Genomic DNA, 56699 nt, shown 5'->3' with positions numbered 1-56699 from the left:
GAAGTACACGTAGCCTTTTGGTACGTGGACGTCGAACGACTCGGCGATCAGCACGGTACCCACCACCAGCAGGAACGACAGCGCCAGCATTTTCAGCGACGGGTGCTTGTCGATGAACGTGCTGATGGTGCCCGAGGCCAGCATCATTACCAGGACCGCAACGACGATTGCCGCCACCATCACCGGGACATGGGAGACCATGCCGACAGCGGTGATGACCGAGTCCAGGGAGAAGACGATGTCGATGATCGCGATCTGGATGATGGTGTAGAGGAAGTTGCCGCCCTTGCCCGAGGGCTCGTCGTTGCTCTCGTCCTCGCCTTCGAGCGCGTGGTACATCTCCTGGGAGCTTTTCCACAGCAGGAACAGGCCACCGAAGAACAGGATCAGGTCACGACCCGAGATGCCCTGGCCCAACACTTCGAACAAATCGGCGGTCAGGCGCATCACCCAGGTGATGGACAGCAGCAACAGGATCCGCGTGACCATGGCCAGCGCCAGGCCGAAGATCCGGGTGCGCGCCTGCATGTGCTTGGGCATGCGGCTGACCAGGATCGAGATCATGATGATGTTGTCGATGCCCAGGACAATTTCCAGGGCGGTCAGGGTAAAGAAGGCAACCCAGATTTCCGGGTTGGTCAGCCATTCCATGTGAGTTCCTTTAGCGTGTGTTAGGCCACGCGGCGCCGCCAGTGACCTGGAGACGCCGGGCAGGGGGCATTGCTTTTATAGAGTGCTGAACAGCGGAAAGATCCCCATCAGCAAGGCGGCAACCATTATGCACAGGCAAACCAGCACTGCCCACTTCAGGGTGAAGCGCTGGTGATCACCGAATTCGATGCCGGCCAGGGCCACCAACAGGTAGGTGGATGGAACCAGCGGGCTCAACAGGTGGACGGGCTGGCCAACGATCGAGGCACGGGCCATTTCCACGGCGGTGATGCCGTAGTGACTGGCGGCTTCGGCGAGAACCGGTAACACCCCGTAATAAAATGCATCGTTCGACATGAAGAACGTGAACGGCATGCTCGCCAGGGCGGTAATCACGGCCAGGTACGGGCCGAGGAAGTCCGGGATCACTGCCAGCAGGCTCTTGGACATGGCATCGACCATGCCGGTGCCGGATAGGATGCCGGTAAAGATACCGGCCGCGAAAATCAGCCCGACCACCGCCAATACGCTGCCGGCGTGCGCTGCAACGCGGTCTTTCTGCTGTTGCAGGCAAGGGTAGTTGACGATCATCGCGATACTGAAAGCCACCATGAACAGCACCGGCAGCGGCAACAGGCCGGCGATCAGGGTGCACATCAGGCCCAGGGTCAGCGCGCCGTTGAACCAGATCAGTTTCGGACGACGGGCATCCGGGAACTGGGAAACGCTGATTTCGCTGTGGTCGATTTCATCGCCGGCCAGGTGCAGTTCACCCAGGCGCGCACGTTCACGCTTGCCGTACATGTAGGCAATCAACAGGATCGCCACCACGCCGAACGCCATCGCCGGAATCATCGGGACGAAGATGTCGGACGGATCCACATGCAGCGCACTGGCGGCGCGGGCTGTCGGGCCGCCCCAAGGCGTCATGTTCATCACGCCGCCGGCGAGGATGATCAGGCCGGCCATGATCCGTGGGCTCATGCCGATGCGGCTGTACAGCGGCAGCATCGCCGCCACGCAGATCATGTAAGTGGTCGCGCCGTCTCCATCGAGGGAAACGACGAGCGCCAGAACGGCGGTGCCGACCGAAACTTTCAACGGGTCGCCCTTGACCAGCTTGAGGATCTTGCGCACGGCCGGGTCGAACAGGCCGGAGTCGATCATCAGGGCAAAATAGAGAATGGCGAACATCAGCATCACCCCGGTCGGGGCAAGCTTGGTGATGCCTTCGAGCATCATCGGGCCGATTTTCGGGGCGAAACCACCGAACAGCGCGAACAGGATCGGGATGATGATCAGGGCGATCAGCGCGGACAGGCGCTTGGTCATGATCAGGAACATGAACGTGATGACCATGGCGAAGCCAAGGAAAGTCAGCATAGGAAATACTCCAGGCGTGGCGCGGCGGGCAAGGGCGAACCGGACAGGTCAGCGCAGGATGCGGGGCTCGGGACGAACGGATGGAGTGGGCGCGACGGGACAGGTAGTTGCGGACATCAGAATCACCATTGTTGTTGTAGAGGGGCCAGGACCGCGGCGAAAGCCGTTGTTGGCCACCGGTCTTTTGCCGGTAGTGAGGCGATCCTAATCGCGCAAGCTTTCAGCCAGCTTTCGCGCAACAACCGGATGTCGAGTTCGGAAGAGGAAGCGTTAGCACATCTTTGCGGCGAGGGAGCTTGCTCCCGCTGGGTCGCGCAGCGGTCCGGTTTGGGACTACTGCATGGCCCCGCGGGAGCAAGCTCCCTCGCCACACAGATCGCAGTGGGGCTAGAAGCCCGACAGATCCAACGGCCGCATGGTGCCCATCCAGATCGCATGGTCGGTGTGATCGGCCAGTTCATCGCCCGTATTGGGGTGCAGGAAAATCACCAGGCCTTTGCGGTAGAGCGCCAGCCACGGCAAGACCACTCCGATGTACTGCGGGTCGAACGACAACTGGCAGCTCCAGTCCGGATGCGGACCAACCGGGCGCTGATGCATGCGGCCCATTTTCAGCGGGAACAACTGTGCCGCTTCCTCGCACAGCGCCCGCGCCTGGTCGAGGGTGCTGGCGTCGAAATACACGTGGGCGTGGTAGCCCTTGATGCGTTGCATCTGTCACTCCTCGAAAAGAGGCCGAACCCCAGCCGTTTGTCGCGGGTCAGAGGCCTTACACGTGGGACAAAAAAGGAACAAAGCCATGAAAAATGCAGAAACCCCGGTGATCAAAGTGGTGCTTTATGGTGCCATGAGCAGCCTCGGCAGTGCATTGATGGCTGAAATGCTGCGCCGCCAGCATGAAGTGATCGCCATCCTCGACGACCTCACCGCCCTGGCGCCACGGCCGGGCCTGCGGACCAAGCCCGGTGATCTGTTCGATCCCGAGCGGGTCAAGCAAAGCGTAGCCGGTGCCAGCGCCGTCATCTGCCTGCTGAACGCGCCAGGGTTGCCGATGAACAGCGAGCAGGTGGAGCGCAACCTGATTCCAGGCCCCGTGGAACAAGTACTGGCGGTGGACGCACTGATTGCCGGGATGGAAGCGGTGAACATTCCGCGGCTGTTCCTGGTGGGTGATTTCGCCGTGCTCGACGAGGAGCAGGGCGACGACGACCTGCAACGCCACGCCGCCGAAGAAGTGCTCGACGCCCTGCAGAACAGCACCTTGCAGTGGACGCTGATCAACTCGCCCTACGCCGCGCCGGGCCTGGGCATCGAACACTTCAGCCAGGTCAGCACCAGCCTGGAACCGGGCCTGGCGGACGCCCTGGAGCGGTTGAACCGGGTGGCGGTCGGGATCGCCGACGAGCTGCGCCTGAACCTGCACGTGGGCCAGCACGTGAGTTTCATCGCCGCCCACTGAAGGCGCCGCGCGTTCAAACGGCAATGGAGGGCAGGGGCAGCCCGGTCAGTGATTCGGCGCTGTTGGCCTGCTCTTCCATCAACCAGTCCACGAACAGCCTGATCAATGCCCCACGCCGTTTGCGCTGGGGCAAGACCACGTAATACCCCAACCGCGACAGCACGGTCTCGGCAATGGGCCGGCACAGCAGGCCTTGGGCCAATAAGTTATCCACAAGGTGCCGCCAGCCAATGGCGACGCCCTGGCCGCCGATCGCCGCCTGGATCAACAGCGTGTAGTTGTCGAAGCGCAACTGTCCGGGGGCCGGGGGCGAGGTGATGCCCAGCTCGCGAAACACCCCGTTCCAGTCAAACCAGTTGCTGCCGTTGCCTGCGCGCAAGTGCAGCAATGGGAACTCCGCCAAGGCAGGTGCGGGCAAGGGCAGGGGCCGCGCCTTGAGCAGCAGCGGACTGCACACCGGAAAGACTTCTTCGCTGAACAGCCAGCGACTTTCGCCTTGTTTGAAGCGACCGTCGCCGAACAATACGGCAACGTCAATGTCCGTGCGGAGCATGTTGTGGTTGCGCTCGCCGGTCACCAGGCTGACGTCGATCTGCGGGTTCGCGGCGTGAAACCGATGCAATCGCGGCATCAGCCAATAAGCCGCAAAAGCGAAGTCTGTGGCCACCTGCAACACCTCGTGCTGGTGCTGCGCCGTGATCGCACTCAGCCCGGCGTCGATGCTCTGCAAGCCGGCCTGGACTTGCTCGAACAGGATCGAGCCGGCCTCCGTCAGCTCGATGCCGCGGTAAATGCGATCGAACAGCCGTGTGCCCAATTGTTCTTCCAGGCGCTTGATCTGTTGGCTGATGGCTGGCTGCGTGGTGCCCAGTTCAATCGCCGCTGCCGTGAAGCTCTGCTGGCGGGCGGCCGCTTCGAAGGCACGGAACAACTCCAGGGACAGGTCACCCAAGGCGTCATACATAAGCTGTGCTTATCCTAGTCATTATCCTACATGGGCTTTACCCCAAAACCCGGGGGCTACATGCTCAATCGCAGCAATGTCGCATAACTGCTCACTATGGAATGCCGCGAATACATGAAGCGCAAGAACATTCTTTTCATCATGGCCGATCAGATGGCCGCGCCAATGTTGCCGATCTACGGTCCTTCGCCGATCAAACTGCCCAACCTGTCGCGCCTGGCCGCCGAAGGTGTGGTGTTCGACGCGGCGTATTGCAACAGCCCGCTCTGCGCGCCGTCGCGTTTCACCCTGGTGAGCGGCCAGTTGCCCAGCAAGATCGGCGCCTACGACAACGCCGCGGATTTCCCGGCGGACATCCCCACCTACGCCCATTACCTGCGCCGCCTCGGCTACCGCACGGCGTTGTCCGGCAAGATGCACTTTTGCGGGCCAGACCAGCTGCACGGCTATGAAGAGCGCCTGACCAGCGACATCTACCCGGCCGATTATGGCTGGGCCGTGAACTGGGATGAACCCGACGTGCGGCCGAGCTGGTACCACAACATGTCGTCGGTGTTGCAGGCCGGCCCTTGCGTACGCACCAACCAGCTGGATTTCGACGAAGAAGTGGTGTTCAAGGCCCAGCAATACCTGTTCGATCACATTCGCGAGGACGGCGACCAGCCGTTCTGCCTGACCGTGTCCATGACCCACCCCCACGATCCGTACACCATTCCCAAGGCGTTCTGGGACCTGTACGACGACAACGACATTCCGTTACCGCTCACCCCGGCACAGACTGAGCTGGACCCGCATTCCCAGCGCCTGCTCAAAGTGTATGACCTGTGGGGCAAGCCGCTGCCTGTGGATAAGATTCGCGACGCCCGCCGGGCCTACTTCGGCGCGTGCAGCTACATTGACAGCAACGTCGGAAAACTCCTGCAGACCCTGGAAGATACCGGTTTGCTGGAAGACACGATCATCGTGTTCTCCGGCGATCATGGCGACATGCTCGGTGAAAAGGGCCTCTGGTACAAAATGCACTGGTACGAAATGGCCGCACGGGTGCCGCTGTTGATCAGCGCGCCGGGGCAATTCGCCAGCGGACGGGTGAGTGCAGCGGTGTCCACCGCCGACCTGCTGCCAACCCTGGTGGAACTGGCCGGTGGCACGCTGGAACCGGGGCTGCCGCTGGACGGACGCTCGCTGGTGCCGCACCTGCAAGGGCAGGGCGGGCATGACGAAGTCTTCGGTGAATACATGGCCGAAGGCACCGTGAGCCCCTTGATGATGATTCGCCGTGGCCCCTGGAAATTCATCTACAGCGAGGACGACCCGTGCCTGCTGTTCGATGTCCACAATGACCCCAAAGAATTGGAGGATCTCAGCCAGTCTCCGGAGCATCAGCGCCTGTTCGCCGATTTTCTCGCCGAAGCCCGGGCCAAGTGGGACATCCCCGCCATTCACCGACAAGTGCTCGCCAGCCAGCGGCGCCGTCGGTTTGTCGCCCAGGCGCTGACCCTGGGCAAACTCAAGAGCTGGGACCACCAGCCACTGGTCGACGCCAGCCAACAGTACATGCGTAACCACATCGACCTCGATGACCTGGAGCGCAAGGCCCGTTATCCACAACCCTGCCAACACCAATAACGTAAGGGGAAGCACATGCAAAAGTTATCCACAGTACTGACCGCCGGGCTGTTGGCATTGAGCAGTGTGTCGGCCTGGGCCGAGCAAAGCTGCGAAACCGTGAAGATGGCCGATCCGGGCTGGAGCGACATCGCGGCGACCAACGCCATCGCCGGTTTCCTGCTGGACGGCATGGGCTACAAGGCCAAGGTCGATACCTTGGCGGTGCCGATCACGTTCGGAGGCCTCAAGGATGGCCAGGTCGACGTGTTCCTCGGTAACTGGATGCCGGCGCAACAGGGCTTCTACGACAAATTCGTCGCCACCGGCGATGTCACGCAGTTGGCCAAGAACCTGGAAGGGACCGAGTTCACCCTGGCAGTGCCGGACTACGTCTGGGAGGCCGGTGTGCATGACTTTGCCGACCTGAACAAATTCGCCGACAAGTTCGACAAGAAGATCTACGGCATCGGCTCCGGCGCGCCGGCGAACCTGTCCCTGAAAGAGATCATCAAGACCAATGATTTCGGCATGGGCGAATGGAAGCTGGTGGAGTCCAGCGAACAGGCGATGCTGGCGGAGGTCTCCCGGGCCGTGAAAAAACAGAAGTTCGTGACCTTCCTCGGTTGGACGCCGCACCCGATGAACGTGCAATTGAAAATGCATTACCTCAAGGGCGGCGAGAAGTACTTCGGCGACACCGGCAGCGTCTATACGCTGACCCGCAAAGGTTATGCACAGGCCTGCCCGAACGTCGGCAAGCTGCTCACCAACCTGAGTTTCACCCAGGAGATGGAAAACAGCATCATGGCCGACGTGGTGAACAACAAGGTCAGCAACGCCGACGCTGCCAAGGCCTGGATCAAGGCCAACCCAGCCGTGTTGGATAAATGGCTGGACGGCGTGAAGACCGTGGATGACAAGGACGCGTTGGCGGCGGTGAAGGCCAAACTGTAAGGCCGGCTGTTGTGGCGAGGGGATTTATCCCCGCAGGGCTGCGGAGCAGCCCCCGGTTGTCAGGAAAATCGTGTCCAACCGATTTGGGGTCGCTTCGCAACCCAGCGGGGATAAATCCCCTCGCCACAGATATGATCTTCACCACAGAGAGAGCGGTGCATTGTCCTGTTACTCTTGCGCCAAACCCCATCCTCGAGGCCCCATGGCATTGCCCACGCGCCATTCACTCTTTCCGTTCCTGAGCTGGCTCCCCCGCCAGACCCGCGCCAGCGTCGGGCGGGACCTGATCGTCGGCCTGAGCGGCGCCATACTCGCGTTGCCCCAGTCCATTGCCTACGCCCTGATCGCCGGCTTGCCCCCCGAATATGGCTTGTACGCGGCGATCGTGCCGGTGCTGATTGCCTGCCTGTGGGGTTCCTCCTGGCATCTGATCTGCGGTCCTACGGCGGCGATCTCCATTGTCCTGTACGCCAGCATCAGCCCACTGGCCGTGCCCGCCAGCCAGGACTACGTCACCTTGATCCTGCTGCTGACCGTGCTGGCGGGTGTTTTCCAGTGGTTGCTGGGGTTGTTGCGTTTCGGGGCGCTGGTGAATTTCGTCTCGCACTCGGTGGTGCTGGGCTTTACGTTGGGGGCGGCGGTGGTCATTGCCCTGGGCCAGTTGCCGAACCTGCTGGGCCTGGACCTGCCGAACGAAGCCACGGCCCTGAAGGGCGTGCTGGCGCTGCTCAGCCACATCGGGGCTGTGGATAAACCCTCCTTGCTGCTGGGCTTGGCCACGCTGGCCCTGGGGATAACCCTGAAAAAGGCGTTGCCGCGTTGGCCGAGCCTGTTGATAACCCTGGTCATCAGCAGCCTCGTGGTCTGGCTGTGGCCCGCGATGTTCGGGCATGTGGCGCTGGTCAGCGCCTTTAGCGGACGCTTGCCGCCGCTCTCGCCGCTGCCATTGGACCTGGAGCTGATCCTGCGCCTGCTGCCCGGCGCCGTCGCGGTGGGGATGCTTGGGCTGGTGACCAGCCTGTCGATCGCCCGCTCGTTGTCGGTTCGTTCCGGGCAATTGCTCGACGCGAACCAGGAGGTGAGGGCGCAGGGCCTTTCCAACATCATTGGAGGTTTTTTCTCCGGATCATTGTCGGCCGGTTCCTTTACCCGTTCCGGTCTCAGCTATGAGGCCGGGGCCTGCTCGCCGTTGGCCGGGGTGTTCTCGGCCCTGTGGGTGGCGCTGTTCGCCGTAGCCGGCGCAACGCTGATCGCGCACATTCCGATCCCGGCCATGGCCGGCAGCATTCTGCTGATCGCCTGGGGCCTGGTGGACCACCGCGCTATCCGCGCGCTGTACCGGGTGAGCCGCGCCGAATTCGTGGTCATGAGCCTGACGTGCCTGGCGACGCTGCTATTGGAACTGCAAACCGCGATCTACGCGGGCGTGCTGGCCTCGCTGTTTTTCTACCTCAAGCGCACCTCCCAACCGCGAGTGCAGCATTATTGCGAAGGGGAAGCGGAGGTCCTGCGGGTCGGCGGCTCGATCTTTTTCGGCGCCAGTCATTTCCTGCAAGTGCGGCTGCAGCGATTGCAGGCACAACAGGTGGTCATCGATGCCCAGCAAATCAACTTCATCGATTACTCCGGCGTGGAAATGCTCCACCAGGAGGCCCGGCGCCTGCGCAGCCAGGGCCGCAGCCTGACCCTGCGCCGGGCCCGGCCCCAAGTGGTGGAAGAGCTGAAGAAGCTGGAGGGGGCGGAGCACTGCCCGATTCAATTCGAGGATTGAGCGGTTCGCGTTGTGGGAGCAAGGCCTGCTCCCACAACGCCCTACAGCGCCAACTGGCGGCGCAACTCCGCCAGCACCGGCGCGGTGTCCGGGCGCACGCCGCGCCACAGGTAAAAGGCCTCACCCGCCTGTTCGGCCAGCATGCCCAAGCCATCCATCGCCACCGCGCCGTGCTCGCGTGCCCAACGGCAGAACGAGGTCGGCTCCTTGCCGTACATCATGTCGTAGCACAACGTCTTGCCCGGCTCGATCAAGCTGGCGGCAATCGGCGGCACCTCCCCTGACAGGCTCGCCGACGTGGCGTTGATGATCAGGTCCACCGGCTCTTGCAACCAATCGAAGCCACTGGCAGACACCGGGCCCAGGTCGGCGAACAGCTCGGCCAGCAGCTCGGCCTTCTCCACCGTGCGATTGGCGATGATCACCGAGGCCGGCGCTTGCGCCAACAACGGCTCCAGGGCGCCGCGCACCGCACCGCCGGCGCCCAGCAGCAGGATGCGCTTGCCCTGAAGGCTGAACCCCGCGTTGACGGTCAGGTCGCGCGCCAGCCCGGCACCGTCGGTGTTGTCCCCCAACAGGCGGCCATCGGCCAACTTGCTCAACGTGTTCACGGCCCCGGCGCGTTGCGCCCGTTCGGTCAGGCTGTCGGCCAGGCGGAAGGCGTCTTCCTTGAACGGAACGGTGACATTGGCGCCACGGCCCTCGCGGAAGAATGCCCGCGCGCACCCGGAAAAATCCTCCAGGGGCGCCAACAGCGTGCTGTATTCCAACGCCTCTCCGGTCTGCTCGGCGAACAACCGGTGGATCAGCGGCGACTTGCTGTGGCCGATCGGGTTACCCATTACAACGTAGCGATCCATGAGCGCTCCTCGTTCAGGCCGTCGCCAGCCAATCGCGATCCTGCAGGAAGTATTCGGTCAATCGGGCTTCTTCGCTGCCCGGCTCCGCTTTCCAGTCGTAGCCCCAGCGCACTTGCGGTGGCAAGGACATCAGGATCGACTCGGTACGTCCGCCCGATTGCAGCCCGAACAAGGTGCCGCGGTCATAGACCAGGTTGAATTCCACGTAGCGCCCACGGCGATACTCCTGGAACTCGCGCTGCTTGGCGGTGAAGGCGTCATGCTTGCGCCGCCGCATGATCGGCAGGTAGGCGTCGATGTAAGCGTCGCCGATGGCGCGCATGAAGGCGAAGCTGGTGTCGAAATCCCAGGCGTTCAGGTCATCGAAGAACAGGCCGCCGATGCCCCGTGGTTCGTTGCGGTGCTTGAGGTGGAAATAGCTGTCGCACCAGGCCTTGTAGCGCGGATACACCTCCGGGCCAAACGGCGCGCAGGCTTGCTCGGCGATGCGGTGCCAGTGCACACAGTCTTCTTCCACGCCGTAGTAGGGCGTCAGGTCGAAGCCGCCGCCGAACCACCAGACCGGCTCTTCGCCTTCCTTTTCCGCGATGAAAAAGCGCACGTTGGCGTGGGACGTCGGCACATGGGGATTGTGCGGATGGATCACCAGCGACACGCCCAGGGCCTCGAAACCGCGCCCGGCCAGTTCCGGCCGATGGGCGCTGGCCGACGGTGGGAGACCGCTGCCAAAGACGTGGGAAAAGTTGACGCCGCCCTTTTCGATCACCGTGCCATTTTCGAGCACCCGGGTGCGCCCACCGCCACCGGCAGGCCGGGACCAGGCGTCTTCGACGAAGCGAGTGCCACCGTCCTCGGTTTCCAAGGCGGCGCAGATACGGTCTTGCAGGTCGAGCAGGTAGGCTTTCACGGCCTCGGTGCGAGTGGACATGACATCACCTTGATCAGGGTTACGCTACGGGGCGTAACGAGCCGGCGGCAAAAAGGGCGCACAGGATACCACCGCGCTTGCCCACGCCACAGTTGACGAAGGTCAAGCTTAGGAGTCCGATAGCAGGCTTGGTAAAAAGTCCCGCGACAAGGAGAGAGTGAAGATGGCCAAACGTATCCAGTTCCGTTCCCACGGCGGCCCCGAAGTGCTTGAGTACCTGGACTATGAGCCCGCCGAGCCGGGCCCGCAGCAGGTGCGCGTCAGCAACAAGGCGATCGGTTTGAATTTCATCGACACCTACTACCGCAGCGGCCTGTACCCGCCGCCGGCACTGCCTTCGGGCCTGGGCGCCGAAGGGGCCGGCGTGGTCGAGGCGGTCGGCACGGGCGTCACACGGTTCAAGGTCGGTGACCGGGTGGCCTACGGCAGCGGTCCGCTGGGCGCCTACAGCGATGTGCACGTACTGCCCGAAGCCAACCTGGTGCACCTGCCGGCGTCCATCAGTTTCGAACAGGCGGCCGGGGTGATGCTCAAGGGCCTCACCGTGCAGTACCTGTTGCGCCAGACCTATGAACTCAAGGGCGGCGAAACCATCCTGTTCCACGCGGCCGCCGGCGGCGTGGGCTCTTTGGCCTGCCAATGGGCCAAGGCCCTGGGCGTGAAGCTGATCGGCACGGTCAGTTCCGCCGAGAAAGCCGCCGTCGCCAAAGCCCACGGTGCCTGGGAAACCATCGACTACAGCAAGGAAAACGTCGCACAGCGCGTACTGGAATTGACTGACGGCAAGAAGGTCCCCGTGGTGTACGACGGCGTCGGCAAGGACACCTGGCTCACGTCCCTCGACTGCGTGGCGCCTCGCGGCCTGCTGGTCAGCTTCGGCAATGCCTCCGGGGCGGTGGATGGCGTGAACCTGGGGATCCTCTCGGCCAAGGGTTCGCTGTACGTCACCCGCCCGACCCTGGCGACCTACGCCAACAACGCCGAAAACCTGCAACGCATGGCCGACGAGCTGTTCGGCATGATCAGCAGCGGCAAGCTCACGGTGGACATCAACCAGCGTTACCCGCTGGCAGAAGCGGCCAAGGCCCAGGCGGAACTGTCGGCGCGCCGCACCACTGGGTCGACCATCCTGTTGCCATAAGCCAACAGCTTTTGTGGCGAGGGGATTTATCCCCCTGGGCTGCGAAGCAGCTCCCAAAAAGGCAACTCGGTGTGCCAGGAAGATTGAGTTTGCTGCTTCAGGGCTGCTTCGCAGCCCAACGGGGATAAATCCCCTCGCCACAGAGGGCTCCCTCACCACAAAGACCTAGTCCGGGCGCACGACCTTGCCGGTCGCCAGGTCGCGGATCACGCTGGGGTTCTTGCGTCCGCCAAGGTTGCCGCCCAGCACCAGGTCGACCTGTCCGCGGAAATACTGCTCGACGCGAATCCGCGTGCGCGCCGCCGGACGGCCCTGGGGGTTGGCCGAGGTGGACACCAGCGGTCCGACCAGGGAACACAAGTCGCGCACGGTGGGGTGGTCGCTGACCCGCAGGGCAACGGTGTCATGCACGCCGGTGATCCATTCCGGCAGCAGGTTCTGGTGCGGCACCAGCCAGGTATTGGGCCCTGGCCAGGTGCTGGCCATGCGATCGATCCACGCTTCGGGGAAGTCTTCGAACAGAAAGTCGAACTGGTGGATGTTGTCCGCCACCAGTATCAGGCCCTTGTCGGGCAGCCGCGACTTGATCGCCAGCAGGCGCTCCACCGCTTCCTCGTTCCACGGGTCGCACCCCAGGCCCCAGACCGCTTCGGTTGGATAGGCAATCACCGCCCCGGCGCGAATTTCTCGCGCGGCTTGTTGCACACGCCAACTGTTGACCATGAACGATTCTCCGCAACACAAGATAAGGCTGTGCGCAGTTTACCCATCTTGCTCATAAAACCTAGCGGGCAAACCAGCGTCCGCCGTCGCAGATGGCACGCCCCTCCATTTCCAGCTCGGTCAGCGCCGCTAATACCCTGGGCAGGCCCCAGCCACTGGCATCGGCCAACGCCTCGCTGCTCAGTGGCGCGGCATGGAGCAAGCGCAGCAGCGGATGGATGACCGGCGTGGGCTCCGCCGCCAGGGGCAAGCGCTGCCAACCGCGCAACGCCTCGAGGATGTGCTCGACGGTCTCGACCAACGCCGCACCGTCACGGATCAGTTGATGGCAGCCACGAGCACCGGGGTGATGGATGGAGCCGGGAATCGCATAGACCTCGCGCCCCTGCTCCGCCGCCAGGCGCGCGGTGATCAGCGAGCCACTGGCAACACTGGCCTCGACCACCAGCACACCCAGGGACAAACCGCTGATGATCCGGTTGCGCCGCGGAAAGTGGCTGGCGTGGGGTGGGGCGTCCAACGCAAACTCCGAGAGCACCGCGCTGCCCTGGGCAATCATCGCGTCCGCCAGGCGCCGATTGCGCTGTGGATAAAAATTTTCCAGCCCGGTGCCCAGCACGCCAACGGTGCACCCGCCCACCTCCAGCGCGGCCTGGTGCGCCGCCGCGTCGATGCCCAGGGCCAGGCCACTGGTGATGACAAAACCGGCCCCGGCCAGGCTTCGGGAAAATGCCGCGGCCGTGTCCATTCCCGGTCGCGAAGCCCGGCGGCTGCCGACCATCGCCAACTGGGGTTTTTCCAGGATCGAGGCGTCGCCGGCGACGAACAGCAACGGCGGTGGGTCGCTGATCTGCGCCAGCAGGGCCGGGTAGTCGGCCTGGTCCCACATCCGTAAATGCTGGCCCGGACGCTCTAGCCAGGCCAATGCGTGGGCGGCGCCGTCACGCACCTGGGGGTTGCGCCGAGCCTCGGCACACGCCACGGGCAAGCCCAATGCACGCCAGGCACTGGCCGGCGCGCTGAGGGCTTTGGACGCCGAGCCAAAGGCGTGCAGCAAGGTCATGAAACGTTTGGGTCCCAGCTCCGGCAAGCGGTGCAGGCGCAGCCGGGCCTCCAGTTCCGCCGGGGAAACCGGAGCAGATTCAGGCAATGACATCGGATCATCCTTGATCGTAATAAGCCCCGCGTAAACGGGAACAAGCTGTGGATAACTCTGTTGGTAACTTGTGAGAGACGTTATGGATTACGGACCTTGTCGAGTACCGCCAACGAACGCGAGGCGTACAGCACCAGGCCATAACTGAGCTTGTCGTAGGTGCGGAACACCATCAGCAGTCCAGCTCGCTCATCCGGGATCTTGACCGGTTGGCCAGTGATGCGATCGCGCACGGTTTCGCCGGTCTTCATCACCGCCAGCACATTGCCCTCGACGAGTCCGTCGCGGCGTCCCTTGTTCAAGGTCACTACATCCAGCGCGCCAATCTGGGTGACGCCCCGGGGTACATCGAGAATGACACCGTTGATGGCAGATTCAGGCGCACTGGGCATGAAGGTCGAGTTGATCGAGCGGCCCTCGCCGCTGAACAGGCGATCCCCCAGGCGCACTTCCTGGGTGGTGCGTTGCAGCACCAGGGTGGTGACGGCGCCTTCGCTGGCCACCACCTCGCCGCCACCGATGTCATCGGCGTTGATGCCCAGAAACTCCTTGGTCTCGGGGTCGGTGTAGACCTTGCCCTGGCGGAAGATGCCGTACGCGGTCTCGTTCGGGTCGAAAGTGCCACGGGCGAAGACCCGGTCACCCGCGCCGCTCAGAACCCGCTCGGCATTGCCGGCGACGATGTAGGGGGCCTTGTCGAAGTCCTCGAGCCGATCGACGATGCGATTGCTCAGCAGGAAACTGTTGATAGCTTGCAGGGGAATGCTCGGGATGGCATCGGCCACCGGCGAGCTGCGCACCCGCGGCGACAACTTGATGGTGCCCCGCGAAGCGCCGCGGTTGAGGGTCAGCCGGGGCTGGCCGTCGACATAGACCAGCGACAGGGTGTCACCGGGATAGATCAGGTTGGGGTTTTCGACCTGGGGGTTGGCCTGCCAGAGTTCTGGCCATTTCCAGGGTTCGCGCAGGTATTTGCCGGAAATGTCCCACAGCGTGTCCCCCGTCACCACTGTGTATTGCTGGGGAAAACCTTCCCGAAGTTGCACTTGCCCGTGCGCGATACCGGCCGAGGCCAGGAGCAGCAGGGCGAGTAGTGATTTCCTCATGCGGTGAATCCCTTTATTATGTGCGTTCGCGTAAAACGCCAGAGCCCCCGTGGCTCGCTCCGTCAGGCGCCCTGCTTCAAGCGGCAGCGCCTCGGAACAACGTTTTACAACGGTAGCCTGCATCCCAAGACACGCCAGGCCAGCCACCCGACTTTACCTCATACGTGCATTTATCAAGCTTATGGCCATTTTGAACATTCTCGAATTCCCGGACCCGCGCCTGCGCACTATCGCCAAACCGGTGGCCGTAGTGGACGACGAAGTGCGTCAGTTGGTCGATGACATGTTTGAAACAATGTATGAGGCGCCAGGCATCGGCCTCGCCGCGACCCAGGTCAACGTGCACAAACGTATCGTCGTGATGGACCTCTCCGAAGACCGTAGCGAGCCACGGGTGTTCATCAACCCCGAGTTCGAGACCCTCACCGACGAGATGGAGCAATACCAGGAAGGCTGCCTCTCGGTGCCGGGCTTCTACGAAAACGTCGACCGCCCGCAGAAGGTCAAGATCAAGGCCCTGGACCGCGACGGCCAACCCTACGAGCTGATCGCCGAAGGCTTGCTGGCGGTGTGCATCCAGCACGAGTGTGACCACCTCAACGGCAAGTTGTTCGTCGACTACCTGTCGACCCTCAAGCGTGACCGGATCAAGAAAAAACTGGAAAAACTTCATCGCCAGAATGCTTGATGCCCTCCTTCAAAGGCTTGCCACGGCAAGCCTTTTTCTTTATGCGACTGCTGTGTAACTGAGAGCCTCCCATGACTGAGCCACTGCGCATCGTCTTTGCCGGCACCCCCGAATTTGCCGCCGAACACCTCAAGGCCCTGCTGGCCAGCCCGCATGAAATCGTCGCGGTCTACACCCAGCCCGATCGCCCGGCCGGTCGCGGTCAAAAACTGATGCCCAGCCCGGTCAAGCAACTGGCCGTGGAGAACGGCATCCAGGTTTTGCAGCCGCCGACCCTGCGGGACGCACAAGCCCAGGCCGAATTGGCCGCGCTGAAGCCGGACCTGATGGTGGTGGTCGCCTACGGCCTGATCCTGCCCCAGGTGGTGCTGGACATCCCGCGCCTGGGTTGCATCAACAGCCACGCCTCGCTGCTGCCACGCTGGCGCGGGGCGGCGCCGATCCAGCGCGCCGTGGAAGCGGGTGACGCAGAAAGTGGCGTGACCGTGATGCGCATGGAAGCCGGCCTGGACACCGGGCCGATGCTGCTCAAGGTCAGCACCCCTATCAGCGCCGAAGACACCGGCGGCAGTCTGCACGATCGCCTCGCGCTCATCGGCCCGCCGGCCGTGGTCCAGGCCATTGCCGGCCTGGCCGCCGGTACGTTGGCGAGCGAGGTGCAGGATGACAGCCTCGCCACCTACGCGCACAAACTGAACAAGGACGAGGCTCGCCTCGACTGGGCTCGTCCGGCGGTAGAACTGGAACGCCTGGTGCGCGCGTTCAACCCGTGGCCAATCTGCCACAGCACCCTGAACGGTGAAGCCCTGAAAGTGCTGACGGCCAGCCTTTGCGCAGGGAAGGGCACTCCCGGTGAAATCCTCGGCGCCAGCAAGGACGGCCTCGTCGTGGCCTGCGGCGAGCAGGCGCTGTGCCTGACGCGCCTGCAATTGCCCGGCGGCAAGGCGCTGAACTTCAGTGATCTGTTCAACAGCCGCCGTGAGAAATTCGCCGTCGGCACCCTGCTGGGCCAAGCGGCGGACGCCTCATGAACCCGCGTCTGGCCGCCGCCAAGGCGCTCGCCGCCGTGCTCAGCGGGAAAGCCTCGCTCAACAGTGCCTTGCCGACCCAGTTGGACAAGGTCGAAGAACGTGATCGCGGCTTCACCCAGGACCTGGCCTTCGGCACCGCCCGCTGGCAACCACGGCTGTCGGCCCTGGCGGCCAAGCTGTTGCAGAAACCGTTCAAGGGCGCCGACGCGGACGTCGAGGCGCTGTTGCTGGTGGGGTTGTATCAACTGCTCTACAGCCGCGTGCCCGCCCACGCCGCCATCGGCGAAACCGTGGGTTGCGCCGACAAGCTGAAAAAACCCTGGGCCAAGGCCCTGCTCAACGCCGTGCTGCGCCGCGCCCAACGCGAAGGCGAAGCCCTGCTGGCCGAGCTGGAACACGACCCGGTGGTGCGCACCGCCCACCCGCGCTGGTTGCAAAAGTCCCTGAAGGCGTTCTGGCCCCAGCAGTGGGAAGCCATTTGCGCGGCCAACAATGCCCATCCGCCGATGATCCTGCGGGTCAACCGTCGGCACCACACCCGCGATGCCTACCTGGCCTTGCTGGGCGAGGCCGGCATTACCGCCGCGCCGTGCGTGTACAGCCGCGACGGCATCGTCCTGGAGACCCCAGGTGATGTCCGCGCGCTGCCGGGCTTTGCCGAGGGCTGGATCAGCGTCCAGGACGAAGCGGCCCAACTGGCCGCCGACCTGCTGGACCTGGCACCCAGCCAACGGGTACTGGACGCCTGCTGCGCGCCGGGTGGCAAGACGTGCCACATCCTCGAAGCCGAGCCGAAGCTGGCCGGCGTGGTGGCCGTCGACCTGGAAGCCAAGCGCCTGGTGCGCGTCAAGGAAAACCTCGAGCGCCTGGGCCTGGACGCCGAGCTGATCGCCGCCGACGGCCGCGACACCGGTGCCTGGTGGGACGGCAAGCCGTTCCAGCGCATCCTGCTGGACGCGCCGTGCTCGGCCACCGGGGTGATCCGCCGCCACCCGGACATCAAGCTCACCCGCCAACCCGACGACATCGCTGCCCTGGCGTCGTTGCAGGGCGAACTGCTCGACGCGCTGTGGCAGACCCTCGATGTCGGCGGCATCCTGCTGTACGCCACCTGTTCGACGCTGCCGACCGAGAACACCGACGTGATCGCGGCCTTCCTCACCCGCACCCCCGGTGCCCGGGAGCTGGACATCGCCAGCCAGGCCGGCCTGAAGCAGCCCCATGGCCGCCAGTTGCTGGCCCAGGAGGGCGGCCACGACGGGTTCTACTACGCCAAGCTGATCAAGATCGCCGCCGCGCGCGGTTAAGACCGATTCGAAAGGAGTGACCGGATGAAAATCATCATCCTTGGCGCCGGGCAGGTCGGCGGTTCGCTGGCGGAACACCTGGCCAGCGAGGCCAATGACATCACCGTGGTCGATACCGACGGTGAACGCCTGCGGGACCTGGGCGACCGTCTCGACATCCGCACCGTGCAGGGTCGGGGCTCATTGCCGACGGTACTGCGCCAGGCCGGGGCCGACGATGCCGACATGCTCGTGGCCGTCACCAACAGCGATGAAACCAACATGGTCGCCTGCCAGGTCGCCCACACCCTGTTCCACACCCCGACCAAGATCGCCCGGGTGCGCGAAGCGGCCTACCTGACCCGTACCGACCTGTTCGACAACGAAGCCATCCCGGTGGATGTGCTGATCAGCCCCGAGCAGGTGGTGACCAACTACATCAAGCGCCTGATCGAGCATCCGGGGGCCTTGCAGGTGATCGACTTTGCCGAAGGCCAGGCGCAACTGGTGGCGGTGAAGGCCTACTACGGTGGCCCGTTGGTGGGCCAGCAACTGCGCCAACTGCGCGAGCACATGCCCAATGTCGAGACCCGTGTGGCGGCGATCTTCCGCCGCGACCGGCCGATCCTGCCCCAGGGCGACACGGTGATCGAAGCCGACGACGAGGTGTTTTTCATCGCGGCCAAGGCGAACATTCGCGCAGTGATGAGCGAAATGCGCCGCCTCGACGAAAGCTACAAGCGCATCGTGATCGCCGGCGGCGGGCAGATCGGCGAACGCCTGGCCGAAGCCATCGAGAGCCGTTACCAGGTCAAGATCATCGAGATGAGCCCGGCCCGCTGCCGCTACCTCTCGGACACCCTCGACAGCACCGTGGTGCTGCAGGGCAGCGCCTCGGACCGGGACCTGCTGCTGGAAGAGAACATCGCCGATGCCGACATCTTCCTGGCCCTGACCAACGACGACGAAGCCAACATCATGTCGTCACTGTTGGCCAAGCGCCTGGGGGCGAAGAAGGTGATGACCATCATCAACAACCCGGCCTATGTCGACCTCATCCAGGGCGGCGACATCGACATCGCCATCAGCCCGCAACTGGCGACCATCGGCACCTTGCTGGCGCATGTGCGGCGCGGCGACATCGTCAGCGTGCACTCCCTGCGCCGGGGCGCGGCCGAGGCCATCGAGGCGATTGCCCATGGCGATGCCAAATCCAGCAAAGTGATCGGCAAGGCCATCCGCGACATCGGCCTGCCACCGGGCACCACCATCGGCGCCATCATCCGTGATGAAGAAGTGTTGATTGCCCATGACGACACGGTGGTCCAGGCGGGCGACCATGTGATCCTGTTCCTGGTGGACAAGAAGCACATTCGCGATGTCGAGAAGCTGTTCCATGTGGGGTTGAGCTTTTTCTGACCCAGGATCCGCCGTGACATTAAATGGCCTCATCGCGAGCAAGCGCGCCCCCACAGGTGGAGTACATTCCCAGTGGGAGCGAGCTTGCTCGCGATAGCCACCTGACTCGCAGCCGATCAACCCCTGACACAACTCACAAGGACGCCAACCATGCTCGACTCCCTGGAAAAAATGCTCGCCAAGGGTGTGGATAACCCGTTGCTGCGCTTCGGCCTGGGCAAGGGCTATCTCGACCTTGGCGAATTCCCCCGTGCCGCCGAGCACCTGCAACGTTGCGTCGAGCTCGACCCCCAGTATTCGGCTGCCTGGAAACTGTTGGGCAAGGCGCATCAGGGCCGGGGGATCTTGCGGCGGCGCGCGCGGCCTGGGAGCGGGGCCTGGACGCTGCCCGGGGCCATGGCGACAAGCAGGCCGAGAAAGAAATGACCGTGTTTCTCAAGAAACTCGACCGACAAGCCTGACGCCGCTGGAGCGCGTCGCCTTATAACGACTCCAGGCACCCCGCCAGGTCATTGCCCAGTTTTTCCAGCAGTTGCTCGTATCCTTGCGCGGTCGCCGGGGTGTAGCCACCCAATGCGTCCAGTTCCGCCAGCTTCACCGGCAACCCGGCCACCAGGGTTTCAGCCAGGCGTGGCCGCAGGGGCGGCTCGCTGAACACGCAGGTCTTGCCCACGGCCTGCAAGCGCGTACGCATCGCCGCTACGTGCTGGGCACCGGGCTGGACTTCGGCCGCCACGGCGAACACCCCGGTGTGCTTGAGGCCGTAGTGGTCTTCGAAATAGTCGAACGCTTCATGGAAAACGAAATACGGCTTGCCCGCGACCCCGGCCAGACGGCCCTTGAGGCGCGTGTCCAGAGCGTCGAGACGCTGGTTGAAGCTCCCAAGGTTGCTTTGATAGCGCGAGGCATTGGCTGGATCGGCCGCGCTCAGGTCCGCGGCCATTTTTGCGGCGATCACTCGGGCATTGAGCGGCGAAAGCCACAGATGCGCGTCGATCGTGCCAGGACGATGATCATGATCGTGCTCGTCGCCATCCTCGTCGGTATGGGAATGGCTGTCCTCGGCGAAATGACGCAGCTTGAGTCCCGGCAAGTCCTGCAGCGCGACAGAAGGCGCCGTACGACCGTTCAACACCCGCGGCAGGAAACCTTCCATGTCGGGGCCGATCCAGTAGAGCAGGTCCACCGACTGCACTTTGCGTACATCGGAGGGCCGCAGCGCGTAGTGATGGGGCGAAGCGCCGGGCGGCAGCAGCACCTCAGGCACGCCCAGGCCGTCCTGCACCGCCGCGGCAATCAGTTGCAACGGCTTGATACTGGTCAGGACCTTGACCTCGGCCTGGGCTGGGGCAATCAACAGGAAACTGGCGAAAAAAGCGACAAAGAGCAAAAAAAATCGGGACACGATGACCACTCGAATAGGCGAGAACGGGTAACATAATAACGTCTCTCACTGAACTCGTCGCTGCCCATGCCTATTACACCCCTTGCCAGTCGCCCCCATGATCACTCCCACTGCGTGCACAGCGCGCTGTCCGAGGCCGATGCCATCTGCGCGCGCCAAGGGTTGCGCCTGACGGCGTTGCGCCGCCGGGTGCTGGAGTTGGTCTGGCAAAGCCACAAGCCGCTGGGCGCCTACGACATCCTGGCGGTACTCAGCGAGCAGGATGGCCGCCGCGCCGCGCCGCCGACGGTGTATCGGGCGCTGGATTTCCTGCTGGAAAACGGCCTGGTGCATCGCATTTCCTCGCTCAACGCCTTCGTCGGCTGCAACCACCCGGAACATGCCCACCAGGGCCAGTTCCTGATCTGCCGCGAATGCCACGCCGCCATCGAGCTGGAACAGAAATCCATCAGCGATGCGATCATCGCCAGCGCCCAGGATGTCGGCTTCGTGGTCGACACCCAGACCGTCGAAGTGGTCGGCCTCTGCTCCGGCTGCCAGGGGGCCTGATGAGCGACGCGTTGATCCGCCTCGAAAAGGTGGCCGTCAAGTTCGCCGGGCAGAACGTGCTGGATGACATCCACCTGAGCGTCGAACCCGGGCAGATCGTGACCTTGATTGGCCCCAACGGCGCCGGCAAGACCACCCTGGTGCGCGCCGTGCTGGGCTTGCTCAAGCCCGACAGCGGCAACGTCTGGCGCAAGCCGAAGCTGCGGATCGGCTACATGCCGCAAAAACTCCACGTCGATCCGACGTTGCCGCTGTCGGTCCTGCGTTTCCTGCGCCTGGTTCCCGGCGTCGATCGCGAGCGCGCCCTGGCGGCGCTCAACGAAGTCGGGGCCGAACAGGTCATCGACAGCCCGGTGCAAAGCGTGTCCGGCGGCGAGATGCAACGCGTACTGCTGGCCCGGGCCCTGTTGCGCGAGCCGGAGTTGCTGGTACTCGACGAGCCGGTCCAGGGCGTCGATGTGGCGGGCCAGGCCGAGCTGTACAGCCTGATTACCCGCCTGCGCGACCGGCACGGTTGCGGCGTGCTGATGGTGTCCCATGACCTGCACCTGGTGATGAGCACCACCGACCAGGTGGTCTGCCTCAACCGTCACGTCTGCTGCTCCGGGCACCCCGAGCAGGTCAGCGGCGACCCGGCATTCGTCGAGCTGTTCGGAAAGAACGCACAAAGCCTGGCGATTTATCACCACCACCATGACCACGCCCACGACCTGCACGGTTCGGTGGTCATTGGTGCATCGGTTACCCCCCATGTTCACGGAGATGGCTGCAAGCATGGCTGATTTTCTGTTGTATGCCCTGCTCGCAGGCCTGGCCCTCGCGCTGGTGGCCGGGCCCCTGGGTTCGTTCGTGGTCTGGCGGCGCATGGCCTATTTTGGCGACACCTTGTCCCACGCGGCGTTGCTCGGCGTGGCCCTGGGCTTTTTACTGGACGTCAGCCCGGCGGTGGCGGTGACCGTGGGCTGCCTGTTGCTGGCGGTGGTGCTGGTGACGCTGCAACAGCGCCAGCCGCTGGCGTCCGACACGCTGCTGGGCATCCTGGCACCGAGCACGTTGTCCCTTGGCCTGGTGGTGCTCAGCTTCATGCACGATGTGCGCATCGACCTGATGGCTTACCTGTTCGGCGACCTGTTGGCCATCAGCCCGGCCGACCTGTCGTGGATCCTGGGGGGCAGTGCCGCGGTGCTGGCGCTGCTGGTGGCGCTCTGGCGCCCGCTGCTGGCCGTCACCGTGCACGAGGAACTGGCGCGGGTCGAAGGCCTGCCCGTGACGGGGCTGCGCTTGGCCTTGATGCTGTTGATTGCGGTGGTCATCGCCGTGGCCATGAAGATCGTCGGTGTGTTGCTGATTACTTCGTTGCTGATCATTCCGGCGGCTGCGGCACAACGTCACGCCCGCTCGCCGGAGCAGATGGCCCTGGGCGCGAGCCTGCTGGGCATGCTCGCGGTGTGCGGCGGGCTGGCCCTTTCCTGGTTCAAGGATACTCCGGCCGGCCCATCGATCGTGGTCAGCGCCGCCGCGCTGTTTCTGCTGAGTTTTGTCCTGCCTCGTCGAGGGGTGTAGACTTGCTCGCTTTTTGCGCAAATAGAGAGTCGCAGGAATGAAGCCGTTCGCCTCCCGTTATCTGCTCCTTGTCGCGCTTTCAGTGCTACTGGGCGCTTGCCAGAGTACGCCGCCGGTCACCGAGGCCCCCGATACCCGGGGCCCGGCCATCGCGCAGCTGGAACAAAGCCTGGCCGCCAATGAGCTGGCCACCGCTGAAGACCAATTGGCCACCTTGCAGGCCCAATCGCCTGAAGATGCGTCGCTGGAACCCTTCCAACGCCAGTTGGCCGAGGCGTATCTGCGCCGCAGCCAGATCGACCTGCAAAAGGGTGACGTCAACGCCGCCGCCACCGCCCTGAGCCGTGCCCGAGCCTTGATGCCCAAGGCCCCAGCGCTTACCGGCGAAGTCAACAGCGCCATTGCACAAGCGCGCAAGGCCGACCTGGACAAAGCCGAGGCGGCCCTCAAGGCGGCCGAAGCCAAGCCGGTCGCCAAGCTGATCGACCCCAGCGCCGAAAGCACCACCGTGGCGTTGAACATTGCCGATGTGCAGCAAATGCGTCGCCAACTGGATGCCATTGCCGCCGATGTGGTGAATTACCAATGTGATGTCAGCATCCAGGCACCGCGCACCGATGATTATCCGTGGTTGGCGACAATGCTGACCAAGCGGGTCAAGAAACTCGACCCCGAGTTCGACTTGAAGCTGCGCAAGCAGATCCTGCGCAGCGTGCCGGCGCAAGTGGTTCTTACACCGCGCAAATCCTAAAAAGCCTCGCGAGCAGGCTCGCCCCCACAAGGTTCAGTGATTCATCACAAGACCCTGTGGGAGCGAGCTTGCTCGCGATGGCGTACTGTCAGGCAACAGAGCCTTTTTCAGACACTCCTCAAGCCGGAATCGCCTTGGCCTTGGGCTCCCGCGCCCACACCCGGTGTTGCGCAATCGCGTCGAAGAACGCCTGGAACTTGCTGGCATCCGCGTCGGGAATCAGCCCGGCATCCGCATCCAGCTTCAACAGCACCAGCAACTGCCGGGCTTCCCCGTTGAGGGCGATGGCCTTCAGGTGCTTGTAGGCTTCCAACAGGTAATGCAACGCCACGCCATCGCTGCTCAGCGCCTGGATGGACTGCGCGCCGCCCGGGACGAACACCGCGTCGAAGGCAATCGACGGCATCCCTTCCATGGACGCGTCCACCGGCAACGTTTGCCCATCGGCGGTGGTGACCGGCGCAGAGGTCGGCCCCAAGACCTTGGCGTGAGCGCCCTCGGCCTCCAATGCCTGTTTGAGCGCATCGATGATCGCGCCATCGACGCCATCAGCCACCAGCACCGCGACCTTGCGAGTCTTGATGTCGCCCGAGAGCAGGTTCGCCTGGCTCAGGGCCGGGGATTTCTCCAGCGAAGGCGTCGGCACGTCCACGGTGCAAGCGGTGGGCGCCGGCAGACCCAGGTTTTTCGCTACTCGCCCGGCCAGTTCCAGGTCGATGTTGGCCAGGATCTCGTTGACCTGCCGCGCCCGGATGAACTCCCGCTCCACTTTGCCCAGCTCGAAGCTATAGGCCGCGATGATGTGCTCCTGCTCATGCGGGCTCATGCTCTTGTAGAACAGCCGCGCCTGGGAGAAATGATCGCCGAACGAATCGCTGCGCTGGCGGATCTTGTGGGCATCGATGCGCTCCGGATAACTCTCAAAGCCGCCGTCCTGCGGGCCGGGCGGGGTTTCCTTCGGCCAGCCGCCGTCGATGGAGTTCGGCTCGTAGGACGTGCGCCCCTTGTCGATGGTGGTGCGGTGCATGGCGTCACGCTGGCCGTTGTGCACCGGAGTGATGGCACGGTTGATCGGCAACTCATGAAAGTTCGGCCCACCGAGTCGGCTGATTTGCGTATCGGTGTAGGAAAAGAGCCGACCTTGCAGCAACGGGTCGTTGGAAAAGTCGATACCCGGCACGATGTGCCCAGGGCAGAAGGCAACCTGTTCGACTTCGGCGAAGAAGTTGTCCGGGTTGCGGTTCAGCACCATTTTGCCCAGGGGCGTGATGGGCACCAGTTCTTCCGGGATGATCTTGGTCGGGTCGAGCAGGTCGAAGTCGAACTTGTGCTCGTCTTCCTCGGCGACGATCTGTACGCCGAACTCCCATTCCGGGTAGTCGCCCATCTCGATCGCTTCCCACAGGTCGCGACGGTGGTAGTCGGTGTCTTTACCGGCCAGCTTCTGGGCTTCGTCCCACACCAGGGAACAGGTGCCGACCTTGGGTCGCCAGTGGAATTTGACGAAACTGCTGCGGCCTTCGGCGTTGATCATGCGGAAGGTGTGCACGCCAAAGCCTTGCATGCTGCGCAGGCTTTTTGGAATGGCCCGGTCGGACATCGCCCAGATCACCATGTGGGCCGACTCCGGCACCAGCGAGACAAAGTCCCAGAAGGTGTCGTGGGCCGAGCCACCGGTAGGGATCTCGTTATGCGGCTCGGGTTTGACCGCATGGACGAAGTCGGGAAACTTGATCGCGTCCTGGATGAAGAACACCGGCATGTTGTTGCCCACCAGGTCGAAGTTGCCTTCGTCGGTGAAAAACTTCACCGCAAAACCGCGTACGTCCCGCACCGTGTCACCGGAACCCCGCGGGCCCTGCACGGTGGAAAACCGCACGAACACCGGCGTTTTCTTGCTCGGGTCTTGTAGGAAACCGGCCTTGGTCAGCGCCGAATGGGCTTCATAGCTCTGGAAGTAACCGTGGGCGCCGGTGCCGCGGGCGTGGACGATACGCTCCGGGATGCGCTCGTGGTCAAAATGCGTGATCTTTTCACGCATGATGAAGTCTTCCAGTAACGACGGCCCACGGGCGCCGGCGCGCAGGGTGTTCTGGTTGTCGGCGATTTTCACGCCCTGATTGGTGCGCAACGCCTGTTCGGTGGCGTCGGAGCGGAAGGTTTCCAGGCTGTCGAGCTTGGCGTTGGTGTTGCCGCGGTCCAGGGTGTCGGTCCCGGCCAACTGGCTCTTGTCGACCGGGGGCTTGTTGGTGCTCATCAGGCGTCACTCCTCTTTGCGATCTGTGGCTGCTTTAGGAGTGACCCGCACCGCCAGGCGGTGTTCCTTTTTTATGCCTTTGATCGCGTTATTGCCAAATGACAGGTCAGATCGCAAATAAATGCTAAGAACCTCTATACGGACAGGCTAAAATGCGCGCCCGGCTAACCGCTGATCTTTTTCCAACGCGCCCCACAAGGTTCGCTACGTGATCGAGTTTCAAAACGTCCATAAAACCTACCGGGTCGCCGGTAAGGATATCCCCGCCCTGCACCCGACCAGTCTGACGATTGAGAACGGTCAGGTCTTCGGCCTCATCGGCCATTCCGGTGCGGGAAAAAGTACCCTGCTGCGCCTGATCAATCGCCTGGAAGACTCCAGCGGCGGCAAGATCATCGTCGACGGTGAAGAAGTCACCGCCCTGGACGCAGGCGGCCTGCGGCGCTTTCGCCAGCAGGTCGGGATGATCTTCCAGCACTTCAACCTGCTGGCCTCCAAGACCGTGGCCGACAACGTGGCGCTGCCACTGACGCTGGCGGGCGAATTGTCCCGCAGCGAAATCGACCAGCGCGTCGCCGAGTTGCTCGCCCGCGTCGGCTTGTCCGACCACGCCAAGAAGTACCCGGCGCAATTGTCCGGCGGCCAGAAGCAGCGCGTCGGCATCGCCCGTGCCCTGGCGACCAAGCCCAAGATCTTGCTGTGCGACGAAGCCACCAGCGCGCTGGACCCGCAGACCACCGCCTCGGTGCTGCAACTGCTGGCCGAAATCAACCGCGAGCTGAAGCTGACCATCGTGCTGATCACCCATGAAATGGACGTGATTCGTCGGGTCTGTGATGAAGTGGCGGTGATGGACGCCGGCGTGATTGTCGAGCAGGGGCCGGTGGCCCAGGTGTTCCTGCACCCCAAGCACCCGACCACCAAGCGTTTCGTCCAGGAAGACGAGCAGATCGACGAAAGCGAACAGCGCGACGATTTTGCCCACGTGCCCGGGCGCATCGTGCGTCTGACGTTCCAGGGCGATGCGACCTACGCCCCATTGCTCGGCACCGTCGCCCGGGAAACCGGGGTGGACTACAGCATCCTGGCCGGGCGCATCGACCGCATCAAAGACACCCCCTACGGGCAACTGACCCTCGCCATCACCGGCGGTGACATGGAGGCGGCGTTCGCCCGCTTCACCGCGGCCGATGTCCACATGGAGGTGCTGCGCTGATGGAACTGCTGACGAATTTCTTTGCAAACATCGACTGGCTGGAAATCTGGCTGGCCACCGGCGACACCTTCCTGATGCTGTTCGGCTCGCTGTTGTTCACCGTGCTGCTCGGCCTGCCCCTGGGCGTGCTGCTGTTTTTGTGCAGCCCGCGCCAGTTGCTCGAAGCCCGCGGCGTTTATGCGCTGTTGTCGCTGATCGTCAACATCCTGCGCTCGCTGCCGTTCATCATCCTGTTGATCGTGATGATCCCGTTCACGGTATTGATTACCGGGACCTCGCTGGGCGTGGCCGGGGCGATTCCGCCGCTGGTGGTCGGTGCGACACCGTTCTTTGCCCGTCTGGTGGAAACCGCCCTGCGCGAAGTCGACCGCGGCATCATCGAGGCGACCCAGGCCATGGGCGCAACGACCCGGCAGATCATCGTCAATGCCTTGCTGCCGGAGGCCCGTCCGGGCATCTTTGCCGCGATTACGGTGACCGCGATCACGCTGGTGTCCTACACGGCCATGGCCGGTGTGGTGGGCGCCGGTGGCTTGGGCGACCTGGCGATCCGCTTCGGCTACCAGCGCTTCCAGACCGATGTCATGGTGGTTACGGTGGTGTTGCTGCTGGTGCTGGTGCAAGTCCTGCAAACCGTGGGCGACAAGCTGGTTGTGCATTTCTCTAGAAAATAAGGCGTCGTGCCAAAACCATGAGCCAGCCATTCGCTGGCAGGTGCCGCAAGCGGGCACTCACAAGGAGTTAGCTGAATGAAGAAGTTACTGGTTGCCTTCGCTGCCGTCGCAGCCTTTTCCGCCCACGCCGCCGAGACCCTGAGCGTCGCGGCAACGCCGGTACCGCACGCGGAAATCCTCGAGTTCGTCAAACCGGCGCTGGCCAAGGAAGGCGTGGACCTCAAGGTCAAGGTCTTCACCGACTACATCCAGCCCAACGTACAAGTCGCCGAAAAACGCCTGGACGCCAACTTCTTCCAGCACAAGCCGTACCTGGATGAATTCAACAAGGCCAAGGGCACCCACCTGGTGAGCGTGGTCGGGGTGCACCTGGAGCCTCTGGGCGCGTACTCCAGCAAGTACAAGAAACTCGACGAACTGCCGGGCGGCGCCAACGTGGTCATCCCCAACGACGCCACCAACGGCGGCCGTGCGCTGTTGCTGCTGGCCAAAGCCGGGGTGATCAAGCTCAAGGATCCGGCCAACATCCTGTCGACCATCAAAGACATCACCGAGAACACCAAGGACCTGAAATTCCGTGAACTGGAAGCCGCGACCATCCCACGCGTGCTGACCCAGGTCGACCTGGCGCTGATCAACACCAACTATGCGCTGGAAGCCAAGCTCGATCCGTCCAAGGATGCGCTGGTGATCGAAGGCAGCGACTCGCCTTACGTGAACATCCTGGTAGCGCGTGAGGATGACAAGGACAGTGAGGCGATGAAGAAGCTGGTTGCTGCGCTGCATAGCCCGGAAGTGAAGGCTTTTATTCTTGAGAAGTACAAAGGCGCGGTATTGCCGGCGTTTTGATTTGAAACGTAATGAATGAGTGAAGGCGGGGAGATGCATGGGAATGCATCTCCCCGTTTTTGTTTGGAGGATGAGCGTTGTGCGTTATGCCTGAACCAGTGCGTTAAAAAACCACTCGTAGAGTGCCTCTGGGTGGTATTCGGGAAAATACGCAACTAACACGGTTGAAGTTACAAGCACCAGCACCACCAAAAGCGCGGTAAGTAGCTTTACCAACGTCGAGAGAGGTGGATTGGGCGGGCCGTATTTATTAATCGCTTTACGCCCCGGAAGCATGACGAGCGGAAGCGTTATCAAAAAGCCGATAACAGGGAACACGCTGAGAATTCCCCATATTATCGGACTCCAGCCTATATCACGTGCCCTGCGTACCAGTAGAGACACGTCGAGCAGGATGGCAGGAACGACAACGGTGACACCAACTATCAGCAAAACCACCAGTTGATGGCGCAACCCCACCATAAAGAACGCCAGCAAAATGCACGGAAGAACCAGCACCAAGGGCACACGAATCAGCCAGAAGCGCGCCAGAGAAATACGTCCGGAAAAATCAAGAATTCTGGGTTTTGAAAACGTGACAACCTCGTCGTCAATCAGTTGAGCGTCGCCCGGTTTGTATGGGTTTTCGATTTCGCTGCTGATGCTGCCGAAAACCGGTTCTATCCTTGCCATTTAGCGCTGTTCCCTTGTGTTTTGATGGTGCTATTCACGTCACAACGTTTACGCCTCGTATCTAATCGAAGGCCGGCATCAAACTCAAGAGAAAACACTATCGTGTAAAGGGGGGCGAAAACCCGACATAACGCGTCGGGTTTTCTTTTAACGGCTTACCCGTTTCGCGGCTCGACGTTATCTAACACTCGGTTCGCCAGCAACGAACTCAACTCAATCAATTGCTGGATACCGAGAGCGATGTGACGGCGTGAGCCTTCCAGGTCGAAGGCCAGGTTACTGACCATCGCGTCGGCTGCCGCCAGGGTTTCGCTGAGGTTGGCGAGGAGGCATTCGTTGTCGGCGTTTTTTGCGACGGTGAAGAGCTGGCCCGGTTGGGACGCATCTTCTGATTTTTCCGATTTTGGTAGCAGGTAATAATCCAAGACGCGATTGGTGGCTTCGTCGTGTTTCTTGGCTTTGGGTTTGGTTCGCGAGGAAGCTTGGTCCGCCTCTGGCGGATTCGGTGTAGGTTTGAACATTTACTAAGTCCTGTAGGTGAAGCCGCAACCCTCTAGCTACTAAACAAGGGGAGGCAGCTGTACGCAGGTTAGTAGACCGGGGACTTAGCAAGCCGGCGCGCCCGAGGGCGCCCTGCGCACAACCGCCATCAAATATAGGCATGGAGACGCCTGTCTGACGGAGCTAATGCACCTACTAAATACCGCGGGCTACTAAACCCGACCACTGATGGGCAGTGGCAGGAAAACGATAGAGCCCAGGGGCAAGGTGCACAAGCGGGCGGATTCTGGCGTAGTTGTAGGCAATGACGCAAGGTTGGGTAGCCTGGCGGACGGTTAGCGGCGGGAGGATAAACAGGGCTTGGGTTTGGCCTGCAAATGGGGGCTAGGTGGGTTTGCGCTTGGGTTTGAATTGGCTTTGCGGTTTTGTCTGTAGGCGTTTTTCAGGGTGGTTGGGGCTGCTTTGCAGCCCAGCGGGAGCAAGCTCCCTCGCCACGAATGTTGACCGACTCGGGAATGCCCCGCTCGATACTTGGTAGCTACTTGTCTTTCGGCCAGAGAAGGAAGAGCCGAGGACAGAATAAAACTTACTCTTTCTTATCCGCAGGCACTCATGAATTCACTACACGAAGACAATCGAAAGCGCTTGATACGACTCATCGACCAGATCCCGGTTAACGCGAACCCCGAGGGTTGGACTCATGTCACCTCGATAGCCGTCGGCGGGCTGCTATCGGTAGGGTTCTCGCAGAAAGGTCCTTATTTGCTGGTTGTCTCAAGCTCGGGTCGGAGTGTTGTGCACTGCGACACAGGAGAAAAAATTGAGCGCGACTATGAAGAATATGCGGGCTTGAGTGAGCTCGGGTTGCATTGCCAGGGCATTGGCGTGATCGCCGATGAAGTCGTACCGCTGTGTGGCCTACAGGGCGGTGGCTTGCCCACCGGCAACATGGCCGGGGAAGGGCTGGAGTTGGTTTCTCCGGATTGGCCTGAAAACCGCCTTATTCTAAGCAAACCCTTCAAGGATGCCCTGATGGAGGGTCATCAAAAGGATTGCACGGTGATCTACAAAGAACACGTGAGGGCGTTCGGATTCTCCTGGTGTGGGAACTACATCGTCGCGGCGTGCAGCAGCGACCTCGATCTTTGGTCGAGAGCGTCAAAGCTGTAACGACAGCTAGCGCGGCGGCGAGGGCGTTGCAGTTGTACTTCATTGTTCTCCAACCCTCATGATAGATTCCCCGCCGCGACCTCTAATCAATAGAGGGCATTCAGGGAGAGAAGTGAGTGATCAAGTCTTTGTTGGTTGGGGCGTTGCTGGCAATGGCATCGGCATCTGCATTCGCGATGAGCTGCGATAACCCTAGAAACGCCTACGACAGAACCTATTGCGCGTCGCTGAAAATGGTTCAGTCGGATCAGGAGATCAATGAACAGTACAAGAAGACGATGAGTGCGCTGAACCCGGATCAGAAGAAAAAGGTGAAAGCCGCGCAAATCCAGTGGATCAAAAATCGTGACAGCGCTTGCTCCAACGATGGCCTGCTCTACCTGGACTGTGCCAATGAGAAGACCGAGGCGCGTATCGTCATACTCAAGGCTGTCGAGCGCGAGTGCCGTGCCGCTGGTTGCGACGACGCCAAGCTGTCGCAAGTCGAGTAAGCCGTAAAACAATGAGCTGCAGGGCTTGCTCTCGCTCATTCAACAGCGCGCTGCATCCCTTTTGCACCGTGACTCATTCGCGGGACAAGCGAAAAGCCGCAAAGAGAAACCCGACGTAAGCGTCGGGTTTTTCTTTGGCGGGTTCACCCGCGATCCAACACCCGACTCGCCAGCCAGGCACTCAGCTCGCCCGTGGCCGCTGACGAGGCATTCTCAGTGCTACGCGGCACCGCGCTCGACCATCGCACGCCATGCCTGGACGCTGGGGCGCTGTTGCATCCTGGCGTGCCAGGCGCGCAGCGCGGCACAGTCCTCGGGCACGGGGAGTTGCACCAGCGAGGCGAAGATCATGCCGCCCAACACGGCAATGTCGGCCATCGAAAACGCGTCGCCCGCCACGTAGGGTTGGTCTTTGAGCAGGTTGTCGAAATAACGCATGCCGCGGACAGCCTTGTCACCCATCCGGCGGCCCCACTCAGCGTTCTGGTACAGCTCGACCTGCGGGCCCAGGCCCGGCGTAGCGTGGTGGAAGTAGGCGCTGACGGCATCGAGGAATTCGATTTCGGCGCGCTTGGTCATCATATGGATGATGCCTTGCTCGAGCGGCGTCCTACCCGTCAGCGTCGGCTCACCGTCCAGGCCATCCAGGTACTGGGTAATGGCCGTGCACTCGGCGATTCGCGTCCCGTCATCCAGCTCCAGCACGGGCAATGTCCCGGAGTAGTTGATGTCCAGGAATTCAGGTGCCTTGTGCTCGCCGGTCCAGAGATTGATCGGTACGAACTCAACGTTCGACAGCAAGCCGTTTTCCGCCAGCGCGATGCGCACGCGGGCGGGGTAGGGGCCGTTGAACCAGTCGTAGATTTTCAGCGTAGTGGGCGTTGAAGATGCGTCATTGCGTTGCTGCGGAGCGGTCATGATTGTATCCCTGCCTGTCAGTTGGTAGGCAAAGACTGGGCCCTATTTTCTACCTCGTCAAGCCCCTACCTGACAATTGGCAGGTAAGCGGTGATGGGCGTAGAATCCCTGCCTCTGATCCATTTGAATCTCGAAGCGAGGTGGCAAACGTGAACGAAAATGCTCGAGAGGCCATTTTGGCGGCGGCCCGATCAGCCGCCCAACTGCACGGTTACAGCGGGATCAATTTCCGTAGCATTGCCGAAGAAGTCGGCATCAAGAATGCGAGCATCTACTACCACTTCCCGAGCAAGGCCGGTCTGGGTGCCGCGGTCGCCGAACGCTATTGGCAAGACACGCGCCAGGCTTTGGAGCAGATACGCGCCGCCAACCCCGATCCGGCTGAGTGCCTGCGGCGCTACCCTTCCATTTTTCGCAGCTCGCTGAAGAACGGCAACAGGCTGTGCCTGTCCAGCTTCATGGCGGCCGAATCCGAAGACCTGCCCGAAGAAGTGATGCGAGAGGTCAAGGCGTATGCGGACGTCAACGTGACGTGGCTGGCCCAAGTGCTGGTCGATGCCGGAGCCGGCACCCCGCAAGCCTGCGAGCGTCGAGCCTTGGCCATCTACACCGCCGTCGCGGGCGCGCAGTTGATTGCGCGAACGCGGATCGACGTCGACCTGTTCGATGACCTGATAGCCAGTTACCAGGAAGCGGGATTGATTCCAGCCTGACTGTCGGCGCCCTTTGCCCAGGTGGTTTCCCAGCCGCGCGACTTTGCGCAGGCTACGTGCGTAATTCGGTTGTTTGCGTTGCTGGCGAGGTGCCACAATCGTTCTTTTTTTGCGTCAGGCTCAGGTGAATCACATGGATTGCCTAGGATCTCGGAGTGACCAGGATTTCTTCATCGCCGAGCAGGTGCGAACCGATCGATTGCAGCAACTCTTCCGCCAATCGGTTTCAGCGGTATTGGGCAGCTACCTGGCGGCCATCATGCTCAGTTGGCTGTGCTGGGACCGCCTTGAACACAGCGTGATCCTCTGGTGGCTGGGCATCCTGACCGGTACGACGCTGCTGCGCCTGTCGATGTTCGTGGCCTATTTCCGCAGCACCCAAAGTGAGCGCACACCGCAACGCTGGGAGCGCCGGTATTGGGCCACGCTGGTGCTGTCCGCCAGCGTCTGGGGCGGCGGGGCCTTCGTGATCATGCCGGCGGACGATCTGTTGTCCCAGGCGCTGGTCATGCTCTTTTCGGTCGGCATGTCCGTCAGCGCAGTGGCCTGTTACTCGGCCTACCGCGACATGACCCTCGTTTCCATCGGCCTGGTGCTGTTGCCGTGCACCGCCTGGCTGCTGGTCCAGCCGTCCACGATGCAAATGGGCCTGGCCCTTTCGATCCTGGTGTTCGCCGCCTTCGCCGCCCGCGCCACGCGGAAAATGTCCAAGGCCCTGGAAACCGCCTTCCGCCTGACCCGGGAAATGGAGCAGGCCAACAGCATCTCGACCCGTGCCGCCCAAACCGACGAACTGACCGGCCTGAAGAGCCGGCGAGCGTTCTTCGAACACGCCCAGCGGCTCTACCACGACTGCAAGATCCATCGCCTGGAACTGTGCGTGGTGATGCTGGACATGGACCATTTCAAGCACATCAACGACACCTACGGTCATCAAGTGGGGGATCAGGTCTTGCGGCAGATGGGCGTGGTCATCAGCTCGTCATTTCGTGCCACGGATATCCACGGCCGGCTCGGCGGCGAAGAATTCGCCATTTTGCTGCCCAACACCTCCCTGGCAGTGGCCATCGACATTGCGCAGACGCTCGTATCGACGATTGCCGGGTTGAAGGTCGACCCCGTCCAACGCATCACCGCCAGCCTTGGCGTTGCCTCCACGGCGGCGGGGCATAAAGACCTTAATGGCCTGATGAACAACGCGGACAAGGCGCTGTACCAGGCGAAGGCGTTGGGGCGCAATCAGGTGGCGGTGGCGCAGCCGTCGTAAACCGGCAGTTATCCACAGGTCTGCCGCTGCACCCCGCTAGACAAGGCTGTCCACCACACCGCCATCCACGCGCAGCGCCGCCCCGGTGGTCGCCGAAGCCTGTTCCGAACTGACATAGATGATCATGTTGGCAACTTCCTCGACACGCGCCGCCCGCTGGATGATCGAGGTGCTGCGGTGCTGTTTGACGAAATCCGCCCCGACCTTTTCCAGGCTGTCCCCGGTGCGCTCGACGTCGGCCTGGAGCATCTGGGCAACGCCTTCGGAAAGCGTCGGCCCAGGCAACACCGAGTTTACCGTGACGCCCGTGCCGGCGAGGCGCTTGGCCAAGCCGCGAGCAATTGAAAGCTGGCCGGTCTTGGTGAAGCCGTAGTGGATCATGTCGGCGGGAATATTCACACCCGACTCAGACGACACAAACACAATCCGCCCCCAACCCCGCTCGACCATCCCCGGCGCATAGGCCCTGGAAACCCGCACGCCCGACATGACGTTGGTTTCGAAGAAACGCTGCCATTCGCTGTCCGGCGTTTCGAAGAAGTCTTCCAACTTGAAGATGCCCAGGTTGTTGATCACCACATCGAAGCGCGGGTACTTGGCGACCAATGCCCGGCAACCTGCCTCGTTGCTGAGGTCGCCAACAAAGCCTTCGGCTTTGGCAGCAAGGCCGCCCAGGCGTTGCAATGCGTCGTCCACGCTGCTCTGGCTGCGACCGTTGATGACTACATGAGCGCCGGCGTCGAGAAAACCTTTGGCGGTCGCAAAACCGATACCGCTGGTGGACCCAGTGACCAGGACCTGACGTCCGGTGAAATCGATGTTCATGAGGGGGAACTCCTTGATTAATGAACCAGAGGAAGTGCGATATTTCTGACTGAACGGTAGTCCGACGGATTTAGAGATGGCTTTTCCATCCCAACGTCGCCGATATCGCAGGCCCTTAATCATGGACACGATTGAGGCTTTGCGCCTCCTCGTGATCAAACAACCATCAGGAAGCCGACCGCACCGCCAGCTCATAGCTGATCATGGGAATGGCCGCTGCGCAGCCCGGCGGGAGCAAGCTCCCTCACCCCACGATTCGGTAGACCCGGCTTTCAGGCCTGCGCGCTGAATCGCTGCGCGGCACGCCGTTCAAGCATTGCGGCTTCCGTCTCTTGGGTCGCCAGTTCGCCTTTGTGCGCCAGTTGGTTGAAAAACAGCCCGTCCGAAAATTCCTGCGGCGGCACCGAACCGGCGCGCTTGAGCAGCGGTGCCAGGTCGATGGTGCTGGCGAAGTTTTCCTTGGTCAGATTGTAGCGGCCCAGATAGCTGCCAGACCAAGGCGAGTCGGCATCCACCATGTCGATGGAGGCGTCGCGCAAGGCGCTGGCATTGGCTTTCAAATCAGTGGATTCATTGAGCAGGTCGGTGAGGCGCTGGGTTTCCGAGGTGCTGAGCTGCCCGGCGGTATTGAGTACTTTCAGCTTGCCATCGGCCTCGACGGTGAATCCGTATTTCTTGCTGGCCAAATCCGGGTGGGTTGCCGACAGCGTTGACTGGAATGCCTCGAAGGAGGTTTTCAACGTGTTTTTCGCGCTCTCGGCGATCGCGGCATAGCGAGGAAAATCTGGCGATTGGGATCGACCGACCCAGGTGGTAATGGCCACCAGTGGTTGCTCCACGGTCTGGGTTTCTTCACTGGGGTGGTAGATGGCTGCTGGGCCAGCGCTTGCCAGCTCCTTTACAGAGCCTGTTGGAGGATGAGTGACCAACGTCTGATCGGAGCGGGTGAGGTGGGTGTTGGCGGGTGCAATAGAGGCGGCGCTAAGGGTGAGTTCCATTTCATCGGTCCATGATTGGCGGATACATCGGGTTATCGACAGCCGGGGACCGAGCTTTAGGAAGGGAGATGGCGTGAGGTGAAGTCAGTTAGTTATGTGGCGGCTGTTAGGGCGCTATCGCGAGCAAGCTCGCTCCCACAAAACAGCCTGGAAAAACTGTGGGAGCGAGCTTGCTCGCGATAGCGGTGAGTCTGCTTGCATCTATGTTGAGCGGACAAAGACAAAAGGGGACGGATTTATTAATCGGAAGGACTGCCCGCTTCTGGCCGGTTAGCGACCCTTCCTCTGTTCAGCCATCCTTATCCTTCGACACGTGGAGGACTAGTCATCAACATTTTCGCTACCTGCAGCCGCCAGCCTTGGAACAAAGGAAAGCTGGTCGGGTAGAAAGCTCCACTCAGACTGAGAGATATCTGGGCCATCCGGGTAAGGCTTCAAATTGCAGAACGAACCCGTGATCTTGCGTTCTTCGATCTGGCCATCGACAGCAAGCTTCGGGCCTGCGACTTAACCAAGCTTCGTGTGCGCGACGTCGCCCATGGCGAGCACGTATCACCACGCGCCATGGTGATGCAGCATAAAACGCTGCGGCCAGTGCAGTTCGAGATCACCGAACAAACACGATTTGCTATCGCGGCCTGGATACACCAAGCCCAACTCCGGAGCGAGGACTGCCTTTTTCCGAGCCAGCTGCATACCTCAGACCCTCTATCAACACGTCAATACGCACGGATCGTCAAAGGCTGGGTGGAAGCCGTTGGCCTTGATCCAGCCATGTATGGCACTCACACAATGAGGCGTACGAAGGCATCGCTGATCTATCGCAAGACGAAAAATCTGCGAGCGATTCAACTGCTGCTCGGCCACACGAAGCTGGAGAGCACCGTTCGATATCTGGGAATTGAAGTCGATGACGCCCTGGAGATGGCGGAACAGACCGAGGTTTGAATATGCATAGCGATGGTCGAGCCCTGACCGTCGCTAACCGGCCAAGAGCAGCCGGTGGCCGTGAGTAAAAAGCGAACGTTCAACGGCTGAATTAAGCAATGCCGCAAAGCGGCATCGGCTTGAACGAATTGTTAGGGCTCATGCGCGACAACAGCATATTGCTCAATGGCGTAGTGACGACCGAGATACTCGCCCCATACGAACCAGGCAAGGCTGGGATCTTTCGGTAGCTCAAATTCCTGTTGGTTCTCCCCAAGCGCTACTGAAACAAGTTCTTCTAGGTCGCGACGGCTATCCCCGAGAGCCGTTAAGCGGTCTTCGGATCTTGCCGAGGAAATCAAGCCACCTAGCCAATGGTGGAACAGGAAGCTGCCTTCCGGAAGATGCTTCGGCGAGTGAAAGCACACCTCGTCTCCACTTTCAGTGAAGCTGTACTTATGCGCTGCAGTGGTTACTAGCTCGTGAGGCGGAATGGATATGTGCTCGGAGAGTACCGGAATATTTGGCAGAGAGATTGTGCTTCCAGATGCATTAGTAATAGGGAGATATTGCCTATTGTATGGACGCGATGGCCAAGACTGAGCCCACCGAAGGATACCCGCCATGTGCGAATGCAAGAAATACGTTTGCCTGTCTAGAAACAGCGGACACACGTAGGCTGCGTCTCCGCGGTTCTGTGCCAGCAATTTCTTCCGCAGTCTATACAGGACGTTATGCTGGAAGTCCTTTTGGTGCTTAAGCTTGTCTTGCAGGGAAAAAAACAGCGTTCGGGGCGCAGTGGATAGCTTAGGCGACAACCTGTTGCGATCTTTGATGATCTGCGCGCGACTCGGGACAGTATGTGCGAAAGGACGCTTGAATTGCATATAAAAAGGAAGGAAGCGCTTCCCGCTGAGTAACTTTGCATCCGCGCCGAGCCACCGTTCACGCCCCCTCGATATCGGAACGATGGAGTAACGTAGAAACGGAAAGCTCAGCAGCGCTAACTGGCTACCGATAGCAATAGAGACAGCATCTTCGATGTAGTTCGGCTTTTCTTCCATGAGAGTCCTTTTAACTGGAGATGAGGCCTAACGTATGACATAACCGGCGGGCTTCGCCAGCCGTAAGCCGGCCAGATGATTCTGAGATTTATTCTTCCTACTCTAGATGTCCCCTTCTGGCCAGTGGGTACCTGTCACGCAGAGCAACGGCCGACCACAAGATAACAGTCGTCTATCTACGTAGCTGTGGACGAAAGCCCGTCTATTTTTGTGCCGTTACTAAGAACGCATACCCATCCATATCACAGCTTCAGTCCAAGCGGTCACCATCGGTGCCAGTGCTCTGAACCAAGGATCGTTTACATCTATCTGCGCTGCCGAATGGTCATGATGGTGTTGTTCTTCTTCCACGATCGAAGCGATGGCCGCCACCGCGTGCGGATCGATATCGCCTAGAACCTGAAGTTGATGGGCCAGGTGTTTAAGCACCACACTTTCAACCGCGACGGTGGTGGCGAGAATAGCTTTACGGCCGCAGAGGCCAGTGATCAGTCCCAACGCCAAGCCGCCCATCCCGCACAGCCAGTAACTACGGCAGCGGGGATAGTGGCGACGTTGCAGTTCTGCTAAGAAGACAGCCCGGTGACGGCGCTCGTGGGAAAGAAACTCCTTGAGCTCACCCACCATATCCGGGAAAAAAAGCCGGGCCATGATCAATTGCCCGCTGTAGATACAGATCGCGCCATGCTCACCTGCATGGTCAACTTTCATCATGCAATGGCCAAGGTCTGTTTCGTTTGCCAGGACATTTGGTGCATTCACAATTGACTTGCCTTGTTCGAGTGGCAGGGCTTGCCGGTCATTGGTTTTCGGGGATTACCCTGCGGCAACGCCAATGACTCGCCAAGTAGTCTTACCGTGAAGACTGCTACCTGAACCCCCACGTTTTGCCAAGTATTACCTTCTATTTCAGGTGCATCTCTGGCTTATTAGGGGCCTGAACGAAACTCACCGAGTGGCGATCAAGCTGAAATTGAAAGCTGGGGCGCTGTTTTACCGCGTGCCAATCGCAAGCAAGCCCATTTCCCTATGGGTTTTTGAGCACTCACAGATAATGCGTTCACCATAATCATCTGTGGGAGCGAGCTTGCTCGCGATGGCGGTATGCTTGCTTACATCAACACTGGATCAAACATCGTGCCAAACGCTGGCCTCGGTAACCCTGGCGTCAATGTACCGCTTCACCTCACCCAAGTCCGAGTAAAGCGCGCTGCGCTCGCCATTGCCAAACATGAAGTAATACTGCCCGCCGCCGCCATAGGGATCGTGCGGCTTACGCATAATGTCCAGATTCTTATAGGTCTCGATAAGTGAATCCGCGGCAAAATCAACCATGATATAGCTCCCTTACAATGAGACTATCCAGGCCGGCAAACCCGGCAGGGATGGACTGTCTGAGGTGCCAGGTCGTACACCATCGTCCACCGGCACCGCCGTGAACGTCCCCTACCAACAGCTCGATACTTGGGCGAGCGTCACGTTTTATAACTTCGTGATCTCCGTGCTTGCGCAAGTACGATTTTCCGGTCCTAGGAAAGGGGGCGACGAAGTCATTAGGGGCCGGGTAGGACGACGTGGCTACTGTAAGAACTTACAGACCCGCAGAATTCTAGATAAATGGTCGGGGATGGAGCTCTCGCTCAGGTGGGAAGTGTTCGTCAGAACGTTTGCAGTTGCATTGGGTTTCGGGCCGCTTCGCAGCCCGGCGGGAGCAGCTCCCTCGCCACGGGGTGCAGGGCAGTTGGACAGGTGTTGTTGGTCAGTTCGTCTCGCGAGCAGGCTCGCTCCCACACAGGGCCAGTGGTGTTTAGGGAACCAATGTGGGGCGAGCTTTTTTGTCACAGGGCTTTGGTTGAGCAAATCGCTGGCCGTTTCAGTACCACCGCGCCTCGCCCGGCGGGCGTTTCTTGAAGCGTTTCATGCTCCACATGTATTGGCTGGGGTAGGCGCGCACGTAGCGCTCCACCACTTGGCTCATGGCGGCGCAGGCGGTTTCGGTGTCGGTGCTGTACATGGCCTCGGGGGCGGCTTCGAGGATGACTTTGTAGCCGGAGCCGTCCGGCAGGCGCAGGGCGTGGAGGAAAACGCCGACCGCTTTGCCGCCGGCGAGCATGTTGGGGACGAACTTGCTGGTCAGGGCCTGGGTGGCGAAAAAGGGCACGAAGATCCCAGCGGATTCGGCCGGTTCCGGGTCGGCGGGGATGCCCACCTGGCCGCCCTTGCGCACTTCCTTGATGACGCTGAGGATGCCTTCCTTGGTGGACGCCGCGACTTTGTTGCCCAGCTGCACCCGCTGTTTCTGCAGCAGTTCATCCACGGCCTTGAGCTTGGGTGGGCGGTAGAAAATGATCGGTTTGCACTGGCTGCAATAGAAGTGGTTGAGCACTTCCCAATTGCCCAGGTGGCTGGTGATGCCCACCACGCCTTTGCCGGACGCCAGGGCTTCTTTCAAGACGTCCAGGCCTTCGACTTCGCGCACCAGTTCGATGGAGCGCTGGGCCGGCCAGATCCAGGCGCAGGCGCTTTCGGTCAGGGATTTGCCAATGTCCTTGAGGCTCTGGCCCACCAGGCGTTCGCGCTCGGCCGGGTCCATCTCGGGAAAGCATTTGGCGAGGTTGATCCGCACCACGTCGCGGGAACGGTTGGGCAACTTCCACATGAGCCAGCCGATGGCCGACCCCACCGCTTGCACCGCCCGCCAGGGCAGCAGCGCAAATAACCGCAGAGCGCCGACCAGCAAGGCGCCTTTCAACTTATCCACAGGTCACTCCTGAATTCATGGGCCGTGTCGCGAGCCGGCTATTCTAACCGCCGTTTGACAACTCGGCGTAGCGGTCGCAATCCTGCGTGTGGTCCATGACCATGCCCGAGGCCTGCATGAAGGCGTAGCAAATGGTCGGCCCGACGAAAGTGAAGCCGGCCTTTTTCAGGCCCTTGCTCATCTGCACTGCTTCGGGCGTGATGGCCGGCACTTCGGTGCGATCCTTGAAATGGTTGATGAGGGGTTTGTCACCGACGAACGACCAGAGGAACGCTACCGGGTCTTCCAGCGCCAGCCAGGCCTGGGCATTGCGGCGCGCGGCCTTGAGCTTGAGGCGGTTGCGGATGATGCCGGGGTCCTGCATCAAGTCCTCGATCTCGGCGTCGCTCATCTGCGCCACCCGCTGTACGTCGAAGTTGTACAGCACCTCGCGGTAGTGGGCGCGTTTACGCAACACGGTGATCCAGGACAGCCCCGCCTGGAACCCTTCGAGCAAAAGCAACTCGAACAAACCCTGCGCATCGCGCAGCGGCGTCCCCCACTCCTGATCGTGATAGGCCATGTACAACGGATCTTCGGTACACCAAAAGCAGCGTGGCATAAGGCTCCAGGGGGCGTGCGCACGAACGAATCGGGTATACTCCCGCTCTTTAAATCGCAGCCCAAGAAACAGGTGAATTTCGTGAGCCAGCCTACGCCAGCCGTGCGTACCTTCCAAGACTTGATCCTCGCCCTCCAGCAATACTGGGCCGAGCAAGGTTGCGTGGTACTTCAGCCCTACGATATGGAAGTAGGCGCCGGCACTTTCCACACCGCCACATTTCTGCGTGCCATCGGCCCGGAAACCTGGAACGCCGCCTACGTGCAGCCCAGCCGCCGCCCGACTGACGGCCGCTACGGCGAGAACCCGAACCGTCTGCAGCACTATTACCAGTTCCAGGTGGTCCTGAAGCCGAATCCGGAAAACTTCCAGGAACTGTACCTCGGCTCCCTCAAGCACGTGGGCCTCGACCCGCTGGTGCACGACATCCGTTTCGTCGAGGACAACTGGGAATCGCCGACCCTGGGCGCCTGGGGCCTGGGCTGGGAAGTCTGGCTCAACGGCATGGAAGTGACCCAGTTCACCTACTTCCAGCAGGCGGGCGGCATCGAGTGCTACCCGGTTACCGGCGAGATCACCTACGGCCTGGAACGCCTGGCCATGTACCTGCAAGGCGTGGATTCGGTCTACGACCTGGTCTGGGCCGACGGCCCGTTCGGCAAGGTGACCTACGGCGACGTGTTCCACCAGAACGAAGTGGAACAATCGACCTATAACTTCGAACACGCCAACGTCGACAAGCTGTTCGAGCTGTTCGATTTCTACGAAAGCGAAGCCAAGCGCCTGATCGAACTGGATCAGCCGCTGCCGTTGCCGAGCTATGAAATGGTGTTGAAGGCGTCCCATACCTTCAACCTGCTGGACGCACGCCGGGCGATTTCCGTGACCGCGCGCCAGCAATACATCCTGCGTGTACGCACCCTGGCGCGTTCCGTTGCGCAAGCCTACCTGCTGGCCCGTGCCAAGCTGGGCTTCCCGATGGCGACCCCGGACCTGCGTGATGAAGTGTTGGCTAAGCTGGAGGCTGCACAATGAGTGCTCAAGATTTCCTGGTTGAATTGGGCACCGAAGAACTGCCACCCAAAGCCCTGAACACCCTGGCCGATGCGTTCCTGGCCGGTATCGACAAAGGCCTGCAAGCCGCTGGCCTGAGCTACGAAGCCAAGCAGGTATTCGCCGCGCCGCGCCGCCTGGCCGTGTTGATCACCGCCCTGGCGACCCAACAACCGGACCGCAGCATCAACCTCGACGGCCCGCCACGCCAGGCCGCGTTCGATGCCGACGGTAACCCGACCCAGGCCGCCCTGGGCTTCGCCAAGAAGTGCGGCGTGGACCTGAGTGAAATCGACCAGAGCGGTCCGAAACTGCGCTACAGCCAAAGCATCAAGGGCAAGCCGACCGCCAGCCTGCTGCCGACCATCGTCGAAGATTCGCTGAACGACCTGCCGATTCCCAAGCGCATGCGCTGGGCCGCGCGCAAGGAAGAGTTCGTGCGTCCGACCCAATGGCTGGTGATGCTGTTGGGCGACCAGGTGATCGATTGCACGATCCTGGCCCAGAAGGCCGGGCGCGACTCCCGTGGCCACCGTTTCCATCATCCGCAGAGCGTGCGCATCACCTCGCCGGCCAACTACCTGGCCGACCTGCGTGCCGCGTATGTGCTGGCCGACGCCAACGAGCGTCGCGAGCTGATCAGCAAGCGCACCGAAGAGCTGGCCACCCGCCAGGAAGGCACCGCCATCGTGCCGCCAAGCCTGCTGGACGAAGTGACCGCGCTGGTGGAATGGCCAGTGCCGCTGGTGTGCTCGTTCGAGGAACGTTTCCTTGAAGTGCCGCAGGAAGCGCTGATCACCACCATGCAGGACAACCAGAAGTACTTCTGCCTGCTGGACGCCGAAGGCAAGTTGCTGCCGCGTTTCATCACCGTCGCCAACATCGAGAGCAAGGATCCGGCACAGATCATCGCCGGTAACGAGAAGGTCGTGCGCCCGCGCCTGACCGACGCCGAGTTCTTCTTCAAGCAAGACAAGAAACAACCCCTGGAAAGCTTCAACGAGCGCCTCAAGAACGTGGTGTTCCAGGAAAAACTCGGCAGCGTCTACGACAAGGCCGAGCGCGTGTCGAAACTGGCGGCGTTCATTGCCCCGCGCATCGGTGGCGACGCCCAGCGCGCGGCCCGCGCCGGCATCCTGTCCAAGTGCGACCTGTCCACCGAGATGGTCGGTGAGTTCCCGGAGATGCAAGGTATCGCCGGTTACTATTACGCCCTCAACGACGGCGAACCGCAGGACGTGGCCCTGGCCCTGAACGAGCAATACATGCCCCGTGGTGCCGGCGCTGAACTGCCGACCACCCTGACCGGCGCGGCCGTGGCGATCGCCGACAAGCTCGACACCCTGGTCGGCATCTTCGGCATCGGCATGTTGCCCACCGGCAGCAAGGACCCGTATGCCCTGCGTCGTGCGGCGCTGGGCGTGTTGCGGATCCTGATCGACAAGCAGCTGGACCTGGACCTGAACGATGCGGTGGCCTTCGCCGTCAACGCGTTCGGCAGCAAGGTCAAGGCCGCCGGCCTGGCCGATGCGGTGCTGGAGTTCATCTTCGACCGTCTGCGCGCGCGTTATGAAGACGAAGGCGTCGACGTCGCCACCTACCTGTCGGTGCGTGCCCTGAAGCCGGGCTCGGCCCTGGACTTCGACCAGCGCGTGCAAGCGGTGCAGGCGTTCCGCAAGCTGCCGGAAGCGGCGGCATTGGCGGCGGTGAACAAGCGTGTGTCGAACCTGCTGGGCAAGGCCGAAGGCAACATCGCGGCCACCGTCGAAGCCAAGTACTTCGACAACGCCAACGAGTTCTCCCTGTATTCGGCGATCCAGCAGGCTGACCAGGCGGTCCAGCCGATGGCGGCGGCGCGTCAGTACAGCGAAACCCTGGCACGCCTGGCGGCACTGCGCGAGCCGGTGGATGCGTTTTTCGAAGCGGTGATGGTCAATGCCGAAGACGCCAACGTGCGGGCCAACCGCTACGCGCTGCTGGCGCGCCTGCGTGGCCTGTTCCTCGGCGTTGCCGACATTTCGCTGCTGGGGTAAACCTTGAAACTGCTGATTCTCGATCGGGACGGGGTGATCAATCACGACTCCGACGCTTACATCAAATCGGTGCAGGAGTGGTTGCCACTCCCCGGTTCGATCGAAGCCATCGCGCAGTTGAGCAAGGCCGGCTGGACGGTGGCGGTCGCCACCAACCAGTCGGGCATTGCCCGCGGTTACTACGACCTCGCCGTGCTCGAGGCCATGCATGAGCGCTTGCGCGCATTGGTGGCCGAGCAGGGCGGGGAAGTCGGGCTGATCGTCTATTGCCCCCATGGGCCGGATGAAGGTTGCGATTGCCGCAAACCCAAGCCGGGCATGTTGAAGGCCATTGCCGAGCATTATGCGACACCGCTGGCGGGTGTGTGGTTCGTCGGCGACAGCCTCGGTGACCTGGAGGCAGCCAAGGCCGTCGATTGTCAGCCAGTTTTGGTAAAAACCGGGAAAGGCGAAAAGACCCTGGACAAGACCCTACCGGTGGGCACCTTGATTTTTGACGACCTGGCGGCAGTTGCCGCTGAACTTATCCACAATTAGAGCTCCCACGACATCCTGACAAGGAATGTTCGGGAAGCGCTTGAACAGGCGGGCATTGCCCGCAACGGTAAACGCCGCTATGTCGATATTGCAGGCCATCAGAACCTTTCTCTTTTACCTGCTGCTGGGCACCAGTTCCTTGCTGTGGTGCACCTTGAGTTTCTTTATCGCGCCTTTCCTGCCGTTCAAGGCGCGCTACCGCTTCATCAATGTCTACTGGTGCCGTTGCGCACTGTGGCTGAGCAAAGTGTTCCTGGGCATTCGCTATGAAGTGAAGGGCGCCGAGCACGTGCCTGACCGGCCCTGCGTGATCCAGTCCAACCACCAGAGCACCTGGGAAACCTTCTTCCTGTCGGCTTACTTCGAACCGCTGAGCCAGGTGCTCAAGCGTGAACTGTTGTTCGTGCCATTCTTCGGCTGGGCCATGGCCATGCTGCGACCAATCGCCATCGACCGCGACAACCCCAAGGCCGCCCTCAAGCAGGTGGCACAAAAGGGCGACGAACTGCTCAAGGACAACGTCTGGGTGTTGATCTTTCCGGAGGGCACCCGTGTTCCCTATGGAACGGTCGGCAAGTTTTCCCGCAGCGGTTCGGCCTTGGCGGTGAATGCCGACCTGCCTGTACTGCCGATTGCACACAATGCCGGCAAATTCTGGCCCAAGGCGGGCTGGGTTCGTACGCCCGGCGTCATCACCGTAGTCATCGGCGCGCCGATGTATGCCGAGGGCACCGGGCCTCGCGCCATTGCCAACCTGAACGACCGGGTCCAGGCCTGGAACGAGCAGACGCAACGGGAAATGGGTTCGCTGCCGTCCACCCCCGCAGCGCCGGCCGCCACGGACCAGATTGCTGTCTGAGATCTGTGGATAACCTGTGTACCGTTTTTTTGAAATCCGTTGCCTTTGTGTTTTAAGTCTATGTTTTTAATGCATATTTCATAAACACATAAAAGCAGCTTCAACGTGCATAAGTTTTTTATAGCGGCGAAGGATCGGCGCTTTGCGCTGCCATCCTCAGTCCTCCAGCAGTGGAAAACCCAAGCTGAACGTCGTGCCTTGGCCCACCACGCTGCGGCACTCGATTTGCCCGCCGTGGCGGTCCACCACCGCCTTGACCATCGACAGTCCCAGTCCGACGCCGTCCACACCGTGGGCCGACGAAAACCGTCGGTACTGGCTGAACAAAGCCGGTAACTCTTCGGCGCCGATCCCTTTGCCCTGGTCCGTCACATCGCATGTCAGACGCCCTTGGGCGCAATGAACACGCAGGGCTATGCGGGTGTCCGAGGCGCTGTACTTGATGGCGTTCTCCAGCAGATTGAACAGCGCCCGCGTCAGCAACGCCTGGTCGGCCCGCACCATGGCCTCTTCATCGTCCATTTCGTGAACCAGTTGGATGCGCTTTGCCTGGGCCAGTGGCAAGGCTTGGTCGATTACGTCCAACACCAGCATGGCGAACAACGTCGGTTGGAACTGGTACGCCTCGGACTCGGCCCTGGCCAGTTGCACAAAGCCATCCGTCAACTCCAGGGCACGCCGCACCTGACGCTCGATCTGGTCGAACAGCGGCGTGTTCTCGCCCAGTTGATGCCGTTGGACGTCCAACAGCGCCAGGATCGCCGAGTGTGGTGCACGCAGGTCGTGGGAGAGAAAACGCAGCATGACGCTGCGCTGCTCTTCGGCTTCGCGTTCCACGCTGAGGTCGATGAGGCTGAGCAACCAGCCAATCGGCGCATCACCGTCGACCGGCAGCAACGCAGCCCTGTCCAGGCGCAGACTGCGCTCGCGGACATCGCGAAACTCCAGCAACGGTAATGTGGATAACCGATGGCGCGCGCCCGGTTCAAGGCCTGGATAACCCAGCTCAGCAAGATGCTCGAGCACATCGCCGCCCGCCAGGCCGTGGCCGAACAGCTCGCGAGCCTTGCGGTTGCCCAGCAACAACTTGCCTTGGGGGTCGCTGATCATCGTCGCCACCGGCAGGTATTCGAGGCCATCGGCAATGAAGCGGCGCGTGTCACGGGTTCGGCTCATGGCTTGTTCCAGGGCCATGATCTGGCCCTGCAAGCGGTCACTGCCCAAATAGGGTGCCCGGCGCCGTTCCGGGAACACCTTCGGCTCCGAATCCAGGCGCGCCAGTTCCCAGCCGAAATAGGCCAGCACCACGCTCAGGCGCCGCCAGTTCCAGATCAGGTAACCGAACAGAATGCCCAGCACACTGGCCATCGGCGACCACCACCAGCCGCGAATGGCCAATACCGCGCTGATCAACAACGCCAGGCTCATGCCTCCCACCGTTGCCCACAGCGCGAGGCGCGGGCGCCATAGCAGCAAGCCCAATACACACGCCACCAAGCCAACCGAAAGCAGGGCGGCCAGGGGGCCGTTGCGCGGCGACTGGCCGCTGAAGGACAACAAGGCGGTCAAGGGTAACAACAGCAGACTTATCCACAACCATTCGCGCATCAACTGGCGAAACATGCGCTGGACCTGGGTGGGCTCGCGACTTTCACGGCGCCGCTGGTGGCTCATGGGCCACCTGTTCGAGCAGTACGGCTGGGGATATCGCGCATGGTGACAGGTCAGATCGGCAGGGGGAGTAAGAATAGGGTTTGCATATGGGGTTTGTCAGTAAGCACTGTGGAAGCGAGCTTGGGTCATCAGGTGCAACGCCGCTACCTTTCCCTCCGTGCCGAGAGTGGTTATTGTCTTGCAGCCAGCGACAGGGGCCGGCCGAATCGACTGTCGCGCCACCTGATGATGTCCGCTACCCGAGATCAAGGAATCGCATCCCATGCGTGTCGCCATACTGGATGACGAACCGGCCGAACTGCGCCGGGTGGAACAGACACTGCAACAAATCCCCGGCAGGGGTGAGCAGGCCTGGACCCTGCACAGCTTCGAGCGCGGCGAGGACCTGCTGCGGCAATTGCGCCGGGAAACCTTCGACCTGTTGATTCTGGATTGGCAAGTGCCTGATATCAGCGGGCTGTCGCTGCTGCGTTGGACCCGTGAGCACATGGACTCGCCCCCGGCCGCGATCATGCTCACCAGCCGCGACGGCGAGCACGACATCGTCCAGGCACTCAACGCCGGGGCCGACGACTATGTAAGCAAACCCTTCAGGCCCAATGAGCTCAAGGCCCGAGTCACTGCCGTGCTGCGCCGGCACAACCTGCAACGCGTGCCCACCAGCGATGTACTGGTGTTCAATGACCTGGAGTTCGACGATGCCGAACTCACCGTCACCCGCGCCGGCATCCCCATCAGTTTGACCGAGCGGGAGTTCCGTCTGGCCCGCTGCCTGTTCGCCAACCTGGGTCGGCCGCTGTCCCGGGAATATTTCTACGAGCGCTTCTGGACCCACGAGGAAATGACCTCGTCCCGCCCCCTCGACACCCACATCTATCGCCTGCGCAACAAGCTCGGCCTGACAGCAGACCGCGGCTGGCAACTGCTGACGATCTACGGGTATGGGTATCGACTGGAGAGCGTGGCGGCGGGAAGCGAAGCATCGGTGGCGAGCTAGACCACACAAAGGCCAGGGCGCACCTGGCCATCTAAAGATTCGGAGCCGTGACGAGGAAGCTTGCTCCCGCTGGGCTGCGCAGCGGCCCCTTTTATGAGCGCTTCGCACTCAAGCGGGAGCAAGCTCCCTCGCCACAGTGATGTCAGCCGTGGCTCTGTACCAGGCTGCCTGCCTTGCCAATCCGGCGACGTTGCACCAGCAGGCCGCACGCTACCACCAGCAGGCTGAGCAGGCCCGTGGCGAGAATCTCCACCCGATGGGCCTCCTGGAACAGCATGATGGTCAGGGCGCCGACGATGAATACGATCACCGCGTAGGTCAGGCCCGGGAACAGCCACATGCTGAAAGCGATTTTTTCACCGCGAGCCTTGCGCTGTTTGCGCATGCGCAGCTGCGAGAAAGCAATCACCAGGTACACCAGCAACGCAATCGCACCCGAGCTGGCCAACAGGAACTCGAAGACCGCCGCTGGCGCCACGTAGTTGGCGAACACGGCCAGGAACGCGGCGGCCGTCGACAGCACGACCGCCCAGTAAGGCGTGCCGCTCTTGTTGGTGCGCTTGGCCACGGCCGGCGCATCACCGCGCTTGCCCAGGGAGAACATCATCCGGGAAGCAGTGTACAGCGCCGAGTTCAGGCAACTGGTCACCGCCACCAGCACCACCAGGTCGACGATCAGCTTGGCGTTGGGGATGCCCATGCGCTCCAGCACCGTCTGGTAAGAGCCGACATTGGCCAGCGACGGGTCATTCCAAGGCACCAGCGCAACAACGATGAAAATGGACACCAGGTAGAACAGGCCGATCCGCCAGATCACCGAGTTGGTCGCCTTGGAGATTTGCTGGCCAGGGTTCTTCGATTCAGCGGCAGCAATGGTGACGATCTCGGTGCCCATGAACGAAAACATGGTCGTCAGGATCGCGCCCAGTACCGCACCCATGCCGTTTGGCAAGAAGCCCTGGGTGTCGAACAGGTGGGACACGCCACTCACCTGGCTGGTGGGCAGCCAGCCGAGGATCGCCAGGATACCCAGCCCGACAAAACCAATGATCGCCACGACTTTGATCAAGGCAAACCAGAACTCGAACTCCCCATAATTCTTCACGCTGAACAGGTTGGTGACCGTCAGCAGCAGGGTGATGACCAGGGTAAAGACCCAGATGGCCACATTCGGGAACCAGGCATGCAGGATGGTGGCGGCGGCGTTGGCCTCCAGTGGAATCACCAGGACCCAGAACCACCAGTACAACCAACCGATGGTGAAACCGGCCCAATGGCCAATGGCGCGATCGGCATAGGTGGAGAAGGAACCGGTGTCGGGCGAGGCGACGGCCATTTCCCCCAGCATACGCATCACCAACACCACAAGGGCACCGGCGGCGGCATAGGCCAGCAGCACCGCTGGGCCGGCTGCGGCAATCGCATGCCCGGAGCCGACGAAAAGACCGGCGCCAATCACACCAGCAATGGACAGCATCGTCACATGCCGTGGTTTGAGTCCTTGTTCCAGACTATCGGAAGTTTGCGTACCGCTCATTGAGACTACCTTTGGTATTTAGATTTGTTCGATCCACCTCAACCCATCGTTTCTGTAAAAATAAAAAAACGATGTGTAAGTTATTTAAGACGCAAGAATTGCGCCAGAATTTACTCCGCTCCCGTATTACGGGGGCCTGGGCCGCTTCGCAAGTCCTTGAGCATCAAAGCTTTTGTTCCACGTGTTACCGGGCTACCCGCTTTCTGACCAGCAGGTCGGGGTCGGAAACGTGACTGAAGACGAACAAAAAAGGCCAACGCAGGTGCGTTGGCCTTTTTCATTGGGACGGTTGGCAGTTGGATCAGAAATCCAGGTTGGACACCGCCAGGGCGTTGCTCTCGATGAAGTCACGGCGTGGCTCGACCGCATCACCCATCAGGGTGTTGAAGATCTGGTCCGCGCCAATGGCGTCTTCGATGGTCACTTTCAGCATGCGGCGCGAGCCCGGGTCCATGGTGGTTTCCCACAGCTGATCCGGGTTCATTTCGCCCAGCCCTTTGTATCGCTGGATGGTGTGGCGCTTGGTGCTTTCGGCCATCAGCCATTCAAGGGCTTCCTTGAACTCGGTCACCGCTTTCTTACGCTCACCGCGCTGGATGTATGCACCTTCATCGAGCAGCGTGCTCAGTTGTGCACCGAGGGAGACCACGGTCTTGTAGTCGTTGCTGCCGAAGAAGTCGCGGTTGAAGGTGACGTAGTTCGACAGGCCATGGGAGATCAGTTCGACCTCAGGCAGCCAGACGTTACGCTCACGGTCTTCACGCAGGCTGGCCTTGTAGACCAGGCCGGACTTCTCGACGGTGCGCAGGCGGACTTCGTACTGGGCCAGCCAATCTTGCATCGCCGCGTGATCGGACAGTTGCTCCATGCTGACGGCCGGCAGGTAGATGAAGTGTTCGGTCAGCTCCTGCGGGTACAGGCGCGACAGGCGCTTGAGGGTCTTCATCACCAGGCGGAAATCGTTGACCAGGCGCTCGAGGGCCTCACCGGAAATACCCGGGGCGTCTTCGTTCAGGTGCAGGCTCGCGTCTTCGAGGGCCGATTGCGTCATGTATTCCTCCATGGCGTCGTCGTCCTTGATGTACTGCTCCTGCTTGCCTTTCTTGACCTTATAGAGCGGCGGCTGGGCGATGTAGATGTAGCCGCGCTCGATCAGCTCCGGCAACTGACGGAAGAAGAACGTCAGCAACAGGGTACGGATGTGCGAGCCGTCGACGTCGGCGTCGGTCATGATGATGATGTTGTGATAACGCAGCTTGTCGATGTTGTACTCTTCGCGGCCGATGCCACAGCCCAGCGCGGTGATCAAGGTGCCGACTTCCTGGGAGGAAATCATCTTGTCGAAGCGCGCCTTCTCGACGTTCAGGATCTTGCCCTTGAGCGGCAGGATGGCCTGGGTGCGACGGTTGCGTCCCTGCTTGGCGGAGCCGCCAGCAGAGTCACCTTCCACGAGGTACAGTTCGGACAGGGCAGGATCCTTTTCCTGGCAGTCAGCCAGCTTGCCCGGCAGGCCGGCGATGTCCAGCGCGCCTTTGCGGCGGGTCATCTCACGGGCCTTGCGCGCCGCTTCACGAGCACGGGCGGCGTCGATCATCTTGCCGACCACCAGCTTGGCTTCGTTCGGGTTCTCCAGCAGGAAGTCGGAGAAATACTTGCCCATTTCCTGTTCGACCGCGGTCTTCACTTCGGAAGACACCAGCTTGTCCTTGGTCTGGGAACTGAACTTCGGATCCGGCACCTTCACCGAAATGATCGCCGTCAGGCCTTCGCGGGCATCGTCGCCGGTGGTGGCAACCTTGTGCTTCTTCGCCAGGCCTTCCTGTTCGATGTAGTTGTTCAGGTTACGCGTCAGCGCCGAACGGAAGCCCACCAGGTGAGTGCCGCCGTCGCGCTGGGGAATGTTGTTGGTGAAGCACAGCAGATTCTCGTTGAAGCTGTCGTTCCACTGCAGGGCGATTTCCACGCCGATGCCGTCTTCACGCTGGATGTTGAAGTGGAACACCTGATTGACCGCGGTCTTGTTGGTGTTCAGGTATTCAACGAATGCGCGCAGGCCACCTTCGTACTTGAACAGCTCTTCCTTGCCGCTGCGCTCATCCTTGAGGACGATGCCGACACCGGAGTTCAGGAAGGACAGCTCACGAATCCGCTTGGCCAGGATGTCCCAGCTGAAGTGGATGTTCTTGAACGTTTCGCTCGACGCCTTGAAATGGATCTGGGTGCCGGTGGTTTCGCTGTCACCCACGATCGCCATCGGAGCCTGTGGAACGCCGTGGACGTAGGTCTGTTCCCAGATCTTGCCACTGCGGCGCACGGTGAGGATCAGTTCTTCGGACAGCGCGTTCACCACCGATACGCCCACGCCGTGGAGGCCACCGGATACCTTGTAGGAGTTATCGTCGAACTTACCGCCGGCGTGGAGGACGGTCATGATGACCTCGGCGGCGGAAACGCCTTCCTCTTTATGCACGTCGACCGGGATGCCACGGCCGTTGTCGCGAACGGTGATGGACTCATCCGGATGAATGATGATGCTGATGTCGTCGCAATAACCGGCGAGGGCTTCGTCGATGGAGTTGTCGACCACCTCGAACACCATGTGGTGCAAGCCGCTACCATCATCGGTGTCGCCAATGTACATACCGGGACGTTTGCGTACGGCATCCAGGCCTTTCAGCACTTTAATGCTCGTTGAGTCGTACGTATTTTCTTCGCTCAATGCCTTCACTCCCGATGGTCGTGGGTCTGGGTGATACGGCCCTGTTCCACGTGGAACAGGGCGACTGGCGTTTCCGTCTGCCAGCCTTCCCTCAATAATTCGTGGTCTACACAGGTGATGAACACCTGGCAGCGTAAGTCTTCCAACAAGCGGCAAAGCGCGCGGCGGTGGGCTTCGTCCAGTTCGGACGGCAAGTCATCCACCAGATAAATACACTGACCGCGGCGGGCTTGGCTTACCAGATGTCCCTGAGCGATCCGCAAGGCACACACCACCAACTTCTGCTGGCCCCGGGACAAGATGTCCGCGGCATTGTGAGCGCCCAATCTGAGGCGCAAGTCAGCACGTTGTGGTCCAGCCTGGGTATGACCCATCTGCTGGTCGCGTTGCAGGGAGCCAGCCAGCACGGCACTCAACTCGCGGTCCTTGTCCCAGCCTCGGTAATAGCTGAGCGTCAGGCCATCGAGCTCAACCAGCTCGCTCAAGGTCTGCTCAAAGACCGGTTTCAAGGCTTTGATATAAGCGCGGCGATATTCATCTATTTCAGCGCTGGCCTGGCACAGTTCCCTGTCCCAAACCGCTTGCGAAACGGCGTCAAGTGTACCATGTCGCAGCCAAGAGTTTCGCTGGCGCAGCGCCTTCTGCAAGCGCTGCCAAGTCGCCATGAAACGCGGTTCCACGTGGAACACGCCCCAGTCGAGAAACTGTCGACGAATCTTCGGCGCGCCCTCCAACAGCCGGAAGCTGTCCGGGTTGATCAGTTGCAAGGGCAGGATCTCCGCCAGCTGCGCAGCGCTGCGAGCATTCTGCCCATCGATCCGAATCTGGAACTCACCTTGCCGGTCCCGCGAAATGCCCAAAGCACTATGGCCACCTTCGGCCAACTCCACCTGGCCAAACACGGTGCAGGCCAGTTGGTCGTACTGGATGACCGGTAACAGGCGGGTACTGCGAAACGAACGGGCGAGCCCCAGCAGGTGAACGGCTTCCAGTACGCTGGTTTTGCCGCTGCCGTTGGCACCGTAAAGAATATTGATTCGGGGGGAGGGGGAGAAGGTCACCGGGTGCAGATTGCGCACCGCGGTGACTGAGACGCGACTTAAGGACATCTAGCTTCTGCTGGGCATGATTACAGACGCATCGGCATGACAACGTAGGCCGAATCGTCGTTGTCGGACTCTTGCACCAGCGCACTGCTGTTGGAGTCGGACAGGATCAGACGGACCTGTTCGGTGGTCATCACGCCCAACACATCCAGCAGATAGCTGACGTTGAAGCCGATTTCCAGGGAGCCGCCGCTGTAGTCAACGCCCACTTCTTCTTCCGCTTCTTCCTGCTCCGGGTTGTTGGCCTGGATCTTCAGTTGACCATTGGCCAGTTGCAGGCGGATGCCGCGGTATTTCTCGTTGGACAGGATCGCCGTACGGCTGAACGCTTCACGCAGCGCCTGACGATCGCCCAACACCAGCTTGTCGCCACCCTTGGGCAACACACGCTCGTAGTCAGGGAACTTGCCGTCCACCAATTTCGAAGTGAAGGTGAATTCACCGGTGGTGGCGCGAATGTGGTGTTGGCCCAGTACGATGCTGACGTTGCCGTCCGGTTCGGTCAGCAGGCGCGCCAGCTCCAGGATGCCCTTGCGCGGCACAATCACCTGGTGACGATCCGGTTGGCCGATATCAGCCTGCATCGAGCACATCGCCAGGCGATGGCCATCGGTGGCCACGGCGCGGATAACGCCAGCGGACACTTCCAGCAGCATGCCGTTGAGGTAGTAGCGCACGTCCTGCTGGGCCATGGCGAAGCTGGTGCGCTCGATCAGGCGACGCAGCTTGCTCTGATCGAGGCTGCAGGTCAGCGAGCCAGGGCCTTCTTCCACCGTAGGGAAATCATTGGCAGGCAAGGTGGACAAGGTGAAACGGCTACGACCGGCCTTGACCACGAGCTTCTGCTCATCGACCTTGATGTCGATCAGCGCATCGTTGGGCAAGCTCTTGCAGATGTCCATCAGCTTGCGCGCAGGCACGGTGATGGAACCCGGATCGGCCGGCTCTTCAAGTTGCACCCGACCAACCAGCTCGACTTCCAGGTCGGTACCGGTCAGCGACAGCTGCTGGCCTTCGACAACCAACAGCACGTTGGAAAGTACCGGCAAGGTCTGGCGGCGTTCGACGACGCCGGCGACCAGTTGCAGGGGTTTCAACAGGGCTTCGCGTTGAATGGTGAAATGCATGGTCTAGTCCCTTGCCTTAATAAGCTGCGCTGGTCATCAAGTGGTCAGTGTACGCAGCAGGTTCTTGTAGTCCTCGCGGATGTCCGCGTCGGATTCCTTAAGTTCGTTGATCTTGCGGCAGGCGTGCAGCACGGTCGTGTGGTCGCGCCCGCCAAACACATCGCCGATTTCCGGCAGGCTGTGGTTGGTCAGCTCCTTGGACAACGCCATGGCCACCTGACGCGGGCGAGCCACCGAACGCGAACGGCGCTTGGACAGCAGATCTGAAATCTTGATCTTGTAGTATTCAGCCACTGTACGCTGAATGTTATCCACAGAGACCAGCTTGTCCTGCAGTGCCAGCAGATCCTTGAGGGATTCGCGAATCAGCTCGATGGTAATGTCGCGACCCATGAAGTGGGAATGGGCGATCACCCGCTTGAGGGCACCTTCGAGTTCACGTACGTTCGAGCGGATACGCTGGGCGATGAAGAACGCTGCGTCGTGTGGCAGCTCGACCTTGGCCTGGTCGGCTTTCTTCATCAGGATCGCCACGCGGGTTTCCAGCTCGGGTGGCTCGACAGCCACCGTCAGGCCCCAGCCGAAACGCGACTTGAGGCGTTCCTCCAGACCTTCGATTTCCTTCGGGTAGCGGTCGCTGGTGAGAATGACCTGCTGGCCCCCTTCAAGCAATGCGTTGAAGGTGTGGAAAAACTCTTCCTGGGAACGCTCCTTGCGGGCGAAGAACTGGATATCGTCGATCAGCAAGGCGTCCACCGAACGGTAGAAGCGCTTGAATTCGTTGATCGCGTTCAGCTGCAACGCCTTGACCATGTCAGCCACGAACCGCTCGGAATGCAGGTACACGACCTTGGCATTCGGGTTCTTCTTTAATAGGTGGTTGCCCACCGCATGCATCAAGTGGGTTTTACCCAAGCCCACGCCACCGTAGAGGAAGAGCGGGTTGTAGCCATGCTTGGGGTTGTCCGCCACCTGCCAGGCAGCGGCCCGGGCCAGTTGGTTGGATTTACCTTCGACGAAGTTTTCGAAGGTGAAGGTCCGGTTCAGGTAACTGGTGTGCTTGAGCGCGCCTTCGACCTGGACGTTGCGCTGCTCGGCGCGCACCGGGGCCTGCTGGGAGCTGGCGCCAGCCATGGGGTCGAAGCTGTCCCGCGAAGGTTCCTCGCTGACGTGTGTCTCTTTTTGCGCACTGCGTTTGCTCGGCGCAGGCGCGGGAGCTGGCGCGGCATGGTTGACCGGCGCTGCAGTGGCCTGGACCTGGGAAGCAGCCGCCGCGGCGAGCGGGGCATTGGGCGCCGCGCGAGGGGCCGAGCTGCGTTTGCTGCCTATTAATAAGGACAACGCAGGCGCCGTGCCATTGCCATGCTCGTCGAGCAGTTCGAGAACCCGGCCCAGGTACTTTTCGTTGACCCAGTCGAGAACGAAACGATTCGGTGCATAGACGCGCAACTCGTCGCCTTCGGCTTCGACCTGTAGTGGACGGATCCAAGTGTTGAATTGTTGGGCAGGCAGCTCATCGCGCAAAAGCTCCACGCACTGCTGCCAAAGTTCCACTGACACGGACATCCCCTAAGTTGAAAGCCGGTGAGGCAAAAACAAGCGGCCATTGTAGCGATCAGGCGCGCACTTATCCACATGCAGGTTGCTGATCGCCCATGATTTATCAATGCCTTAACAGCAGGAAAGGCGACCGGCGGTCAGTGGATAAGCTCTGTGGATAACCGGCCGTGAGGTCGTTGTACAAGTGGGGGTCA

Annotated in this window: 52 protein-coding genes and 2 pseudogenes (1 of these 54 running past the window's edge); 27 read left to right on the top strand and 27 right to left on the bottom strand. The window is 61.4% G+C overall.

The features are described 5' to 3' along the window. The 3 genes from KI241_RS00270 to KI241_RS00260 all read right to left on the bottom strand — a co-directional run. Positions 1–651 carry the 5' portion of a TerC family protein gene (locus KI241_RS00270; protein WP_047739346.1) on the bottom strand. The gene continues 117 nt to the left of window position 1, outside the view, so 651 of the gene's 768 nt are visible here — the first part of the coding sequence; its start codon is at positions 649–651; the stop codon falls past the left edge of the window. 75 nt (positions 652–726) lie between these two features. Next, positions 727–2034, bottom strand: coding sequence for a CitMHS family transporter (locus KI241_RS00265; RefSeq protein ID WP_042728906.1), 1308 nt, complete (start codon positions 2032–2034; stop codon positions 727–729). A 387-nt stretch (positions 2035–2421) separates the two neighbouring features. Further along, on the bottom strand, positions 2422–2748 hold the full coding sequence (locus KI241_RS00260) for a DOPA 4,5-dioxygenase family protein (RefSeq protein ID WP_212803215.1): 327 nt from the start codon (positions 2746–2748) through the stop codon (positions 2422–2424). Positions 2749–2833: 85 nt separating this feature from the next. Between KI241_RS00260 and KI241_RS00255 the strand changes: the two genes are divergently transcribed. Beyond that, a complete protein-coding gene (locus KI241_RS00255) occupies positions 2834–3493 on the top strand; it encodes an NAD(P)H-binding protein (protein WP_042728908.1) in 660 nt (219 codons plus the stop codon). Positions 3494–3506: 13 nt separating this feature from the next. Here KI241_RS00255 and KI241_RS00250 read toward each other — a convergent pair whose 3' ends face one another. After that, a complete protein-coding gene (locus KI241_RS00250) occupies positions 3507–4457 on the bottom strand; it encodes a LysR family transcriptional regulator (protein WP_042728909.1) in 951 nt (316 codons plus the stop codon). 114 nt (positions 4458–4571) lie between these two features. On the opposite strand from KI241_RS00250, the gene betC reads away from it, so the two are divergent. The 3 genes from betC (at position 4572) to KI241_RS00235 (ending at position 8793) form a co-directional block, all read left to right on the top strand. Next, the gene (gene betC / locus KI241_RS00245) at positions 4572–6086 is read left to right on the top strand and encodes a choline-sulfatase (protein WP_042728910.1); all 1515 of its coding nucleotides are present in this window, start codon (positions 4572–4574) and stop codon (positions 6084–6086) included. A gap of 15 nt (positions 6087–6101) precedes the next feature. After that, positions 6102–7022 (top strand): choline ABC transporter substrate-binding protein, encoded by a 921-nt coding sequence (gene choX / locus KI241_RS00240; protein WP_212803214.1) that lies wholly within the window; start codon positions 6102–6104, stop codon positions 7020–7022. Positions 7023–7224: 202 nt separating this feature from the next. Next, positions 7225–8793 carry a SulP family inorganic anion transporter gene (locus tag KI241_RS00235; protein WP_053148207.1) on the top strand — a complete coding sequence of 523 codons (1569 nt, stop codon included), beginning with the start codon at positions 7225–7227 and terminating at the stop codon, positions 8791–8793. A 41-nt stretch (positions 8794–8834) separates the two neighbouring features. Here the strand turns inward: KI241_RS00235 and aroE are convergent, their stop codons facing one another. After that, a complete protein-coding gene (aroE, locus tag KI241_RS00230; protein WP_212803213.1) occupies positions 8835–9653 on the bottom strand; it encodes a shikimate dehydrogenase in 819 nt (272 codons plus the stop codon). Positions 9654–9666: 13 nt separating this feature from the next. Further along, positions 9667–10581: an oxygen-dependent coproporphyrinogen oxidase gene (hemF, locus tag KI241_RS00225; protein WP_042728914.1), complete on the bottom strand. Its 915-nt coding sequence runs from the start codon at positions 10579–10581 to the stop codon at positions 9667–9669. A gap of 163 nt (positions 10582–10744) precedes the next feature. Between hemF and KI241_RS00220 the strand changes: the two genes are divergently transcribed. Next, entirely contained in the window at positions 10745–11722 is a 978-nt protein-coding gene (locus KI241_RS00220) for an NADPH:quinone reductase (protein ID WP_042728915.1), read from the top strand. A 165-nt stretch (positions 11723–11887) separates the two neighbouring features. Here KI241_RS00220 and KI241_RS00215 read toward each other — a convergent pair whose 3' ends face one another. From KI241_RS00215 to KI241_RS00205, 3 genes are all read right to left on the bottom strand, one after another. Next, on the bottom strand, positions 11888–12445 hold the full coding sequence (locus tag KI241_RS00215; RefSeq protein WP_042731217.1) for an L-threonylcarbamoyladenylate synthase: 558 nt from the start codon (positions 12443–12445) through the stop codon (positions 11888–11890). A gap of 61 nt (positions 12446–12506) precedes the next feature. Next, positions 12507–13601 carry a DNA-processing protein DprA gene (gene dprA / locus KI241_RS00210; RefSeq protein ID WP_042731216.1) on the bottom strand — a complete coding sequence of 365 codons (1095 nt, stop codon included), beginning with the start codon at positions 13599–13601 and terminating at the stop codon, positions 12507–12509. Between the two features lie 80 nt (positions 13602–13681). Next, a complete protein-coding gene (locus tag KI241_RS00205) occupies positions 13682–14707 on the bottom strand; it encodes a LysM domain-containing protein (protein WP_212803212.1) in 1026 nt (341 codons plus the stop codon). Between the two features lie 181 nt (positions 14708–14888). Between KI241_RS00205 and def the strand changes: the two genes are divergently transcribed. The 5 genes and pseudogenes from def (at position 14889) to KI241_RS00180 (ending at position 19592) form a co-directional block, all read left to right on the top strand. Then, positions 14889–15395, top strand: coding sequence for a peptide deformylase (def, locus tag KI241_RS00200; protein WP_042731214.1), 507 nt, complete (start codon positions 14889–14891; stop codon positions 15393–15395). A 71-nt stretch (positions 15396–15466) separates the two neighbouring features. After that, a complete protein-coding gene (fmt, locus tag KI241_RS00195; RefSeq protein WP_042731213.1) occupies positions 15467–16426 on the top strand; it encodes a methionyl-tRNA formyltransferase in 960 nt (319 codons plus the stop codon). Then, complete coding sequence (gene rsmB / locus KI241_RS00190; RefSeq protein WP_212803211.1) at positions 16423–17733, top strand: 16S rRNA (cytosine(967)-C(5))-methyltransferase RsmB; 1311 nt, start codon at positions 16423–16425, stop codon at positions 17731–17733. The genes fmt and rsmB overlap by 4 nt, the downstream gene beginning before the upstream one ends. Before the next feature lie 24 nt (positions 17734–17757). Beyond that, entirely contained in the window at positions 17758–19131 is a 1374-nt protein-coding gene (trkA, locus tag KI241_RS00185) for a Trk system potassium transporter TrkA (protein WP_053148189.1), read from the top strand. Between the two features lie 150 nt (positions 19132–19281). Then, a pseudogene (locus KI241_RS00180) lies at positions 19282–19592 on the top strand (tetratricopeptide repeat protein). Positions 19593–19612: 20 nt separating this feature from the next. On the opposite strand, the gene KI241_RS00175 reads toward KI241_RS00180, so the two are convergent. Next, on the bottom strand, positions 19613–20536 hold the full coding sequence (locus tag KI241_RS00175) for a zinc ABC transporter substrate-binding protein (RefSeq protein WP_212803210.1): 924 nt from the start codon (positions 20534–20536) through the stop codon (positions 19613–19615). Between the two features lie 66 nt (positions 20537–20602). Here KI241_RS00175 and zur point away from each other — a divergent pair, with 66 nt between their 5' ends. From zur to KI241_RS00155, 4 genes are read left to right on the top strand one after another with little or no spacing between them, the layout of a single operon-like run. Continuing rightward, a complete protein-coding gene (zur, locus tag KI241_RS00170; RefSeq protein ID WP_042731209.1) occupies positions 20603–21085 on the top strand; it encodes a zinc uptake transcriptional repressor Zur in 483 nt (160 codons plus the stop codon). After that, positions 21085–21867, top strand: a complete 783-nt coding sequence (znuC, locus tag KI241_RS00165) for a zinc ABC transporter ATP-binding protein ZnuC (protein WP_212803209.1) — start codon at positions 21085–21087, stop codon at positions 21865–21867. The genes zur and znuC overlap by 1 nt, the downstream gene beginning before the upstream one ends. Beyond that, positions 21860–22648 carry a zinc ABC transporter permease subunit ZnuB gene (gene znuB, locus KI241_RS00160; RefSeq protein ID WP_042731207.1) on the top strand — a complete coding sequence of 263 codons (789 nt, stop codon included), beginning with the start codon at positions 21860–21862 and terminating at the stop codon, positions 22646–22648. The genes znuC and znuB overlap by 8 nt, the downstream gene beginning before the upstream one ends. Before the next feature lie 37 nt (positions 22649–22685). Then, positions 22686–23399: a PA5502 family lipoprotein gene (locus tag KI241_RS00155; RefSeq protein WP_212803208.1), complete on the top strand. Its 714-nt coding sequence runs from the start codon at positions 22686–22688 to the stop codon at positions 23397–23399. A 118-nt stretch (positions 23400–23517) separates the two neighbouring features. Here the strand turns inward: KI241_RS00155 and katE are convergent, their stop codons facing one another. Continuing rightward, complete coding sequence (gene katE / locus KI241_RS00150) at positions 23518–25656, bottom strand: catalase HPII (protein ID WP_212803207.1); 2139 nt, start codon at positions 25654–25656, stop codon at positions 23518–23520. A 208-nt stretch (positions 25657–25864) separates the two neighbouring features. On the opposite strand from katE, the gene KI241_RS00145 reads away from it, so the two are divergent. The 3 genes from KI241_RS00145 to KI241_RS00135 all read left to right on the top strand — a co-directional run bounded on the left by KI241_RS00145 (position 25865) and on the right by KI241_RS00135 (position 28395). Further along, positions 25865–26872 carry a methionine ABC transporter ATP-binding protein gene (locus tag KI241_RS00145; protein WP_047739361.1) on the top strand — a complete coding sequence of 336 codons (1008 nt, stop codon included), beginning with the start codon at positions 25865–25867 and terminating at the stop codon, positions 26870–26872. Continuing rightward, a complete protein-coding gene (locus KI241_RS00140) occupies positions 26872–27546 on the top strand; it encodes a methionine ABC transporter permease (RefSeq protein ID WP_041024679.1) in 675 nt (224 codons plus the stop codon). The genes KI241_RS00145 and KI241_RS00140 overlap by 1 nt, the downstream gene beginning before the upstream one ends. 75 nt (positions 27547–27621) lie before the next feature. Then, positions 27622–28395 carry a MetQ/NlpA family ABC transporter substrate-binding protein gene (locus KI241_RS00135; RefSeq protein ID WP_212803206.1) on the top strand — a complete coding sequence of 258 codons (774 nt, stop codon included), beginning with the start codon at positions 27622–27624 and terminating at the stop codon, positions 28393–28395. 84 nt (positions 28396–28479) lie between these two features. Here KI241_RS00135 and KI241_RS00130 read toward each other — a convergent pair whose 3' ends face one another. Both KI241_RS00130 and KI241_RS00125 read right to left on the bottom strand, forming a co-directional pair. Then, complete coding sequence (locus KI241_RS00130; protein WP_042732796.1) at positions 28480–29067, bottom strand: DUF805 domain-containing protein; 588 nt, start codon at positions 29065–29067, stop codon at positions 28480–28482. A 155-nt stretch (positions 29068–29222) separates the two neighbouring features. Beyond that, the gene (locus KI241_RS00125) at positions 29223–29588 is read right to left on the bottom strand and encodes a DUF6124 family protein (RefSeq protein WP_047739362.1); all 366 of its coding nucleotides are present in this window, start codon (positions 29586–29588) and stop codon (positions 29223–29225) included. Between the two features lie 592 nt (positions 29589–30180). On the opposite strand from KI241_RS00125, the gene KI241_RS00120 reads away from it, so the two are divergent. Together KI241_RS00120 and KI241_RS00115 are read left to right on the top strand one after the other, a co-directional pair. Next, positions 30181–30738 (top strand): hypothetical protein, encoded by a 558-nt coding sequence (locus KI241_RS00120; RefSeq protein ID WP_052497400.1) that lies wholly within the window; start codon positions 30181–30183, stop codon positions 30736–30738. A gap of 116 nt (positions 30739–30854) precedes the next feature. Beyond that, entirely contained in the window at positions 30855–31229 is a 375-nt protein-coding gene (locus tag KI241_RS00115) for a lysozyme inhibitor LprI family protein (protein ID WP_080922152.1), read from the top strand. A 219-nt stretch (positions 31230–31448) separates the two neighbouring features. Here the strand turns inward: KI241_RS00115 and KI241_RS00110 are convergent, their stop codons facing one another. After that, positions 31449–32147 carry a glutathione S-transferase gene (locus KI241_RS00110; RefSeq protein ID WP_123579300.1) on the bottom strand — a complete coding sequence of 233 codons (699 nt, stop codon included), beginning with the start codon at positions 32145–32147 and terminating at the stop codon, positions 31449–31451. 149 nt (positions 32148–32296) lie between these two features. Between KI241_RS00110 and KI241_RS00105 the strand changes: the two genes are divergently transcribed. Together KI241_RS00105 and KI241_RS00100 are read left to right on the top strand one after the other, a co-directional pair. Next, on the top strand, positions 32297–32860 hold the full coding sequence (locus KI241_RS00105) for a TetR/AcrR family transcriptional regulator (protein WP_212803205.1): 564 nt from the start codon (positions 32297–32299) through the stop codon (positions 32858–32860). A gap of 133 nt (positions 32861–32993) precedes the next feature. Further along, the gene (locus KI241_RS00100) at positions 32994–34127 is read left to right on the top strand and encodes a GGDEF domain-containing protein (RefSeq protein ID WP_047739365.1); all 1134 of its coding nucleotides are present in this window, start codon (positions 32994–32996) and stop codon (positions 34125–34127) included. A gap of 36 nt (positions 34128–34163) precedes the next feature. Here KI241_RS00100 and KI241_RS00095 read toward each other — a convergent pair whose 3' ends face one another. Further along, positions 34164–34952, bottom strand: coding sequence for an SDR family oxidoreductase (locus tag KI241_RS00095; RefSeq protein ID WP_042732102.1), 789 nt, complete (start codon positions 34950–34952; stop codon positions 34164–34166). Positions 34953–35224: 272 nt separating this feature from the next. Next, complete coding sequence (locus tag KI241_RS00090) at positions 35225–35950, bottom strand: hypothetical protein (protein WP_212803204.1); 726 nt, start codon at positions 35948–35950, stop codon at positions 35225–35227. A gap of 327 nt (positions 35951–36277) precedes the next feature. Between KI241_RS00090 and KI241_RS00085 the strand changes: the two are divergent. Further along, positions 36278–36898 (top strand): annotated as a pseudogene (locus KI241_RS00085) (tyrosine-type recombinase/integrase). Positions 36899–37029: 131 nt separating this feature from the next. Here the strand turns inward: KI241_RS00085 and KI241_RS00080 are convergent. The 5 genes from KI241_RS00080 to tag all read right to left on the bottom strand — a co-directional run bounded on the left by KI241_RS00080 (position 37030) and on the right by tag (position 41303). Beyond that, positions 37030–37941, bottom strand: a complete 912-nt coding sequence (locus KI241_RS00080) for a hypothetical protein (protein ID WP_042727827.1) — start codon at positions 37939–37941, stop codon at positions 37030–37032. A gap of 219 nt (positions 37942–38160) precedes the next feature. Next, positions 38161–38703 carry a demethoxyubiquinone hydroxylase family protein gene (locus tag KI241_RS00075; RefSeq protein WP_237614112.1) on the bottom strand — a complete coding sequence of 181 codons (543 nt, stop codon included), beginning with the start codon at positions 38701–38703 and terminating at the stop codon, positions 38161–38163. Between the two features lie 366 nt (positions 38704–39069). After that, the gene (locus KI241_RS00070) at positions 39070–39276 is read right to left on the bottom strand and encodes a hypothetical protein (RefSeq protein ID WP_042727825.1); all 207 of its coding nucleotides are present in this window, start codon (positions 39274–39276) and stop codon (positions 39070–39072) included. A 538-nt stretch (positions 39277–39814) separates the two neighbouring features. Next, a complete protein-coding gene (locus KI241_RS00065; protein WP_042727824.1) occupies positions 39815–40702 on the bottom strand; it encodes a lysophospholipid acyltransferase in 888 nt (295 codons plus the stop codon). A 43-nt stretch (positions 40703–40745) separates the two neighbouring features. Next, positions 40746–41303 (bottom strand): DNA-3-methyladenine glycosylase I, encoded by a 558-nt coding sequence (gene tag / locus KI241_RS00060; protein WP_042727823.1) that lies wholly within the window; start codon positions 41301–41303, stop codon positions 40746–40748. 81 nt (positions 41304–41384) lie between these two features. Between tag and glyQ the strand changes: the two genes are divergently transcribed. From glyQ to KI241_RS00040, 4 genes are all read left to right on the top strand, one after another. Then, entirely contained in the window at positions 41385–42338 is a 954-nt protein-coding gene (gene glyQ, locus KI241_RS00055; protein WP_022641565.1) for a glycine--tRNA ligase subunit alpha, read from the top strand. Next, a complete protein-coding gene (gene glyS / locus KI241_RS00050) occupies positions 42335–44389 on the top strand; it encodes a glycine--tRNA ligase subunit beta (RefSeq protein WP_042727822.1) in 2055 nt (684 codons plus the stop codon). The genes glyQ and glyS overlap by 4 nt, the downstream gene beginning before the upstream one ends. A gap of 3 nt (positions 44390–44392) precedes the next feature. Beyond that, on the top strand, positions 44393–44926 hold the full coding sequence (gmhB, locus tag KI241_RS00045) for a D-glycero-beta-D-manno-heptose 1,7-bisphosphate 7-phosphatase (protein ID WP_212803203.1): 534 nt from the start codon (positions 44393–44395) through the stop codon (positions 44924–44926). Positions 44927–45005: 79 nt separating this feature from the next. After that, a complete protein-coding gene (locus KI241_RS00040) occupies positions 45006–45785 on the top strand; it encodes a lysophospholipid acyltransferase family protein (protein WP_042727820.1) in 780 nt (259 codons plus the stop codon). 156 nt (positions 45786–45941) lie between these two features. On the opposite strand, the gene KI241_RS00035 is transcribed toward KI241_RS00040, so the two are convergent. Next, on the bottom strand, positions 45942–47459 hold the full coding sequence (locus KI241_RS00035) for a HAMP domain-containing sensor histidine kinase (RefSeq protein ID WP_123579296.1): 1518 nt from the start codon (positions 47457–47459) through the stop codon (positions 45942–45944). A gap of 262 nt (positions 47460–47721) precedes the next feature. On the opposite strand from KI241_RS00035, the gene KI241_RS00030 reads away from it, so the two are divergent. Further along, positions 47722–48456, top strand: coding sequence for a response regulator transcription factor (locus KI241_RS00030; protein ID WP_042727818.1), 735 nt, complete (start codon positions 47722–47724; stop codon positions 48454–48456). Between the two features lie 142 nt (positions 48457–48598). Here KI241_RS00030 and gabP read toward each other — a convergent pair whose 3' ends face one another. From gabP to dnaA, 5 genes are all read right to left on the bottom strand, one after another. Continuing rightward, complete coding sequence (gabP, locus tag KI241_RS00025) at positions 48599–49993, bottom strand: GABA permease (protein ID WP_212803202.1); 1395 nt, start codon at positions 49991–49993, stop codon at positions 48599–48601. 301 nt (positions 49994–50294) lie between these two features. Next, the gene (gene gyrB / locus KI241_RS00020; RefSeq protein ID WP_042727831.1) at positions 50295–52712 is read right to left on the bottom strand and encodes a DNA topoisomerase (ATP-hydrolyzing) subunit B; all 2418 of its coding nucleotides are present in this window, start codon (positions 52710–52712) and stop codon (positions 50295–50297) included. Between the two features lie 5 nt (positions 52713–52717). Continuing rightward, positions 52718–53821: a DNA replication/repair protein RecF gene (gene recF, locus KI241_RS00015; RefSeq protein ID WP_047739369.1), complete on the bottom strand. Its 1104-nt coding sequence runs from the start codon at positions 53819–53821 to the stop codon at positions 52718–52720. Between the two features lie 20 nt (positions 53822–53841). Further along, entirely contained in the window at positions 53842–54945 is a 1104-nt protein-coding gene (gene dnaN, locus KI241_RS00010; RefSeq protein WP_047739370.1) for a DNA polymerase III subunit beta, read from the bottom strand. Positions 54946–54981: 36 nt separating this feature from the next. After that, entirely contained in the window at positions 54982–56505 is a 1524-nt protein-coding gene (dnaA, locus tag KI241_RS00005) for a chromosomal replication initiator protein DnaA (RefSeq protein WP_212803201.1), read from the bottom strand. Positions 56506–56699: the final 194 nt, after the last annotated feature.

Origin of the sequence: Pseudomonas sp. Cab53 (assembly GCF_018325965.1) — a bacterium.
Classification (GTDB): Bacteria; Pseudomonadota; Gammaproteobacteria; order Pseudomonadales; family Pseudomonadaceae; genus Aquipseudomonas; species Aquipseudomonas chlororaphis_E.
Note: the sequence above shows the minus strand (reverse complement) of the source record. Positions and strands in the feature narration are given on the sequence as shown.

What these genes read in the sequence shown, in the direction of transcription:
- tag (WP_042727823.1), bottom strand. Translation starts at nt 41,303, where the DNA reads ATGCCACGCTGCTTTTGGTGTACCGAAGATCCGTTGTACATGGCCTAT.
- gabP (WP_212803202.1), bottom strand. Translation starts at nt 49,993, where the DNA reads ATGAGCGGTACGCAAACTTCCGATAGTCTGGAACAAGGACTCAAACCA.
- znuB (WP_042731207.1), top strand. Translation starts at nt 21,860, where the DNA reads ATGGCTGATTTTCTGTTGTATGCCCTGCTCGCAGGCCTGGCCCTCGCG.
- KI241_RS00250 (WP_042728909.1), bottom strand. Translation starts at nt 4,457, where the DNA reads ATGTATGACGCCTTGGGTGACCTGTCCCTGGAGTTGTTCCGTGCCTTC.
- KI241_RS00040 (WP_042727820.1), top strand. Translation starts at nt 45,006, where the DNA reads ATGTCGATATTGCAGGCCATCAGAACCTTTCTCTTTTACCTGCTGCTG.
- KI241_RS00265 (WP_042728906.1), bottom strand. Translation starts at nt 2,034, where the DNA reads ATGCTGACTTTCCTTGGCTTCGCCATGGTCATCACGTTCATGTTCCTG.
- KI241_RS00120 (WP_052497400.1), top strand. Translation starts at nt 30,181, where the DNA reads ATGAATTCACTACACGAAGACAATCGAAAGCGCTTGATACGACTCATC.
- betC (WP_042728910.1), top strand. Translation starts at nt 4,572, where the DNA reads ATGAAGCGCAAGAACATTCTTTTCATCATGGCCGATCAGATGGCCGCG.
- dprA (WP_042731216.1), bottom strand. Translation starts at nt 13,601, where the DNA reads ATGTCATTGCCTGAATCTGCTCCGGTTTCCCCGGCGGAACTGGAGGCC.
- KI241_RS00140 (WP_041024679.1), top strand. Translation starts at nt 26,872, where the DNA reads ATGGAACTGCTGACGAATTTCTTTGCAAACATCGACTGGCTGGAAATC.
- rsmB (WP_212803211.1), top strand. Translation starts at nt 16,423, where the DNA reads ATGAACCCGCGTCTGGCCGCCGCCAAGGCGCTCGCCGCCGTGCTCAGC.
- KI241_RS00235 (WP_053148207.1), top strand. Translation starts at nt 7,225, where the DNA reads ATGGCATTGCCCACGCGCCATTCACTCTTTCCGTTCCTGAGCTGGCTC.
- hemF (WP_042728914.1), bottom strand. Translation starts at nt 10,581, where the DNA reads ATGTCCACTCGCACCGAGGCCGTGAAAGCCTACCTGCTCGACCTGCAA.
- KI241_RS00095 (WP_042732102.1), bottom strand. Translation starts at nt 34,952, where the DNA reads ATGAACATCGATTTCACCGGACGTCAGGTCCTGGTCACTGGGTCCACC.
- choX (WP_212803214.1), top strand. Translation starts at nt 6,102, where the DNA reads ATGCAAAAGTTATCCACAGTACTGACCGCCGGGCTGTTGGCATTGAGC.
- dnaN (WP_047739370.1), bottom strand. Translation starts at nt 54,945, where the DNA reads ATGCATTTCACCATTCAACGCGAAGCCCTGTTGAAACCCCTGCAACTG.
- KI241_RS00090 (WP_212803204.1), bottom strand. Translation starts at nt 35,950, where the DNA reads ATGGAACTCACCCTTAGCGCCGCCTCTATTGCACCCGCCAACACCCAC.
- KI241_RS00260 (WP_212803215.1), bottom strand. Translation starts at nt 2,748, where the DNA reads ATGCAACGCATCAAGGGCTACCACGCCCACGTGTATTTCGACGCCAGC.
- katE (WP_212803207.1), bottom strand. Translation starts at nt 25,656, where the DNA reads ATGAGCACCAACAAGCCCCCGGTCGACAAGAGCCAGTTGGCCGGGACC.
- KI241_RS00080 (WP_042727827.1), bottom strand. Translation starts at nt 37,941, where the DNA reads ATGGAAGAAAAGCCGAACTACATCGAAGATGCTGTCTCTATTGCTATC.
- KI241_RS00125 (WP_047739362.1), bottom strand. Translation starts at nt 29,588, where the DNA reads ATGTTCAAACCTACACCGAATCCGCCAGAGGCGGACCAAGCTTCCTCG.
- KI241_RS00255 (WP_042728908.1), top strand. Translation starts at nt 2,834, where the DNA reads ATGAAAAATGCAGAAACCCCGGTGATCAAAGTGGTGCTTTATGGTGCC.
- fmt (WP_042731213.1), top strand. Translation starts at nt 15,467, where the DNA reads ATGACTGAGCCACTGCGCATCGTCTTTGCCGGCACCCCCGAATTTGCC.
- KI241_RS00030 (WP_042727818.1), top strand. Translation starts at nt 47,722, where the DNA reads ATGCGTGTCGCCATACTGGATGACGAACCGGCCGAACTGCGCCGGGTG.
- KI241_RS00205 (WP_212803212.1), bottom strand. Translation starts at nt 14,707, where the DNA reads ATGAGGAAATCACTACTCGCCCTGCTGCTCCTGGCCTCGGCCGGTATC.
- KI241_RS00215 (WP_042731217.1), bottom strand. Translation starts at nt 12,445, where the DNA reads ATGGTCAACAGTTGGCGTGTGCAACAAGCCGCGCGAGAAATTCGCGCC.
- KI241_RS00130 (WP_042732796.1), bottom strand. Translation starts at nt 29,067, where the DNA reads ATGGCAAGGATAGAACCGGTTTTCGGCAGCATCAGCAGCGAAATCGAA.
- znuC (WP_212803209.1), top strand. Translation starts at nt 21,085, where the DNA reads ATGAGCGACGCGTTGATCCGCCTCGAAAAGGTGGCCGTCAAGTTCGCC.
- KI241_RS00135 (WP_212803206.1), top strand. Translation starts at nt 27,622, where the DNA reads ATGAAGAAGTTACTGGTTGCCTTCGCTGCCGTCGCAGCCTTTTCCGCC.
- glyS (WP_042727822.1), top strand. Translation starts at nt 42,335, where the DNA reads ATGAGTGCTCAAGATTTCCTGGTTGAATTGGGCACCGAAGAACTGCCA.
- recF (WP_047739369.1), bottom strand. Translation starts at nt 53,821, where the DNA reads ATGTCCTTAAGTCGCGTCTCAGTCACCGCGGTGCGCAATCTGCACCCG.
- zur (WP_042731209.1), top strand. Translation starts at nt 20,603, where the DNA reads ATGCCTATTACACCCCTTGCCAGTCGCCCCCATGATCACTCCCACTGC.
- KI241_RS00035 (WP_123579296.1), bottom strand. Translation starts at nt 47,459, where the DNA reads ATGAGCCACCAGCGGCGCCGTGAAAGTCGCGAGCCCACCCAGGTCCAG.
- KI241_RS00110 (WP_123579300.1), bottom strand. Translation starts at nt 32,147, where the DNA reads ATGACCGCTCCGCAGCAACGCAATGACGCATCTTCAACGCCCACTACG.
- KI241_RS00155 (WP_212803208.1), top strand. Translation starts at nt 22,686, where the DNA reads ATGAAGCCGTTCGCCTCCCGTTATCTGCTCCTTGTCGCGCTTTCAGTG.
- KI241_RS00070 (WP_042727825.1), bottom strand. Translation starts at nt 39,276, where the DNA reads ATGGTTGATTTTGCCGCGGATTCACTTATCGAGACCTATAAGAATCTG.
- trkA (WP_053148189.1), top strand. Translation starts at nt 17,758, where the DNA reads ATGAAAATCATCATCCTTGGCGCCGGGCAGGTCGGCGGTTCGCTGGCG.
- aroE (WP_212803213.1), bottom strand. Translation starts at nt 9,653, where the DNA reads ATGGATCGCTACGTTGTAATGGGTAACCCGATCGGCCACAGCAAGTCG.
- KI241_RS00220 (WP_042728915.1), top strand. Translation starts at nt 10,745, where the DNA reads ATGGCCAAACGTATCCAGTTCCGTTCCCACGGCGGCCCCGAAGTGCTT.
- KI241_RS00100 (WP_047739365.1), top strand. Translation starts at nt 32,994, where the DNA reads ATGGATTGCCTAGGATCTCGGAGTGACCAGGATTTCTTCATCGCCGAG.
- def (WP_042731214.1), top strand. Translation starts at nt 14,889, where the DNA reads ATGGCCATTTTGAACATTCTCGAATTCCCGGACCCGCGCCTGCGCACT.